Origin of the sequence: Endozoicomonas sp. ISHI1, assembly GCF_024606225.1 — a bacterium.
In the GTDB taxonomy this organism is placed as follows: Bacteria; Pseudomonadota; Gammaproteobacteria; order Pseudomonadales; family Endozoicomonadaceae; genus Endozoicomonas_A.
The window spans coordinates 57,672-109,262 of record NZ_JAGRPU010000022.1 but is presented as its reverse complement, the minus strand read 5'-3'; the positions used below and the strand labels follow the sequence as shown (position 1 = coordinate 109,262).

Genomic DNA, 51,591 nt, shown 5'->3' with positions numbered 1-51,591 from the left:
GCATTCTTTTTAATAAAGAGCCTTACATAAACCAAAGCTCTCTATGAAATCTGGTGGGTGATGACGGGATCGAACCGCCGACCCTCTGCTTGTAAGGCAGATGCTCTCCCAGCTGAGCTAATCACCCCGATCTAAAGCCCTGCGACTTCAAAATGGATTGCGCCTGTCGTGCAATCTTTGCTTTCTATCAAACAGGATGGCGGACCGGACGGGACTCGAACCCGCGACCTCCGGCGTGACAGGCCGGCATTCTAACCAACTGAACTACCGGTCCGCATTCTTTTTAATAAAGAGCCTTACATAAACCAAAGCTCTCTATGAAATCTGGTGGGTGATGACGGGATCGAACCGCCGACCCTCTGCTTGTAAGGCAGATGCTCTCCCAGCTGAGCTAATCACCCAAAGCATTTTTTAACGACTCTTGCCTATGAGTCGGAACTGGACTGTACATAAAGACGTCTGTCGTTCAAACACTGATCGAGAGAAGGGATAAAAAACAAATCATCCACTACTGCATCTTGAATCAAGATGGCGGACCGGACGGGACTCGAACCCGCGACCTCCGGCGTGACAGGCCGGCATTCTAACCAACTGAACTACCGGTCCGCTAAACAGCTCAAATAACCTGCCATTTTGTGTCTTAACTTTCAAAATGGTGGGTGATGACGGGATCGAACCGCCGACCCTCTGCTTGTAAGGCAGATGCTCTCCCAGCTGAGCTAATCACCCTTTCGGTCTTGGCCATGTGTCTCTCAACAACGCGGCGCATTATAAGCAGCGAACCGAACTTCACGCAACAGCCTTTAGACACTTTTTTTATAAGTATCCGCAACAGAGTACTGCAAAACTGTATTAAGGCTGCAAAAATCCTAAACCGATCAAAGCAGTTTTATGAATGCTTTCGGGCCAGAAACAGCATGTACTTTCTCTCACGTAGCGGAAGCTTGATGCGTATAATGCAGACACTCAATTTTGCATGGACTCAATCATGTGGTTTAAAAACCTGATTTTCTATCGTTTTACCAAACCCGTTAAATGGAATAGTGAGGAGCTGGAAGAGAAGCTCTCTGAAAAACGCTTTCGTGGCTGCAACAGCCAGGACATTAGCTCATATGGCTGGGTTCCACCTTTGGGTCGCCATGGCGATATGCTGACACACACCACTGGTGACTTTGTCATGATCTGCGCCAGGAAAGAGGAGAAGATTCTTCCCGCCAGTGTTATCAAGGATGCCCTGGAAGAAAAAATAGAAACAATAGAACAAGAAGAACAACGAGAAGTGTTCAGCAAAGAAAAAAAAGCGCTCAAGGATGACATTACAATGGAATTGTTGCCCAGAGCCTTCACCAAACACCAGAAAACGTTCGCTTATGTGGATACAAAAGAGGGCTGGCTGGTTGTGGACGCATCCTCCTTCAAGAAAGCAGAAGAACTCACCAGCTGTTTAAGGGAATGCCTGGGCAGCCTGCCGATTATTAACCCCTCCCTAAAGAACCCGCCCTCAGCCTCCATGACACAATGGCTGTCCGAAAACCCTGCAGTGCCAGCGCCTTTTATTCTGGGTGACGAATGCGACCTGCGAGAGCCTGGTGACGAGGGTGGACAGATTAATGTTCGCAGACAGACGTTGATCACAGAAGAAATCCAGGCACACCTGGAAGGTGGCATGCAGGTAAGCAAATTATCCCTGCAATGGGACGAAGCACAGACTTTTGTGCTCAGCGATGACCTGACTGTTCGAAAACTAAAATTTAGTGAAGTGATCCAGGATCAACTGGACGAAGTGGAAGCGGAAACCGCAGCCGAACAATTTGATGCCGATTTCGCAGTCATGAGCCTCTCCCTGAGAAAGCTGATCAATGATCTGGTCGAGACTCTGGGCGGACTCACGGAAGCAACTGCTGAACCTTAATCGCCATCGGGCTTCCATTCACAGGAAGCCCGACTCACTAATCCATCAATGCATCAATGCATCAAGCCAAACAGCTTGCCTCGATAACGCTTGGCCAGTGAGCTTCCAGCACCCAGCTGATCAAAAACCTTCAGCATTAAAAGTCTGGCGCCGTCATCGCGGAAGGCACGGTCTCTCCTCACGATCAACAGAAGGTTTTCCAGAGCCTGCTCATTTTCATCGGCAACCACCTGACTGATAGCAAGTTGATAACGTGCCTCATGATCGTTTTCATTATCGTGAAGACAAGCTTCCAACTCTACCCTTTGCGGTGCTTCTACCATCATTTCATAAAAAGCCAGCTTTGCCCTGGGCTGGGCAATACCGGCAGTATCGTCAGGCAATGCAGCCATCAGTGTTTTGGCATCGTCAATGCGACCTACTGCCAGCAGCAGGTTAACCTGAAGCACCTGAAGCCCGTGATTTTCAGGCTCTTCCTGAAGAATCTGTTGTAACAGCGTCAGCGCCTGCTCATGCTGCCCCTCCTCAATCAACTGCTCAACCTGTAACCTGATCCGCTCCACAGGGCTCATGGTTAACGGGTCCAGCACTTCTTTCAGGGCAGCTTCAGTCTGCAAGCCGGACAACACCTGCACAGGCTGTCCCTGATGAAAGAAGACCAGAGTCGGTACACTACGCACCCCCAGCTGAGCCATTAACTGCTGGCCCAGAGGTTGCTCAGCATCCAGCTTGGCCAACAGAAACTTACCCTGATAGTTCTCTACCAGGCTGTCCAGAATCGGTAGCTGACTCTTGCAGGGCTCACACCACTCAGCCCAGATATCCAGTAGCACCGGTCGCTGGGCCGACTGCTCAATTAATACTTCTCGGACATTTTCTTCAGTCAGATCTACAATATTTGGCAATTCATTCATGCTCAGATTCTCTAGCCGACTCGTCAGGAGCCCAGCATTCTTTAATAAAAAGTTGTAATAAAGGGCTTTGGTGGCAGATTACATGACTTCCAGATGAAGCATTACTGAAATCTTACCCACAAAATCTGTGGATAAGTTTGTGGAAGAACCCGTGAAATCATTCAGAAAGACCTATTCTTACTGCCCCTCATACAAATCGATCATTTTTTGATCAATTATTTTTCTTTATTTTTCAATAGGTTACAACTCATCCTTATAAAATCAATTACTTAGACCAGATGCATTTTTTTGACGTCAAGGGCTTGACATTTGTGCATAAAAAACAGATGACGTAAGCCTTACGCGGACTATAAATTGAAAAAAGTAAGCCGATTCCCGTCATACTGCAGATTTTTATTAATAACCAATCGCTATTAAAAGACCACCCCCTCGTCAAACCGACCCAGAGAACCGAAGAACTCCGGACCAAAGTCATTAATCAATCAAACCATATTCATCCTTGAGAATGGTGACGACTTCAGCTTTGGGGTTGTCCGAGAGCTGAAGAGGCTCGCCTGTTATGCGCTCAGCAATGTCCAGGTAGGTTTTGGAAACGGCCATCATGATGGATGGGGGCAGCTCATTCTCTTCGGCCAGAGCCCGTCTCTCGTCCATCCTGTCCTTGTTGAGCAGGATGTCCGGATCAGGAAAATAACTCAGCAACTGCTGACGGAAACCTTCCTTGGAGTTTTCCACCACCTTACCGGTCCTGTAGAAAGCTCCGTCCCAAATTCTGGAAGAATCCGGTGTCCCCACTTCATCCATGTAAATGAGCTTGTCCTGACCGTCAACACCGGTGACATAACCAAACTCAAACTTGGTATCCACAAACACCTGGCCCAACTGACCCAGAGCTTGTGAAATGACACCGAAGCCTTCTCTCAGGAGCCTTTCATAACGATCAATATCTTCAGGCTTCTGAAAGCCGAAAGCGTCGTAATTCGTCAAAAGGTCAGCCCGGGTGATGTTAACATCATCCACCTCTGGCACACCGGGGATTCCTTTCAAAATACCTTTAGTGGAAGGTGTCACCAGTAATTCCGGTAATTTCTGGTCCTTCTCAAGACCATCCGGAAGCTGGATACCACAGAAATCACGCTCACCCTTGCTGTAAGCTCGCCACATCGACCCTGTAATGTATTGACGACAGATCGCTTCAATCATCACTGGCCGGGCTTTTTGAACAATCCAGACAAAGGGATGGGGAATATCCAGTATATGGCTGTCAGCCAGACCGGACTCCCTGAAAAGTTTGAACCAATGATTGGAGATCGCATTCAGGGCAGCCCCTTTACCGGGAACCCCCCTCATGTTGCCTTCGCCCCTCCAGATACAGTCAAAGGCACTCATTCGGTCAGAAATCACCATGATGGCCAAAGGGGTATCGTCAGCTACATCATAGCCCTTTTCCCTGATCAGGCGACGGCTGTCCGCCTCTGTCAACCAGTAAACAGAGCGGACCTTGCCTGAGTGCACGGGAAGCTCTGTTCGAATAGGAAGGTCGTTATTTACGGCCAGTACTTTACCAGCAAGGCTCATTGCCAATATCCTGCCTTCTACTAATGAACAATCAACAGGAGCGAAACTTAAAGCCGCCCCATGGAACTGTTTGCGTTGCCTGGCAAACAAAAACAAAAAAAAACCAGTCATGGAGACTGGCCTTAACACTGGGATTCTACACTACTTGAGGTTTTCCTTCACAAGATTCAGCAACTTACGACTGATGTCGGCAGGCGCTGAAGTATTGGCATCCTTTTCTACCGATACCCGGACGACCCCATTCAACTCTGAGACCCTCATTAACAAAACCTCTTTTGGTGTCTCTTTCTTTTCACCACCGCCAAACCAGCCACTGAACCAGCCACCGGACTCTTTCTCTTTCCTGACCACTCCTTTAGGGTCTACCTGCAGATAGAAGATACCTGCCGAACGGTTCTTGTCAGTCACATCCACCCCTGTCTGTTGCAGGGCCGCATCAACTGCAGACCAGCTACGGGCATAAGAGAGTTGATCCATTCTCAGTAGCGGGTTACCGGCACCGTCCTGTTCAATAACAGCCAGGTCACCCAGGTTCAGATCCTGAGCCAAGTAGGAGACGGATTTATCACTGTCATCCCGCACCATAAACAACAGCAGTTCGTTCAGGATACTGTCACGCATCTTCTGACTGCGCTCCGAAAGGTTGTTCCACTTGGGTTCGGTGGTCGACTGACTTTCCTCCAAAATGGCACGAGACTTGATCCTCAGGCGCACCTCAGTAGAATTCGGTTTCACACCCTGACGCACTTCAAACTGAAATCGGTCTTCAACAGGGCCAGTCACCTCAGCCCCCATCAGTTTACTGAATGCACTGGCGACATAACCTTTTTCGGGATCTTTACCCAGGTCAGTCCACTCAGTTTCAAGAACCCCCTGTTTTACATTTCGGGATCTGACCGGAATATTATTCTCTTCCAGGAAGGCCAGCAGCTTTGGCCAGACTTCATCAGGGGAATGACCCACCAGCAACCATTCTTCATCACCTGCCCTTTCGATGGTATAGACTCTTCCCTCCTCCTGAGTCAGGCGCTGGTCAGGCCTTGGCACATCAAACTCGGACTCCAGATGAGAGTGGTCCGCAGAAATGGGCGGAATAGACAAGGATTCCACCATAGGCTCAGTGTTCATCTGCTCCGGAATTTCCAACGGCCTGGTCACCCTCGCCTGGGTATAATCACCGGATTTATCCCGGAAATAGCCCTCCTTGCCGAATGGATTGGCACAACCTGTCAGCGCCAGAGCACAGGCCATAACCGGCAAGGTTTTCATCGCTCGCGACATACGATCTCCATTCTGAAAAGCTCCATAACAATCCCCCGGATGACATCTTTCATTTTCCCGGGCTGAGTCATAACCGGAGACTGAGGTCAGGCTGAACCCACCTGAACCTCTAATAATCAAATCAGCTCAGCCTGCTTCAGGGCTTCTCGCAAATCCGAGTGATAACCTTCTGATAAGGGTGTCAGAGGCAGGCGAATACCCTCTCCAATCAGCCCCATCTTCGACAGCGCCCATTTCACAGGAATTGGGTTTGCCTCAACAAACAGCTTCTGATGCAGTTCATCCAGTTTAGCGTTAATTGCTTCTGCTGTTGCCCGATCTCCATCCAGAGCCGCCACACACATCTCGTGCATTTTACGGGGAGCCAGGTTGTTGGTGACAGAAATGACGCCGTTAGCACCCTGCAACATCATTTCCATACCGGTAGCGTCATCGCCGGAGTATATAGCAAAGTCATCACCACACAGTTGACGAATCTCGATACCACGCTCCAGAATGCCGGTCGCTTCTTTTATGCCGACAATATTTTCATGACCGGACAGACGAGCCACAGTCTCAGGTAACATATCCACGGCAGTTCGACCGGGTACATTATAAAGAATTTGGGGAATGGCCACAGCATCAGCAATAGTTTTGAAATGCAGGTACAAACCTTCCTGGGTTGGCTTGTTGTAATAAGGAGTCACCAGCAGGCAAGCATCAGCTCCCAGAATTTTCGCTTCTGCTGTCAGCAGAACGGCTTCCTGGGTAGAATTCCCACCGGTACCGGCAATCACCGGAATCCGGCCATTAACCTGCCTGACAATCCGTTTAATCACTTCACAGTGTTCCTGCACGGTCAAAGTAGCAGATTCTCCGGTAGTACCCACGGCAACGATGCCATCAGTACCTTCCTCGACATGGAATTCAACCAGTTTCTGAAGACGCTCCCAATCCGGCTCTCCATCGTCCTGCATCGGGGTCACGAGCGCTACAAGGCTACCGGTAATCATCTATCCACTCCAAGAGATCAGTCATAAGCTGTGCGTAATGTTACTGACGCACACAGCCATTAACAAGGGCGGCGTTGACATTCCGCTCAACTCAGTCCAGCTTTATAGACCATTTCAGTAATTAGCATTATGCTACAGGCTTGCCAGATCTTGAGACAATCTGTTGATCAAGCTCATTTTGTGACCGAATATGAAAGCCTGACATTTGTTAAAGCCAGCTGAAGCAGAGACAACTGTTTACTATTTAAGACTTACTATCCAAGACAAGAGAATCGAAGGAAGAACAATGAGCTTTACCTTAGGCCAACCCGTTACGGAATTCACTGCTGAGGCGACCAATAATACCACCGTCACCCTGTCCGAACTGAAAGGCAGGAAGGTCGTCATTTATTTCTACCCTAAAGACAATACCCCAGGCTGCATCAGTGAAGGCCAGACTTTCCGCGATCTGTACTCAGAATTCCAGGAAGCTGGCACACTGATTTTCGGCGTCTCCCGTGACAGCCTGAAATCCCACGAAAACTTCAAGGCTAAACATGAGTTTCCGTTCGAACTGATCTCCGATCCCGATGAAGAACTCTGCAAGCTGTTTGATGTCATCAAGTTAAAGAATATGTACGGCAAGGAATATATGGGGATCGAGCGCAGCACTTTTCTTATTGACCGTGAAGGCATTCTGCAACACGAATGGCGCAAGGTCCGGATCAAAAATCATGTAGAAGACGTTCTGCAGGCTGCCCAGGCACTGGGTTAATCTTGACATCCTCCCACTGCTATAGAGGACGTCGTAAAACCTCTGAAGCAGTGGAATTCCTTCAGCGAGACGGCTATGCACAGCAGCAAGAATGTTCTTTGCTGCGTTTAAAAATTGCAGGCGTTCAGCTCCGCAATCTGCACAAGTCCATTTTCCTATTCGCAAACCTGCTCTGGCTTTCGGACTGCTGGACGGTGTGCTCGAACAAGCTTGGGTGAGTGCCGGTGGCAGCCATGCGGTCAGCGCTACAAGGTGAAAATAACTGAACTACAGAGTACTCATTCATTACTTGCTGTCATTGTCCGACGCCATTCTGCGGGTACTGCATAAAAATGGTTAGTTGTACTTAACAAAATGTTATGAACTTATCACTCCCGAGCAGTCTCTAACCTGCACACATAATTTATTAACGACTTTGTTGATCGAAGATAAATTCCAAATTTTTAAGGAGTCAGACATGCACAGAATAGATAATATTCCCATCGTTGAAGGTCCGGCCTCAACACCAACGCAAGCTCAATTGCCAACACCAACGACTGACAGCGCGGGCAGGAGCATCACTGTTATTGGCGAGGAAAAAATGGAAAGACCATCACTACTGTCTTTATCCTCACCTTCCATAATTTTTCGCTGTTTGCTGCAAAGAGATATTCACAATACAAGACTGACATGTTCGCGCCTTCAAACGGCTGTCAGAGAGGAGGACGCTCTGGCAAATGCCTGGTATCGCCAATTCTCTTCAGCGCACCAACATCAACTATGCTCGTCCATCAATGCAAAAGACAGGAATCAAATTCGTGATTGGTTGAAGCCCTTTACGGAAAACAAGGCGTTAGCCGAGTCAATGGCAAACCTCCCAATGGAGAGCGATAATTCGCCTGCACTGTTATATTTCATCAGAACCCGCCTAATGTCTCAATGTGAAACATTTAATCTAAATACAGAAGCCACTATTCACGAAAATAATTTTATCAACTCAGCCGCCCTCAGCCTCAATGGACGCCATCTGGTGACCGCCAATGAAAACAATAGTGCGATTATTTACGGCCAGGAAGCGGTCGGAGGACCATGGGTAATAAAATCCAGCATCCACAATCATTCCAGGGTCAAACCATCCACATTCAGCCCTGATGGTCAGCATTTGCTAACGATCAGTTGTGATCTCACGGTGAAAATATATAGCCTGGGGTCTGATGAATCATGGGCATTAACCGCCACCCTGCCCCATGATGGTCTTGTCCAATCAGCCACCTTCAGCAGCGATGGCTGCCATGTGATAACCGTATGCCGGGATCACACAGCGAAAATCCATAGCCGTATGGACGATGGATCATGGGCGGTAACGGCCACCCTTTCCCATGATTACATCGACTCAAGCAAATTCATGACAGAAGACTACAGAGAGATATCTGCCACCTTCAGCACCGATGGCAATCATTTGGCAATCACCTGGGGGAATCACACAGCGACGATCTATAACCAGAAACCCGATGGTTCATGGGAATTAGAGGGTATCATTCCCCACAGAGCGACTATCAACTCAGTCAGCTTCAGTCCCGATGGCCGCTATGTGGTGACTGCCAGCAATGACCAAACTGCGAAAATTTCTGGCAGGGCTAGCAATGGATTGTGGGTAGAAATCGCCACCCTTGACCACGAGGATTCTGTCAACTCAGCCACCTTCAGCCCCGATAGCCGCCATCTGGTGACTGCCAGTCAAAATGGCATGGTGAAAGTCTATTACCTGAACGCTCATGAAGCATGGAAAGAAAATGCCATCTTTAAACATTATTACAGCGTGTTCTCAGCCACCTTCGGCCCTGATGGCCACCATATAGTGACGGCTAGCGAGGACTGTACAGCAAAGGTCATTGGTCAGGCAAGCGATGGGACATGGTCAGAAAAAGCATGCATTACCCATTGTGACTGGGTTAATACAGCCACCTTTAGCGCTGATAATCGCTATGTGGTAACCGCCAGTTGGGATGGATCAGTGCAAATCACTGAACTACAGGGCAATGGCACCTGCTATGGCGAAAAACACACAGGAAACCCTTCGTTTTCACCCCGCTAATGGTAAAACTGTCTGACAAACAAAAGCGGATTTTCAGACCAATTTTCCGCTGCCGCACGACTGCATCGATACAGGAGCAGTTGCGGCGTAGGTCAGTCTGTTCTCAGTCAGCCTTCTGGCCCACCTGTTCCACATCATGCACACTGGGCCAGGCATTCATGACAGCTTTGAGCAAAGTCGCCAATGGAATCGCAAAGAATATTCCCCAAAAGCCCCAGACTCCCCCAAACACCAGAACCGCAACGATAATAGCAACCGGATGCAGATTAACCGCTTCGGAAAACAACAGGGGAACCAGAACATTGCCATCCAGAGCCTGAATGATGCCGTAAACAACCATCAGCATCATGAACTCCTGCCCTACACCCCACTGGAACAGACCGATCAGGGCGATAGGAATAGTGACCACAGTGGCACCAATGTAGGGGATCACGACTGAGAAGCCCACCAGCACAGATAGCAGAACAGCGTAATTTAGCCCTAGCCAGGCAAAAGCTACAAAGCTGACTCCGCCAACAATCAAAATCTCAATAACCTTGCCACGTATATAGTTGGCTATCTGGTCATTCATTTCGTCCGCCACCTGAATAATTAGCCGGCGTCGCACGGGTAAGCGACCACCAATCCAGCCTAGCAGTTCGGTTTTATCCTTAAGAAAAAAGAACACCAGAATGGGTACCAGAATCAGATAAACCAGGATACCTAACGCACCAGGCAACCTGGAGATAGAGAATGACAAAGCCCAGGGGCCGAACTTGGCCAGATGCATATTGATGGCATTGCTAATAGCCGCTGTCTGAGATTCCGAAATAAAGGCCGGATAGAGTTCTGGCAGCTCTTTCAGAATCAACTGCCACTGCTTCACCATATTCGGCAATTCATTCAGCAGGCCGGTAACCTGCTGCCAGATCAGTGGAATTAACAGAAATATTGAAATAAGCAGAACCGCCATGAAGAGAGCAAAAATCAGACTGACGGCCAAAAGATGGGGGATTCCCCATTTTTCGAATAAGTTCACCACGCCCTGCATCAAAAACGCCAATACCAGTGCCGCCAGGACCGGAGCCAACATATTCCCCATAAAGATGATGACCATAAACCCGGTCACCAGCATCAACAGCAGCACCAGGGCTTCATGATCCGACAGGTAACGGTTCAGCCAATCCCTGATGATATCCAGCATATTTTCTTCCTTTTGACTTACTCAGGAGCCTGACAAGGTTGTCTATTGCCAGTCAGACTTCGGATATTGAAGATCCAATCTTATTTATGCTCAAGGGTAAAGATAAATACCCCGGAAGCCTCATCACTGGACAGCAGTCTATGCCCACTGATGCGGGCAAAACTGGCAAAATCCCGAACCGAACCCGGGTCTGTGGCCTGAACCCGCAACACCTCGCCCTGATCCATTTTACTGAGTGCCTGCTTGGCTCTGAGCAGGGGAAGCGGACAACTCATCCCCTTCAGATCCAGTTCAACATTCACTTCTATCATGATGAAACTTATTCTCCTTAAGGAAAGCTGGAAGTCAGCTGTACAAGAAACCAGTCACCCCACCCGTCTCACAATAAAAGGTTATGGTGCAAATATCAGTGACGTGTAAAATGATGTGGAGACTGTTTTTTTCGATCACCCAGAGATACCAGTCGTGACACACGCACTATCGGCCAGACCCGAAAGGTAAGGAGGCCGTAAAATGCAATGTTTTTTTCATAGCTGTTTGAGCCAGCACCTCTATGACGATACAGTGTACCGCAGATTACATGAGTATGGATATTCTATGAAGCAACCGGGTTTCCTCGTGGCAGCCCTGCTAAGCACCTGGCTCGGAACTTCTTCCGCAGTTGTATGCGCGGCCCCAATTGAACTGCCCAGCCTGGGGGACAGCACCTCCGGAGTAGTCTCACCACAACAGGAATATGAGTTGGGGCAGACTTACCTGAAATATTTACGAAGCCGGACTCCTACCGTGAGTGACCCCGAGGTCAAGGAGTACCTCGAAAGACTCATCTACCGCCTGGCTGAATTCAGTGAGATTAAGGATCACCGATTAAATACCATAGTCATAGACAGTGCTGTACTAAACGCCTTTGCAGCACCAGGCGGAATCATTGGAGTCAACTCCGGTCTGTTCTTCAACGCTGACACAGAAGCTCAGTTTGCCGCCGTACTCGCTCACGAACTGGCCCACCTGAGCCAACGTCATTATGCCCGTAACGTAGAAGATGCCAAGAACAAGAGCCTGCCGACCGCTGCCGCCATTCTTGCATCGGTTGTCTTGATGGCAACAGTAGGCAGCGAGGTGGGTGCCGCAGCACTATCAACAACAGTGGCCGGTGTCCAGAGCAGTCGCCTGCGCTTCAGCAGGCAGTTTGAACGCGAGGCGGATAATATTGGTATTCAGACGCTTGCCAAGGCGGGCTTTGACCCTCAGGCCATGCCTGAAATATTCGAGAACATGAACAAGTCCAGACGTTACCAGAGCCGACCCCCTGAGTTTTTGCTGACACACCCCGTCACCGACAACCGAATTTCAGACTCAAGAGCCAGGGCTGCACAATTGCCTTCCGAGGGCTCTAAAGGCAGCCTTGATTATCAGCTAACCCGTATGAGACTGCTGGTTCTCAGCACCGAAGACCCGGCCCGCTATACACGACAATTATATAAGGAACTGGAGACCGGCCATACCAGCTCGGAAGACATAACCCGCTACGGTCTGGCTCTGGCCAGCGTGGAAGAACGGGATTACAAGACAGCAGAGAAAGAGCTGACCATTCTGTTGAAGAAACACCCCCGCAACCTGCATTTGATTATGGCTCAGGCCCGGCTGGAATCAGCTACCGGAAAATCCGATGAGGCGATTAAACGACTGGATGCAGCGCTTTCCATTCATCTGGATAACTATCCGCTAATGGCGACCAAGGCAGAGATTCTGATTCAAGCCAAAAAATTCAACGAAGCCAGAGATCTTCTTCTGAGGCTGAGTCGCAGCCGACCCAACGACCCGGATATCTGGTATGAACTGGCGGAAGCACAGGGGCTGTCGGATGACATTCTGGGCTTACATCAGGCCCGGGCAGAGTTCTTCTTCTTGACAGGCAACCTGGACGACGCTATCAAGCACCTTCAGTTTGCCCGCAAAATGGTGGGTGATAATTACGCCCTGAGGGCCAAGATCGATAAAAAGTTAAACGACATTTTCGAATATCGTAAGAAGCTTGAAAAAAGCTGACCAGACGAGGCCGCCGCTATGGGCGGCCTCGACTCATTCTTCCAGCTTGATATTGAGAGGATCAGGCTGACAGCGATGCCGTGAAGTCGAGCATACGATTCAGTGGAATCAGCGACTTCTCTCTGAGCTCACCATCCACTTTTACCAGATTCAACTGGCCTGGTTTTTCAAGACACTGAACCAGTGCTTCCAGAGAGTTCATGGCCATCCAGGGGCAATGAGCACAACTCTTGCAGGTAGCGCCGCTACCAGCAGTCGGAGCTTCTACAAAGGATTTGTCCGGGGACGCCTGCTGCATTTTGTAGAAAATACCTCGATCTGTCGCAACAATAAATGTGGCATTTTGCATTTCCTGAGATGCTTTCAGCAGTTGACTGGTAGAACCTACGACATCGGCCATCTGAACAACCGAGTCGGGTGATTCCGGATGCACAAGTACCGCTGCGTCCGGGTAAACCTGTTTGAGGTCTTCAATACCCTTGGCCTTGAACTCTTCATGAACGATACAGCTACTATTCCAGAGCAGCATGTCTGCCCCGGTGTTTTTTCGGATGTAACTGCCCAGATATTTATCCGGACCCCAGATGATTTTTTTGTCCTGATCCATCAGATGCTCAACGATGTCTACAGCACAACTGGAAGTCACCACCCAGTCTGCCCGGGCTTTTACCGCCGCGGATGTATTAGCATAGACAACCACTTCACGATCGGGATGCTGATCACAAAAAGCCGAAAACTCATCGACCGGACAACCAATATCCAGTGAACACTCCGCTTCCAGTGTTGGCATCAAAACACGCTTGTGAGGACTGAGAATTTTTGAGGTCTCACCCATAAACCGAACGCCGGCAACGACGAGGGTATCCGCAGAATGATCACGGCCAAAGCGAGCCATTTCAAGGGAGTCCGCTACAAAACCACCGGTTTCTTCAGCCAGAGCCTGAACGACAGGATCAGTGTAATAATGGGCAACAAGAACAGCATTTTCCTGTTCCAGAAGCTCTCGCACCTGCTGCTTCAGTGCTCGCTCTTTTGCTTCATCCAGGCCCTGAAAGGGTGCGCCACTGATATGCTCCTGAACAAATGCTCTATCACTAAGTACACTCATAAAAATCGGTCTGAAAGTCTCTACAAGACATAATTAGGCAAATCGCAAGGATTTTAACATAAATGAAAGATTCAGGCAGCCGGGAAAAAAGGGAAGGGTAACACCCTTAAAACTGACCAGCTACCCATCCGGTAAATTGCCGAATTTAGACTAGGATTACATCAATCTTTCTGAACCCGCTCTGACAAAGAACAAAGGTAGTCTCATGTCATTCAAAGGACTATGCCCTCTTTTCTTCTTTTGCGCTTATGCTTTATTTCCCTCAGAAGGTGTCAGTGCGAGTCAGAACGGCATTAGACTACTTGGCAGTAAAAAGCTGGATTACAGTGAAGATCAGCCCATTCTCGGAATTTCTTCCATCCGTTACGACAAAGCTCATCATCAATTCATTTTGCTTTCAGATGATACCGGGGCCGTTCCCAACTATTACAATAAAAACGGCCAACCCCGATACTACCTTGTACCGGAAGAAACTCTTATTAACAAGAACGGTCTGGTAAAAAACAAAGGCACTTTCCCGGAAGAGTCTGTCACCCGGATCAGGGAAGTTATCATTGAGCCTAATGACTCTGTTTTTTGGACAACCCATGGCCATATTGATACAGAAGGTTTTGACTTTCTTGGCGACAATGCCTTTCTGGTCGCTTCGGAACAAAGCGCAACCTTTCTGTTCAATTCGGTTTTCCCCTGGATTCGATTTCCCGGATGGAATATTCACAGCTCTCTTCTGAAAGTAGGTAGAGACGGGACTCTTCTGGGCGCGTACTATTACCCCGGCGAGTTCTCAAGTGTGAACTGGCGCTTTCACTGGAAGACTCCACACTGGGTGCCTGGCATCTATGACAGTGAGTTCAGCTTGCAAATCCAGTCCCCCTCCGACAAAGGGGTCAAGAGAAACCGGGGCTTCGAAACAGTGATCCACCTTCCGGGAACTTCTGATTACCTGGCTATCACTGAACAAGGCGTTATGCAGGATGAAAAAGACTGGGATTATCATAAAGGCCCTGTACCCAGCCGTGTATTACGTTTCTCGATGGTCGAAACGGCCAACCATCTTCTGGCAACTGTTGAACCGGACATTCAGTACCATTATCAGCCCACTTCTGTTCCTGTAGACCTTTATGACCCTCAGACAGACGTTATTGTCCAGAGCATCAGCGATGCTCAGGCCATCAATGATCATCAGCTCCTCGTCATCGAAAAAAATCACGTTAAAAAAGCCAATAGAAAAACCGTAAACTACTCCTACTCGGAAGTTTATCTGGTTGACCTGAATAACCCTGTACCTCCTTCCCGGGCTGTCGACGGCAGTGGTTCAGAAGAGGACAGCGATAAACTAACAGAGGCCACTAAAACGTCTCTACCGATGCTAGATAAACAGCGTCTACTAAGCACCAGGGATTTTGAAAAAACCTTCCCGGACTTTAAAAGAATCAATATTGAAGGGATAACACTAGGCCCTGACGGGTCTGACGGCACTAAACTACTGGTTCTGGTCAGCGATAATGGTGCCAACTCTCCCAAACCAAGAAACACTGACATTATCTTCTTTAAAGTGCCTGAAAAACTATTCAAGATGCAGTAGTTCGCCACACTGTCGCACTTCGTTGAGTCTGACAGTGTGAAATTGTAAAGGCTTTCAAACATTCAATAATCGGGTTAAACCGTTTAAGACCCTGCATATGGGGTTGGGTCGGCAACACCGGCTTCGGCAAACCCCTTTTTACGATAGCGGCAACTGTCACAGACTCCACAGGCACGGCCTTGCTCATCAGCTTGATAACAAGAAACGGTAATCCCGTAATCGACCCCGAGGCGGCTGCCTTCTTTTATAATCTCCGCCTTGGTCAGTTCCAGCAAAGGAGCACGAATATGAAAATGATCCCCTTCAACCCCCGCTTTGGTGGCCAGGTTAGCCATTTTCTCGAACGCTTCAAGGTACTCAGGACGACAATCCGGATATCCTGAATAATCCACATCATTGGCGCCAATGAAAACATCCCGGGCACCCAGGATTTCAGCCCAGCCCAGAGCGAGAGAGAGAAATACGGTATTGCGTGCTGGAACATAAGTCACAGGAATACCTTCACCCAGATCCTCAGGGACATCAATATCATCATCCGTCAGAGCAGACCCACCCAGATCTCGCAAGTCCAGCTTCAGGGTTTTATGATCTCTGGCACCCAGTGCTTCAGAAACACGAACCGAGGCGTCCAACTCTGCTCTGTGTCGCTGACCGTAATCAAAGCTGACGGTATAGCACTCATATCCCTGATCTCTGGCAATGGCCAGCACTGTGGAAGAATCCAGACCACCGGATAGCAAAATGACTGCTTTTTTTGTCATGCTCTTTATTCCTAATGTACTTCGCCAATGGCTGTTGCTATGAAAATGCGGACTGTTTTACTCAAACCCCGGTTTTGTCACCCCAGATTACACGGTGTAATTGCAACTGAAATCGAACCGGAAGCTTGTCTGAAATGATCCAGTCAGCCAGTTGATCCGGCCCCAACTGATCATTGACTGGAGAAAACAGCACATCCGACACCCGACTGAGCAGGTTGTACTGCAAAATTTTACTGACCGACCAGTCATAATCTTCCCGATTGGCGATAACAAACTTAACCTGGTCATTAGCGGTAAGATGCTCAATATTCTGGTACAGATTTCTGTGACTCTCGCCTGATGCGGGTGGTTTGAGGTCCAGCACCTTGACCACTCGCTCATCCACCAGAGAAACATCCAGAGCACCGCTAGTTTCCAGTGATACTTCAAAGCCTGTGTCTACAAGTCGTTCAAGCAACGGCAGGCAATTTGGCTGCCCAAGAGGCTCACCACCTGTGACACAGACATATTTAGCGCCATAGCCCTCCACCTTCCCGACAATCTCATCCAAAGACATACGAGTGCCACCGTGAAATGAATACTCCGTATCACACCAGCTACAACGAAGTGGGCAGCCCGTCAGACGGACGAACACAGTAGGTAAACCCGAGGTACGGGACTCTCCCTGCAGGGAGTGGAAAATTTCAGTAATTCTGAGGGTATCAGCAGTCATTGAACTCTCACCAGACATTCAGGCGGGCAATACTAGGAGTCCATCCGACTTAAGTCAATTTTGGTTTAACCGCCCGAACAGAGTGCAAGATTCCCTGTACAGACAAAAGTGGAAAGGATGTTAGCGCCGAAACAGGTTCAACGCCCATCCAGAGGTGGGCACAATCACTCAGGTATCGGACATATTTCTGAGATAGGTATCTGACAAACGAGCAGCCGCACTTCCGGGGTATTGACTGATCACTGATTCAAGGTACTTTCTGGCAGCATCTTTTTCGCCTTGTAAATCAAGAATACGACCCAGTTTGTAGGTAGCGTCAGATACTTTTGGGCTATCCGGATAATTGTCAATGAGGGACTGGAAGTCGTCCCGGGCTTCCTTATATCTGCCCTGAGCCATCTGAACTTCTCCTAACCAGTATTGAGCATTATCCGAAAACTGGCCTTTGGGAGAGTCTTTCAACAGCTTTTTCAAGGCGACTACAGCTTCATCAAAACGCTTGTCCTTGATCAGGGAGAATGCAGCCTGATAAGCAGCCTCTTCGCGGGTATCAGACTCAGTCACTGAAGACCCGCTACCCACCAAAGCCGGCAACGTCACCGGAGAGCCTGAAGAATTTCCTGTGGCAGCAGGCACCTTAATGGACGAGTCACCCTGACGGGAAATGCGCTGATCGAGATCCAGGTAACGATCCCTGCTCTCTTTCTGCAACTGCTTGATCCGGTAAGCCTGCTCTTCTAACTGTCCTCTGAGGGTCATAACCTCCTGACGAAGCTCATCCAACAGATTCAACAAGTGAGCTGAGCCACCCGCCGCTGGTTCCATGGAAGTCGATTCATGAATGTGAGAGCTCTCTACAGAGCTACTACTTCCAGAAGGCCGGGAATCAACCACTGGTACCTGTGCCTGAACTTGAGAGGCCACCAGGCTGGTTAGAACAAAAGCAGAGCAAACAGATCGTTTCAGACGCATTCAGTCTCATTCCCTGTCGGGCAGCCATGAGTTTGAAATGCCGCCCACCCAAGGGCTTCGCACCAATGAATGGGCCATGGCTGCATTATGAAATCAATATTTTTCTTTAGCTATGTATGGGCATCAGTTGATCACAATGTGAGCACGACGGTTCTTAGCCCAGGCTGCAGAATTGTGAGCTGGATCCAGAGGCTTCTCAAAGCCGAAGCTGATCACTTCAATACGGCTTGGGGAAACACTTTTGGAAACCAGGTAGTGCTTCACGGCATTGGCACGACGTTCGCCCAGAGCCAGGTTATAAGTGCGGGTTCCGCGCTCATCCGTATGACCCTGAATGATGACTTTCTTGCCACGGCCTTCAGAGGAGTTCAGGTAAATAGCCTGCACGTCCAGAGCCTTATAATCGCTTTCTTTCAGCTTGGAGCTGTCAAAACCGAAGTGGTAGGTTTTATGCGCCAGCAACCGTTCGATCTCTTCAGGGGAGGCCTGAATTTCACCGCTATCGATAACAGCTTGAACAGCAGGGTCGAGAGCAGGGAAGGTTTCAATCACAACTTCTTCAGTCGCGTACTCAGGAGTAGCTTCAACATCAGAAGTACTCTGACCACCTGTAGATGCACAACCAGCCAGCCAGAGTGCAATGGCAGATAGTGCGGTGGCTTTGACAAAATTGGCAAAACGCATGACAAGCTCCAATTGTTCGTTCAATGTTGGTAAATCAAAATCAATGTATTGATTGATGCAGTACAGTATCAGAACTGCAGACTTCGGACTAGCCCGAATACCAAGGGATTCAGCCGAACTTAAGACTTATTCAGCCTGAAATCCAGAAAGAGCGTCCTGCTCTCCAGATGAATTTGATCGAATAAACTGACTATTCGCACAAGACCACGTGAAGAGCTGGCTCACTCTACTGAATTATATGCTCGAATGCCAAGCCCGACTGACTCCGGCGAACCAATCCAACCCGATTTTAGCGCTGTGTAGCTATTGACGGCCCCCACACCGGCTCCCTGACATCACCCTTGGCCGATGGCAGGCGATATTTTACCCGACCATCGGCTGTGACAATGCCAAGCTCTCCGTTTTTGCCTCCCGATACCGCATAGATCAGACGACGGCCCCCTGGGGAAACACTGGGCGAATCTTCCAACCGGGCAGACGTCAGCTGACGCAATCGCCCAGTATCAAGATCCAGAATGGCGATGTTAAATTCGGTAGCTCCCTGACCTTTATGGACCAGTGCCAGCGATTTACCATCAGGGAATACTTTAGCACGAGCATTGAATTTACCTGTAAATGTCAGTCGTTTAGGTTTACCCTCAGCGACCACTGTACCGTTCGACAATCTGTTAACACCCACCTGATAAATCTGCGCACTACCTCCCCGGTTAGATGTAAAGATCAGACTCTTTCCGTCAGGCATCCAGTCCGGCTCAGTATCAATCGAGAAATGCGACGTAATCTGACTGAGTTCATTTGTGGCCAGATCCATCACATACACGTCCGGGTTTTCACCCTTGGACAGAACCAATGCTAACTGCCTGCCATCGGGAGAAAATACCGGAGAGCTGTTCAACCCCTTAAAATCCGTTATCTTCTGACGTTCACCGGTAGCCAGCTCCTGAACAAAGATCGCCGGACGGCCGGACTCAAAAGAAACATAGGCAACACGACTGCCGTCGGGTGACCAGCTCGGTGACAGTATAGGCTCTCTTGAACGAAGTATCTCGCGCTGACGCTGACCATCAGCATCGGCATAGTTTAGACGGTAATCCGTGTGCTCAGCACTTTTACGATCAGCCGTCACATACATGATACGGGTAGAGAAATCGCCGGGAATACCGGTAATCTTTTCATATACCGCATCACTGATATGGTGAGCTAACCCGCGCAGCTGACTCTCATCGCCTCGCACCTTGCCTTTCAGGATGCTTTTCTGGCGAACAATATCAAACAGCTGATAGTTTACTTCAAACCTGTTGCCTTCCTGCTTCACCTGTCCGGTGACCAGATAAGAAGCACCCAGTATATCCCAGTCACGGTAAACGACATCTTTCGCACTGGATGGGAAGCTGAGCATGTCTTTTCTGGGCAGGGGTGCAAAAAGACCACTGAGACGAAGATTTTCCTCTACGACAGAAGCCATGTCTTCCGGTAGAATTTTTTTACCATTCCAGCTGAAGGGCGACACGGCCACCCTGACAGCCTTGTCATTCCCCTGGGTCACTTCGATCGTAAGAATAGCCTGCACACTCTGCATTGACATCAGCAGGACAACGAACAGCCATGAACTCAAAAAAGCTCTACTTCGGAACCATGAAAATATCGCAGTAGAGGTTAATAAATAAACAAGACGATCAATGCCTTCCCTGAAGACAGCCTGTTCACTTTCCAATCTGCCCGACAATCTGGCAGAAAAACATTGCAGTAGTTGCTTCATCTCACCAGATCCTCTGGCCTGAACCTAAAGTTAAAGCGTTTGAAATTATTATCGAACACACGCCGCTCCATCTTTTTCAATTCAGGAAAAGGCGCAGCCCTCTGTATTGCCTGTACGACAGAACGATCATAGGCATCATTACCACTGCCTTCAAGCAGCCTTACTTCCAGCAAATCACCATAAGGAGACAGACTGAGCTGAACCAGCGCTACCATATTATTACGGGCACTGGGTGGACGGTTCCAGTTCCGGGCAATCAGGCTTTGCAGCAGTTCAGAATAGTAAGCCACTTCTCCAGCCTCTTGTTCTGCCTGTTCGGCGGCTGCGGCCTGTGCCTGCTCACGGGCAATTCGTTCCTGCTCGAGCTGCCTGAGCAACTCCTCCTGTTGCTTTTTCTTCTTTTTTTCCTCAGCCAGACGCTGCTGCCGCTCTCGTTCTTTACGAGCTGCTTTTTCCTTTCTTGCTTTCTCTTTGGCTGCCTGCTCTTTTTTCAGCGCCAGCTCTTTCTGTCTTTTGACTTCGGCCTGCCTGCGGGCTTCTTCCCTGCGCTTTTGTTCAGCAAGCCGGGCTTTTTCAGCCGAGTTGTCAACGACGGGGGTTGGTGCTGGCGGTCTGGGCTTTGGCTGAGCAATTTCAACGACGCTGGCTTTGATACTTTTTGGCGGTACGATCCTCAACTCATCATCAGAGGACCAACCCCAGAACAGAAGACTCAGTATCAGAACGTGCAGCAGTACGGAAACCAATCCTGCAAATCCATAACCCTGAAACAGCTTATGACTGAATAAAGCACCGATCAATGGAATCTTCTTCATTACAGTCCTGCGTTCCACAATACCATGATCATGGTTTGTTCTGTCTGACAGTCAAGCCAGGGGGTAACACTTACTGTCATCAGCGCTTCGCCCCTTCATTAAGCGACGCCGGATCTGTAATCAATCCCACATCGTTAACACCCACTGCCTGTAACCTGGCCATCAGCTCAACGACCGAGCCGTAGTCAACCCTGCGATCCCCTTTAATCAACACCCGGGTCTCGGGACTGGCAGAGAGAACCTTACCTACCTTTTCACTGATTTCATCCATGCCTTTGGCACTTTCATGGTTACCGCCCAGATCGATAAAATACTCAGCATTGGATTGGACAGAAATAATCAGGGTTTTGGCATCATCAGACAGTGGCATTGGTTTGCTGGTTGCTTTGGGCAGTTCTACCTTTACCCCCTGAGTCAACATCGGAGCGCTGACCATAAAGGCCACCAGCATGACCATCATGATGTCGATAAAAGGCACCATGTTAATTTCTGACATTGGCTTGCGCCGGGTTCTGGATCGAGCCATGATTTTTTACTCGCTCCCTCAATCTGCACGGTGACGACTGTATACCTTGCGATGAAGAATACTGGAAAACTCATCCGCAAAGGTTTCGTAATTCGCCAGCAGGGCTTCCACTCTGGACGCATAACGGTTATAGGCAACTACCGCAGGAATCGCAGCGACCAGACCCACCGCCGTGGTCATCAGGGCTTCAGCAATACCAGGCGCAACCGATGCCAGAGTGGCTTGCTGCACATTGGCCAGTCCACGGAAAGAGTTCATAATACCGACTACAGTACCGAACAGGCCAACATAAGGACAGGTCGAACCAACACTGGCCAGAAAGGGCAGATGCGTTTCCAGCTTCTCCTGCTCCCGGGAGATCGCCACTCTCATGGCTCTCTGGGTCGCTTCCATGACAGCATCGGCTTCTCCTGTACCCTGGGAGCGCATGCGGGTGAACTCACTGAAGCCTGAACGGAAGACCTGTTCGAGCCCACCCAGGTCTTCTTCTTTGTCCAGCTCTTTATATAACTGGGTCAGGTCCATTCCGGACCAGAAGCGATCCTCAAAGGCCAGCATGTTCTGATGAGCGGAGCGGATGAGTATGCCGCGCTGGACAATCATGACCCAGGAAACAACAGATACCATCACCAGCATTATCAGCACCAGCAAAACGATCCAGCTGGCATTGCCTACCAGTGACCATATGGACATACTATCTGCCACTGAAAACCTCGCTTTTCATTCGATTAATACTTGTTAGAGAAATGATGTTCAACATTCATTCCGGAATCTGACCAGACGGTGTGACTGCATTTTCACGATAAACAGGCAGTTAAGGATAATACCATCAATCTCACGGCGATTTGCCGTCAGGACTTAATTTATTCCGTAAGGATTCTGTAATCGCCGTAGGTTTTCTGCTCCGGCTGTCCAGGCAAGCCACGACGAACCGGCCTTCACACAGTAAGACATCTTCAAGAAAACACTGTTGCTGGAAAACCATTCTGGCCCTGCCCATACTTTCAACCCGGACTGTCACAATGACAGAGTCGTCCAGCTGGGCAATGTGCCTGAACTGAACGGAAGCATCGACCACCACCAACTGCTTTTTTTCCTTTAACAACTTCTGATGATCATAGCCGGTACTGCGCAGATATTCGGTTCTGGCTCGCTCCATGAACTTCAGATAATTAACGTGGTAGACGATACCACCGGCATCAGTGTCTTCATAATAGACTCGAACGGGAATGGAAAAGGTATCGGTCACAGGGATGGCCACATAACATAAAATCAGATCAGAGACTGCCAGAGACCCTGATGCTGTGGCAAGTCAATAACACCATAAACGACCACAACCATGGTGATAATGAGGCGGAGGATAAGCGCCTCTGGTCTTATAGGCATCGTTTTTTTCCTTATCCAGTCTCTGCTGGTTCAGGCGCTTTTCCTGCTCTATCCTGCGTTGCAACAGGTCAGCATCCGGGACCGGCTTGTTAAGACGTTTCAGGGCTTGAGTAGCTTCCGGAATCCCCCATCGCGCCGCCATAGAGTAACGATCAACCGCCTGGGCCAGGGACGGCGTGGTACCGACGCCCTGCTCATAACAGACTCCGGCATGATACAGATCAATCGGTAGCTGGCTGGTACCATGAAGCACTTGCGAGCAACTGGCCTCTGTGACAGAGAAAGGTACAGAATAAATCCCCTGTCCTACTGGGGTTGCATCCGTAGTGATATTCTGACACCCACTCAGGGTGGTGAGCGCCAGAACACAGAAACTGAATATTCGCAGAATTCTTATAAGCATTAGCATTTCCCTTCACTTTATCGTCTCAAAAAAACTCATATTGTCCTCACTATTATCACGCATCCAATGAGTGATAGATCGAATTCAAATTCAAACTGTCCAAAAACTCTCTGGCAATGGTTGTCAGCTCATCGGATTTGAGAAACAGAGCATTACCCGCTTTGTATGCCTGCCGTAAATACGCTTCCTTCAAAGCCCCCGGAAACTGTGAAGGGCTACGAATTTCAGACATCATGGCATACAGCTCTGCTGGTGAGGATGGATCATGAGCGCCATAGTTTTTATCACTTCCGTTCCCCCTGATGGAAGCATCGGCCCAACAATACGTCAAACGACCATTCTTTGAGTGAGTCACTTCATACAGGTAATGACTGAAGGCCTGTCGAATCGCTTGCTTGCATTTGGTTCTTAAATGATCCTTAGAGAATGCATCTTTCTGCGGTGTCTCAAGGGATTCCAGAGTGGGTTTGTACCTGTTGCGGATTTCAAGCTCTTTTTTCTCATATTCTTCTCTTGCATCCTGATATCGCCCGGCTGAAGAAAAGTCTTGATTGTGTCGTTGGTGCTGACTGCGATAATGGTATCCATTTTGACCAAGGGTGGAGCTATGCGCTGCTTTCAGTTCGCTGTTTATTTGAGCTAATATCTCACTGTATCTTCTTGCTTTTTCCATTGACCGCTTTAAGTTCGGGATAGTCTCAACTTTTCGTTGAAAGAGGACATTGGCCATTTCATCAAACACTGTGTCTTTCCAGGCAGGTTGCCCCATTATAATCACCGGGCGGTGGTTCGCCTTTCCCGAAATTAACTGCGCAAACGCAGGTTGGTGTACCAGCATTCGTTCTATATCGGGGACGCCTTCAGGATGATCTGTCCAGACGGGCTGTAAAGATGTGCTGGCTATTATATTTTCAAGGAATGACGAAAAACCACCATGACAATCAGTCACGAACAAGGTATCACCTTCTCTCTTTTGGAATTTTTTATAAGTTTCTCGCCATACCTGACTACTCCTTTCACTGAAAAATAATTCCTGATACCACTTCTTCAGGCAACCGGCGACTGTGACCTTCAACTCATCGACATTTTCCAGACACTGCAATCGATCAAGATATTCAATGACTTTAATAGTTCGGCTATCATAGGTCGGAACCGGATTCAACCATCCCGATTTCAAGGCTTCACGAGCAAAGTGAATTTCCGAAGATTTGGCAAAAATAGCAAATCTAGCAAACCTCAGGACATCCATTATTGAATCCAGCCACTGAAGAGGGCTTACTCCGCCCTTAACAACCATTTTTGAATGGAGTAATTTAAGCTGTTCAGTGATTTGATCTTCATTACTCTTGAACAATATATTGCCTACTGCATCCGCCATCGGTGTACAGGCACGCCAACCTGCACGCCAATCTTCACCCTCAGCGCAGACCAATCTCTTCTCGCAATCACCCAATACTTCTGTCTGCAGCGACTCCAGTAGTGAGACCCCCATCGAAAAACCGGCTAAATCTCTTTCTTTCCAAAGGTTCTCTACTGTTTCGGAAATATTAAGATTGGTTTCTGGCAATGCACTGTTTGTCTCAAGGGCTGTGCTCAGTTCCTCAAGGGCTATGCCGCATGCTTTAGCCAGAGTTTGCTGTTGTGCTGAATCCGCACCTTTCAGGACACTCTTCAGGACATCCTTGACCTTCTTTGAATCACTGCTGGAAAGACTGACCTTACCGGTGAGCTGGAAGTCAGATTTGATTTCTATTACATCGGCAGGCGCCCCGCCCAGATCCGCTGCGTCCCAGGTTTGGCCTCCATCCACGGAATACTCTGCAAAGCTGTGGTTAATGTTAGAAATTTTCCGACTTGGAATACCAAAATAACGACAAAGAGCAACAAAAACAGATACACGATGACGACAGCTACCTTGCCGTTGTGTGACGAGGAATCGAAAGAAATTCTTATGGCGCTCTGGTATAGCATTACCGGAAAACTGTTTGCAATAATCCTTGATCGCCACAATGCGTTGCTTCATGTTTTTAGCCTTTTGTATTGTTCGCAAAGGCTCCCGTACTTTCAGTGGCTGTCGGTTAATGTTCTCAAACACTTCCTTCAGTACTGTTTTCATACCCTGGGAACAGCGGGCGTCAAAACGTGTTGATTGCGCAGACCGGACTCCTCTGGTACGTGTTTTTCTGCACGCTCCTCTGTGTTCTACGACATAAGCAAACTGAATTTTCTGTTTGGTTTCGGCCACTGCAACAGACAGCGTGTGAAGCCCGGTATATTGATTCCTGACCAGCGTGTATGGCACATCCGGCTCTATGCGCAGGGCCACTATATAGTCGTCAGGCGTCAGGCTGGGCAATGCATATCGACCACTGCCGGATGTCCAGTCAAAGGTTGCCAGCGTTTGATCGCTGGCTAATGACACTGGCTGGTCACGCCCTGGTAACCGGGCCGGTGTGAGGGTTTCGACCCCGTAAATGTCTTTATCATTAAGAGCGATCTCTTTGACAGCACCCTTTTCAGACACAAAAATATCCTTTGCCCACCACCGATACATCACGCAAGAATAGTCCTGCGTATCAAAAATTCTGAAATCGTACAGTTCTGGCCTGTCAAAGCACTCATAGTTCGTTCTCTGGTCTATTGCCGGAGCCTCTTTCTCTTCGACTTCCGGATTGTATGGCTCAGGAGCGTTATCACCGCCAACAACTGACGCTTCGTTAATACTGCCCTCAATACTACCCTCAACTCGATGGTTCACCAGACCACTCATCTGATACCAAAACGCAGGCCATAGTTGAACATCGCGGCCATTCCATAACTCTATCTGCCGATCAGCCTCCTGAAGATAAGGCTGGGAAGCCGATAATTTCAGCGCTTGTGCCTCTTCTTTCGCCAGGGGAAACACGCTGTTAACCTCTACGCCCATCGGACCAAACTCACGAGCAAACCAGCGTTGCTGCCAGTATCGGTACAGTGCCTGAGTGAGAATATCGTCCGACGCGTCCGGCTGGAGGGAGAGACCGGATGCCTGCCATCTGGTCCGAGCCAGTCTCTTGATGATTTCCGCTCTGGCTTCGTCTTCATTCAGATGAGTGCTAACAAGAATTTCATGGTTTTTTTCATCAATACTGTTGAAATCACTGCTTCGTATCACCCACGGACGATCAGTGCCTGATACCGTTTGGTTGAACCATTTGCAAAGTTCAGAATCAAGCTCACCCCTACTCATATCGAGAGCCCTGACTTGAGCCGATGGCTCGGGCAGTTCATCCAGCGATATTTTTGCAGCCATCAGATAAAGCCGGTAGTGCTGATTGATGCATTGATGAAGTCCTTCTTCGGTAAAATCACCTCCTCGTATGACGGCCCTGGCCAGATTCTGTAAATCAAGGCTGGTCGGTTGCAACGGTAGTTTTTTCCTTTGCAGGTAAGCCCTCAGACGACAATGTTGCTTAGTCAGTTGTTTAGCGATGATTTTCCCTTGTGGAGTCTCTGGCAACACTTTCTCTGCAATGGTCTGCAATTCTGCCGGGCTATACTGCCGGATGGGCAAATGCCGGAAACGCCCTTTCAGTGCCGGTGATAAGGGTTTGCGCCCGCTGTACTCAGGTGGGTTGATGGTAGCAAACAGGTGGAATCCGGGATGCGCGTCACCGGCCAGAATATCGTTCAACTCACCTTCCAGGTGCTGGCTGTCGATGAGATTCATTTCTGAAATAATCACGATGCCGCCCTGCAATTTTGCCGTCTGGATCTTTTCACACAATCTATCCCAGGAACAATCACAGGCATTCAGGAGAAAGACCTCTGGCATGGATTCTCCCCGTTGCTCAGTCTGCTGTTTGACGCTTTGAATCATCAGGTTCAGGGTGGCATCCTTGCCCCGTCCGGCCGGACCTTCAATCAGCGTCGCCTGACGACCGTCGTGCTTCCTGTTGTGATGATAAGCCTGCTGACACCGGCTTAAATCCTGTCCCAGCCGTTGTACCAGCTCACTGACTGCCGATCCGGAGGTATCAAAGTCAGGCCGGGTTTGTTCGGTGAATGTTTTGAAAGCCTGCTGTATAAGGTGCAGGGTGGTCTGGTTATGAACTTTGTTGCTCAGGGTGTTGTCCGGTTCGTAACGGACAGAAAACCAGATGTCCAGTGCTGTCAGGGCATCCTGATGAGCTTCGCTGATTTCGGGACCCAGTACATCCCGGAAACTTTGTTGGATCAAACCGTTTATTTGCTTACCGGTAACACTGTCGTTTACGGGTAGCGCACGATCAAGATACCAACCCACCCAACTACAGATATCCGTTAAATCTCTGGGGGTAAAGGCGTGCTCTGGCAACAGTTCCTGATAATATTGCCAGAGTATCATCACACTCTCGCTAGCAATCTGTGCAATGTCGTTTATTTGGGAGTCCGGCAGATGCCGTTGTAATTGCTTAACCAGAGCCGGTTCCACCACCCTGTCCCGAAGGAAAGCCTGGTCCAAAGGTGGGTAGTAAGCCCCGGGCAGTTTCTCTTTCAGGGCCGGGTCCAGCTGGCGTCCGGTGTAATGATTCGGGTTACCAGTGAGAATCACCCGATGTTTTGAGCTGACCTTGACAGGATGACCATTCACATAGACGCAGGGTTCCGGCTCCCATAAGCCGTTCAATGAAGCCTGTAATCCGGTTTTAGTCAGGTTGGCTTCATCCAGAACCAGTGTTACGTATTCTCCATCTTTATCATGTGGGGTTTTGGCCCATTCCATCAGCATCCGGTTTTGCTGTTCCATAGAGCGATCGCCATCGGCCTGCTCTTGCCACTGCCAGCGTTTCATCAGGGTCTGTTCGCTGTCAGAAGGTCCAAGGGAAATCACCGAAGCCTGTCCTGAAGCTTTTGCCATACTGGCGGCAAAGTAACTTTTTCCGGTGCCGGTTTCTCCCTGCAGGAATATAACGGGTGAGTCTACAAGCCGGTCATGGAGTCGGGATAATCGACGGCTTTCACGATCCTTCTGACTCACCTTGCCGTGATAAAGATCACAGGCCAGTGCTGTCAGTGGCTGATCAGCGGAGCCCTCCCATGCCAGTGACTGAGAAAGCCGGTTCTCTATGCGTTCAATGGCCGCTGCATCAGAATGTGCTGTTCTGGCAATATGAAAACAATCGCTGGCTAAAGCGTGAATGGTATCGGATCGGGTCTGCCCTGATGACAGAGGTAACTGCCAGCCAGAAGCCAGTGCATCTTGTAAACGTTTAATCTGTCCTGAAGGCCTGATACCTAACCGGTAATATTGCTCTGCTGCTGCCGGATCAACTTCCAACTGATATGCCATTGCCTCTCGTTGTTTTTCGGGCGCATGGGCCACGATTATGGCACAGAGCCTGTTCAGAGAACCTTCTTCAGCCCCCCATGAAAATGGACTTTCATAGGACAGTTTTAACGCTTCAAATACATTGCCCTTAAAGACTGACGGGTCAGAGGCTCGGACGAGTGACCACAGGTTCTGCCTCACAAACGCTCTATCCAACCGCTGGGCACTGTTGATGATGGCATTTAACCGATCCGGGTCTACCGAGGCAGTTTGACCCTCATCGGACCTCCTATGAGCACCCGGCTTTTTACAGGCATCCGGCAGTAACCACCAACAGGCCACTTTCATAAAATCCCGCACTGACGGATTCTGTCGGGTGCCATGGGTGATGACGCTATTAATGGCCTTGCGCCAGTGTCGGGGCAGGAGCTTTGGGGACTGGTCAACCCGTTGTGCCCGCCGGGCAGCCAGTATCAGGTTATTCAACACCCCTTCGGTCAGTTCAGGCAGAGGGTTACAAAGGTCGGGAGGCACGGTTTTAAACGCTTCGTAAATTTGTTGAAGCGCTTTTCGTGGCATCTCAGCCCGGGGGATATCATGCTTAACCTCATTGATCCCCCAGATATCGACCCCGGGACACGGTTCACCCGTGGCTATTATCGAACGCCATAGTGGAGATGAACTTTTCAAAAACTCAGGCCAGAGAACGGTGACACGAGCTTCCGGGTAAGCCTGTAATTGGCCATTAACCAACAAAGGTTGCCCAACGGCCAGGGGCTCCAGAAGTTGCTGGAGGTTTGGATTAGTCTCGAGCCCCCGCAATATGACCGGCCCACCAGAGTTTAAAGCCTCCTGCAACTCACTCTGACGTCGTCCAAAATGTGCCTTTTGTTCCGAGGCGATATGGATATTATCAAACAGCTGACTGAAGCTGGTCTGTTCATTAAGCTGAATGACCAAAGGTGATTCAGAGTGATTATTGATCCAATGACTTGCCTGGGCATACTGTTGATACGTGACGGTACTAAAGGCGGCGTGACCGCTATTTTTTTCCTTTGAGTGAAGGTCAGCGAACAAAGGGTATTTATCGGTTTCTTCCAATTCCAGAGCTTTTGGTTGCCGTTTGGTATGAGCCACCTGCAGTCTGAGCTCCAGACCTGTCGTTTCCCGAATCCTGTGCAGTGAACCCAGTAAACAAAACCAAAGTGCCTCAGTGAGGGGAGATGTGACGGTGACTACACCACCCGCTCGAACTTGTTCCAACAGACCCGTATTAGGAACTGCATAGCCCTCCGGGACAATGGCAATGGGGCTCAGCCACTCCCTGATATTACTCTGGTTAATGATGATCGGGTCTTTTGGTTTATTTGGGGAGAGCCCTTTATCAAGTTTTTCCTCACTCAAGCCGGGCAGAGAGTGGAACAGGCTTTGGAACAGTGAATTAAGCTCATCTTTACCTACCGGCATCTGATAAAAATGAACATCGTCCGGTAACTGACAGATCTTGCCATTGCTCTCATAACTTTTTTGCGCCAGCATCTGTCGAATCGTCTGTTCAAAGGCCAGATCCTGCCAATTGGCCCCTTTCAGAATTACCCGTTGTCCGTCCTTCAATAGTTCAAACCTGCCGGGGATGTGCCGGATCCGCCCCTGCTCACTCACTCCGGGACCACCCAGAAGCAACTGTCGCCAGTGACTGTGCAAGTGACAGTTGATAAGAATGGTATTGCCGTCGTCCATAACCCTTTCGCCACAAGGAAGTTCAGCCAATAACGGAGGAACCTCGCTGATGTGCATCGATGAGTCCTTGCCATTCTCCGGGTCGAACTGCCAGGTATTTCCCGGCCGATTAATTCGCCGCCAGAAATCAGCCCCCGGAGCGTCATCACACCGGCCAACCGATGCCAACTGTGCAGGATCTGCCACCACCAGCAGAGCAACATGCTCACCCAGGGGGCGTTTACTCTGACTGACTTTGTCGTACAGACAGGGGTTGTCCGGGTCCAGCAGATCGTTAAATTTTGGTAGCTCCTCACTGGTGAGCTTACGGATATCTATCACCAGAGTGAGCGGCTTTGAACCTTCAAACAGCTTGCCTGAGCGGAGAGTGTGGCGACCATCAGCGGAGATGCTCAACCGGCTCACCAGATTAGCCTGAGAGAGACCATCGGGATGGGAGATAAGGGTGACATCCCGATGCTTATCGCCGGTCTCGGCCACTAAAAGCTGTCTAACCTCATCATCACTGGCGACAAAACGAAAATCGAAGGAATGGGAAGCCTTGCGGAACGGGGAATCTGCTGAAGATACAGTCCTCACTTTATCGGACAATGTCGTCGGGAGTGACGATATAGCCAGCTGGGATGTTACCCTGCGGCAGAGATCTCCATGCTCTTTCGACAATAACTCCAGCTTTGCTTTCTTGGGCGTTTCACCTTCATAAAGAGCAAGAGCGCGTTTGTTTATTTGCCCATCAATCCGACCATCCATAGTCAACCTCTCTCCTGTAATCTGAAGAACAGCATTGAAACCGTTTAATTGTATGACCTTCAGACAGGATAAAAGTTCTATTTGAATGGTTGCCCGAAACCATTGAAGGTATTAATCGGACTCGAAAAGCTCATCATGGCCAAACGGCTATCACGTATCCAGTGAATCACACATCGAATTCAAATTAACGCTTTTCAAAAACTCTTCGGCAATGTTCGTCAGCTGGTCGGAATTGAGCACCAGAGCGTCACTGACGTTGAGTGTTTGCCGCAGGTAGGCAAGATTAAGAGAGTTCTCAAACCCCAAAGAGCTATCAATTTCAGACATCATTGCATGTAGCTCTTCTGGCGAGGATGGGTCACGAGCACCGTACAAGTCTGGTGAGCTTTCGAAGATCGAAGCTTTGGCCCAACAATAGGTTAAACAACTGCCTTTCGAGTGGGTGACTCCATAAAGGTAATGACTGAAGGCCTGCTGAATCGCTTGTTTGCATTTGTTTCTTAAAGCATCCAAAGGCCCACAGTCCTTCTCAGGGGACTCTGGAATGGGTTTGCGCTGACATTGACCTGCCGTCGTATCAGATTGTTTCATTTTTTCCAATAACGGCTTCAAGTCCGGACTGTTCCCGACTTTTTGTTGATACAGGGCTTCGATCTTTTCATCCAGCACTTTGCCGCCCCAGACAGGTTGCCCCAGGATAATCACTGGACGGTGGTTCGCCCTGCCCGAGGTTAACTTTACAAACGCGGGTTGATGCACCAGCATTCGTTCTATATTCGGAATGCCCTCAGGTATGTCCGTCCAAGAGTTCTGTATAGATGAGCTGGCTATTTTACCTTCAAGAAATGGCGAAAACCCATCATGACAATCAGTGATGAAGAAGGCATTATTTTTTTCCCCCTGGAAGCGATTGTAAGCCAACCGCCACATAAAGATATTTTCATCCCTGGAAAACAATGCCTTATACCACTCTTTCAGGCACTGTGTAGCCTTAACTTTCAGTTCATCGATAGCTTCCAGACGCACCAACAGATTAAGAAGTTCATTGGGAGGGGTCCCAATTCTGCCCCAGTAGGTCCTTGGGTCCAGCCAACCCGATGCCAGAGCTTCATGGGCAAAAAAAATGACCGAAGGTATGGTCAAGTCACTTTGTATCAGCATGCCCACCATTGTAGATAACCAGTTGCAAGGATTTGCTCCGACCTGAACAATCATTTTTGTATGGAGTGACTTGAGTTTTTCAGTGATCTGATTTGCATCATGGTCAGACAATATTTGTTTTACTGCCTGCAACATCGGTCTATTGGTATATTTACTGGCGTCATACACCTGCACATCACCGGCCAGGCGCGTATCGATAGCGCTCCATGCTTTTGTCTCTAACGCCTCTAACATTGAGACACCCATGGAAAAACCGGTTAAATCTTTTCTCCCCCAGAGGTGCTTTACTATTTCGGAAATACTTAGATGGTTTTCTGGCAATGCACTGTTTCTTTCAAGCGCTTTGTTCAGTTCCCCAAGGCTCAAGCCAGAGGCTTCAGCCAGAATTTGCTGTTGCTCCGGGTCAGCCCCTTTCAGGAGATCCTGAAGGAGCTCCTTATTCTTCCTGAGCTGAGTGCTGGAATGGCTGGTATTTATGGTGTGCTGGAAGTCAGACTTGATTTCTGTTGCCTCTACAGGCGCCCCGCCCAAATCCACTGACACCCAGGTTTGGCCTCCATTTACGGAATATTCAGCAAAGCTGTGGTCTTTGTTATTAATTTCACGACATCGAATCCCAAAGTAACGACAAAGAGCAACAAAAACAGGCACACGATGGCGACAGCTGCCTTGCCGCTTTGTTACGAGGAAGTCAAAGAAATTTTCATGGCGCCCGGGTTGAGTCTCACCGGAAAATTGTTTGCAATATTCTGTGATCGCCTCAATTCGTTGCTCCGTGTCTTCAGCGTTTTCTATGGCCTGCAAAATCACCCGTACTTCGGGTGGGTGTTGGTCAACGTGGTTAACCGTCTCAAAAAGTCTCTTTATCACTGCCTTCATACCTTTTGAACAGCGGGCGTCAAAATGTGCTGGCCCTTCTGGTCTGGCTTCTTTAGCAGGTGCTTTTTTGCCCGGCTCTCTGGGTTCTATGACATAAGCACACCGAATAGTTTGCTCAGTGTAGTCCTCTGGAATAGTCAGTGTATGAAGCCCGGTATATACGTCCCTGGTCAGGATAAATGGAAAATCGGGTTCAGTACGCAAGGCCACTATATAGTCGTCAGGCGTCAGGCTGGGCAATGAATATTGACCATTTTTCGATGACAAGTACAAGGTAGCGAACGTTTGATCGCTGGTTAATGTCACTGACTGATCAGGCCCCGGTAAACGGTCCGGTCTGAGGGTTTCGACCCCATAAATGTGTATATTATCAAGATTGATCTTTTTGACTTTACCCTCAGCAGTCACATAAATATCCGCTGCCGACACCCGATAAGTCGCAGGAGAATGGTGCATATTAAAAACTATATAATCGGTAACAGATCGCGTCTCCTGCCAATCATAGTTCGTTTCCCGGTCCAATACCCCAGCCTGTTTTTCGTGGACTTGCGGATCGTATGGTTCAGGCGCGTTATTACTGCCAATAGCCAACGCTTTGTTAGTAACATCGTCAACCAAATGGTTCAGCCGATCACTCATCTGCTGCCAAAGCGCAGGACACGGTTTAGCTGTCTGGGCGATCCACGCCTCTACCCACTTCTCAGCCTCCTGAAGATAAAGCTGAGAAGCAGATAATTTCAGCGTTTGTTCCTCTTCTTCCGTCAGGACAAATACCCTGTTAACGTCTACGCTCGTCTCGCCAAACTCATGATTAAACCAGCGTTGCTGACAATGTCGGTAAAGTGCCCGGGTGAGAATATCATCTGACCGATCCGGCTTCAGGGAAAGACCGAACGCCTGCCATCTGGCCTGAGCCACCATTTTGATGATTTCTGTTCTGGCTTCCTCTCCATCCAGATCCGCCTTAATACGTATTTCGTGGCGTTTTTCATCGATACTGTTGAGGTAACTCTTTCGTATCAACCAGGGACGGTTAATACCCGATACCGTTTGGTTGAACCAACGGCAAAGTCCGGAATCAAGCTCACAGGTAGTCATGGCAAGCGCCGATGGCTCTGGCAGTTCCTCCAGCGATATCCCGGCGGCCATCAGGTAAAGCCGGTAATGCTGATTAAGGCACTGAAGAAGTCCGTCTTCGGTAAAATCCCCCCCCCGAATGACGGCTCTGGCCACATTCTGTAAATCAAGGCTGGTCGGCTGCAACGGCAAGTTGTGTCGTTGCAGGTAAGCCCTTAAATGACAATGTTTTTCTGTCAGCTTTTTAGCGACGAATTTCCCTTCTGAGGACTCTGGCAACACTTTCTCGGCAATGGTCTGTAATTCTGCCGGGCTGTACTGCCGAACAGGCAGATGCCGGAAACGCCCTTTCAGCGCCGGTGATAAGGGATTTCGCCCGCTGTACTCCGGTGGGTTGATGGTGGCGAACAAGTGGAAGCCCGGATGGGCGTCACCCGCAAGAATATCGTTCAATTCACCTTCCAGGTGCTGGCTGTCGATCAGATTCATCTCTGAAATAACCACGATGCCGCCATGCACTTTGGCCTTCTGGATCGCTTCACACACTTTGTCCCAGGAACAATCACAGGCATTCAGGAGAGAGACCTCTGGCATGGATTCTCCCCGTCGCTCAGCCTGCTGTTTGACACTTTCAATCATCAGGTTCAGCGTGGCATCCTTACCCCGACCGGCCGGGCCTTCAACCAGTGTCGCCTGACGGCCGTCGTGTTTCCTGTTGAAATGATAAGCCTGCTGACACCGGCTTAGATCTTGTCCCAAGCGTTGCACCAGCTCATGGACTGCCGATCCGGAGGTATCAAAGTCAGGTCGCGTTTGTTTGGTGATTTCTTTGAAGGCCTGCTGTATAGAGTGCAGGGTGGTCTGGTTATGAACTTTGTTGCTCAGGGTGTTGTCCGGGTCGTAACGGGCAGCAAACCAGATTTCCAGTGCTGACAGGGCATCCTGATGAGTTTCGCTGATTTCGGGACCCAGTACATCCCGAAAACTTTGCCGGATCAAACCGTTCATTTTTTCACTGGTAATACTGTCGTTTACAGGTAGCGCACAATCCAGATACCAACCCACCCAACTGCAGATATCCGTTAAATCCCTGGGGGTAAACTCATGCTCCGGTAACAGTTCCTGATAATATTGCCAGAGTGTCATCACACTTTCGGACGCACTGTGTGCAATGTCGTTTATTTGAGGCTCCGGCAGGTGCCGTTGTAGCTGTCTGACCAGAGCCGGTTCAACCACCAGGTCTCGAAGAAATGCCTGATCCAGACGAGGGTAATAAGCTCTGGGCAGTTTCTCTTCCAGCGCCGGGTCCAGCTGGCGTCCGGCATAATGATCCGGGTTACCGGTCAGAATCACCCGGTGCTTTGAGCTGACCTTGACAGGATGGCCATTCACATAGATGCAGGGTTCCGGTTCCCATAAGCCGTTTAATGACGCCAGCAATCCCGCTTTGGCGAGGTTGGCTTCATCCAGAATCAGGGTGACATAGCGCTCGTCTTTGTCGGGTGTTTTGGCCCATTCCATCAGCATCCGGTTTTGCTGCACCATAGAGCGGTCGCCATCGGCGTGTTTTTGCCACTGCCAGCGTTTCATCAGGGTCTGTTCGCTGTCAGAAGGCCCAAGGGAAATCACCGAAACCTCCCCTGAGGCTTTTGCCATCCTGGCGGAAAAGTAACTTTTCCCGGTGCCGGTTTCTCCCTGCAGGAATATAACGGGTGAGTCTGCCAACCGGTCATGGAGGCGGGACAATCGGCGACTTTCACGATCTTTTTGATTCATCAGGCCGTGATAAAGATCGTCAGCCAGTGCTGACAAGGGTTGATCAGCGGAACCCTGCCATACCAGTGATTCAGACAGGCGGTTGGCTATGCATTCAATGCATTGCACATCAGAATTTGCTGCCCTGGCCATGTGAAAACAATCAGTGGCCAGAGCGTGAATAGCTTCGGATCGGGTCTGCCCCGATGACAAAGCTAACTGCCAACCAGAAGCCAGTGCATCTTGCAAACGTTTAATCTGTCTTGATGGCCTGATGGCTAACCGTTGATAGGGCTCTGCTGCTGCCGGATCAACTGCCAACTGATACGCAATTGCCTGCCTTTGTTCTTCGGGAGCATGGGCCACGATTATTGCACAGAGCCTTCCCAGAATTTGATTTGCATACCGATGCGGAAATAAACTTTCATAGGACAGTTGAAATCCTTCAAATTGAGTGTCCTTAAAGACTGCCGGGTCAGAAGCTCTGGCCAGTGACCACAGGTTCTGTTTCACAAACTCTCTATCCAGCTGCGGGGCACTGCTGATGATGTCATTTAACCGATCCGGATCCACCGAGGCAGTTTGATCCTCATCGGGCTTTTTATGGGCATCCGGCAATAACTGCCAACAGGCTACTTTCATAAAATCACGCACTGCCGGATTCTGCCGGGTACCATGGGTGATGACGCTATCAACGGCCTTGCGCCAGTGACGGGGCAGGAGTTGCGGCGACTGGTCAACCTGCTGTGCTCGCCGGGCAGCCAGTATCAGGTTATGCAGTGATTGTTCGGTCAGTTCAGGCAGAGGGTTACAGAGCCTGGGAGGTACTGTTTTAAACGCTTCGTAAAGTTGCTGAAGTGCCTGTTTGGGCAACTCAGCCCGGGGGATACCATGCTTGAATGCATTGAAATCCCAGATATCGATCTCAGGACACGTTTTACCCGTGGCAACCAATGAACTGAATACCGAAGAAGGGCTTTTCGCAGACTCAGGCCATAGAAAAGTGACATGAGCATTCGGGTAGGCCTGTAGCTGGCCATTAACCAAAAGAGGTTGCCCCACAGCCAGGGGTTCCAGAAGTTGCTGAAGTCTTGGATTATTCTCGAGTCCCCGCAACACGACCGGTTTGCCAGCGGTTAATGCCTCCTGCAACTCACTTTGACGTCGGCCAAAATGTGCCTCTTGTTCTGAGGTGATATGAATATTATCAAACAGCTGACCGAGGCTGGTCTGTTCATTGATCTGAATCACCAAAGGTAATGTCTGGCGATTGATCCAGTGACTGGCCTGGGAAGGCTGCTGATACCTGACGGCATTAAAGGCGGCGTGGCCTTTGACTTTTTTCTGCAGCTGAAGGCTCTTCAGCAGCTGACGGCTCCTGAACGGCTGATGGCTTCTGGACAAAGAATGCTCATCGTTTTCTTCCAAACTCAGGGCTTTCGGCTGCCCTTTTGTATGAGCAACGTGCAGTCGGGGCTCCAGGCCCGTTGTCTCGCGAATAGTCTGCAGTGAACCCAGCAAACAAAACCAGAGTGCTTCATTGAGGGGGGACGTTATGGTGACTGAACCACCTGCCCGAACTTGTTCCAACAGACAGGTGTTAGGAACTGCATAGCCTTCCGGGGCAATGGCAATTGGGCTCAGCCATTCTGAAACATTACTCTGGTTAATGATGATCGGTTTTTTTACTGCGTGCTCTTTATCAAGTCCTTTATCAAGTTCTTTGTCGCTGGAGTGAGACAGGCTCTGGAACAGCGAATGAAGTTCGTCATTCCCTATCGGCATTTGATAAAACTGAACATCATCTGGTAACTGACAGATCTTGCCATTGCTCTCGAAACACTTTTGCGACTGCATCTGTCGGATAACCTGCTCGAACGCCAGATCCTGCCAGTTGGCTCCTTTCAGAATCACCCGCTGTCCGGCCCTCAACAGCTCAAGCCTGCCGGGGATGTGCCGGATTCGCCCCTGTTTATCGACTCCGGGACCGCCCAGCAGCAACTGTCGCCAGTGACTGTGCCAGTGACAGTCAATAACAACGGTATGATCGTCATCCATGGCACTTTCGGCACTCGGGAGTTCGGCCAATACCGGAGGAACTTTGTTGATCTCCGTCGCCTGGTCATTGCCGGTCTGTGCATCGAACTGCCAGGTATTTCCCGGTCGATTAATTCGCCGCCAGAAATCAGCGCCCGGAGCGGCGGCTCCCGAAGCGGCGGCTCCCGGAGCGGCGGCTCCCGAAGCAACGTCACTCTGAGCAACCGATGTCAACTGCGCAGGGCTTGCCAGAACCAGCAGATAAACATGCTTTCCCAAGGGGCATTTCTTCTGGCTGACCTTGTCATACAGACTGGGGTTAGCCGGGTCGAGCAAATCGTTAAATTTTGGCAGATGCTCGCTGGTGAGCTTTCGGATATCCATCACCAGGGTTAGTGGCTGTGGACCTTCAAAAAGCTTGCCCGCACGTAGAATGTGACGACCATCGCCGGAAATGCTCAACCGACTCACCAGATTAGCCTGTGAGAGGTCATCGGGATGGGAGATAAGGGTGACATCACGATTTTCGTCACCGGTCAGGGCCACTAAAAGCTGTCGAACCTCATCATCACTGGTGACAAAACGAAAATCGAAGGAATGAGAAGCACCGGGGAGCGAGGAATCCGTTGAGGATACGGTTCTCGCCTTGTCAGGCACCCTAATCGGAGATGACGATAGATTGAGATTGACCGATACATCAGAGCAGATCTTTGCAATCGGTTCACCAAGCTTTGCTTTCTTGGCTGGAATGCTGTTATCAGGCACGCCGTTGTTACGAATTGATTTGTTTAATTCTCCACGAATTGGGCCATCCATAGTTAATCTCCCTACTGCCATCTGAAGGATTTAATTGAGACTGTTTAATAATATGACCTTAAATTAGTATGAAAGTTCCATTTTGATAGCGGTTCGTTGCTTCGGAAGGAAGTTAATTATCTCGAAAAAACTCATCATGACGAAACTGTTATTACATATCCAATGAGTCACACAACGAGTTCAAATTCACGCTGCTCAAAAACTCTTCGGCAATTTTTGTCAGCTCATCGGATTTGAGTACCAAAGCGTTACTGGCATTGAGTGCCTGCCTTACGCAGGCATCCTTAACAGATTCCTGAAAATGGGAAGAGCTATTAATTGCAGACATCATGGCATACAGTTCTTCCGGTGAGGAGGGGTCATGAGCGCCGTAATGGTCTAAACCCCCGACCCCCTTGATAGCAGCATCGGCCCAACAATACGTCAAGCAACCGCCTTTCGAGTGTGTCGCTTCATAGAGGTAATGACTGAAGGCCTGCTGAATCGCTTGCCTGCATTTGTTTTCTATATCATCCATAGCCGTTTTCTCCCCATCAAACGCCTCAATGGACTTTAAGTACCTGCTGTTGAGATCATGCTTTTTTTCCTCATATTCTTCTTTTTGAATCCGGTAGTGATCATGAGGAGACATGGACTCGTTATAGCTTGTAGAAGCATCGGGCTTTTTCAATTCTTCCATAGCATCGACATATTGTTTTCTTATTGCTTTACGTTGATTAATTCTTGCCAGGAGCTGTTTCAAGTCAGGGCTGTTCTCGACTTTTTTGTGAAGCAAGGCTTCTGCTTTTTCATCAATCACTTCGTCGCTCAAGGGTTGCCCCATGATAATCACCAAACGGTGGTTCGTCTTGCCTGAGCTTAATTTCGAAAACGCGGGATGTTGCACCAGCAGTCGTTCTATATTCGGAGTGCCCTCAGGATTATCGGTCCAGATGGGCTTTAACGATGAATTAGAAATTTTATCTTCAAGGAATGACGAAAACCCATCATAACCATGAGTAATAAATAAGGCATTATCTTTACTCTTTTGGAAACCTTCATAAGCCAACTGCCATTTCTGGCTGTTTTTTTCCCTGAACAAGCATTGCTGATAAAACTTTTTCAGGCCATCAGCGGCTTTAGCCTTCAGTTCATCGACACCTTCCAGACGCAACAATAACTCATGATGTTCAGCAGCCTCTATAATATGACTCTCATACACCGACGGCGGATCCAGCCAACCCAAATCCAAAGCCGCATAGGCAAAGCGAATAACCGGAGGATTGCTCAGGTCACTGTGCATCAGTATATCCACTATTGAACTCAACCACTGTTGAGAACTTGCTCCCGCCTGATCAATCATTTTCGAATGAAGTGACTTGAGTTGTTCAATGACCTGATAGCCATCACTGTTGGACAGTATTCTTTTTACTGCCTCAGACATCGGTTTATAGTTGTTGAAGCTGCTGTCACGCACAGCGCCGACCAGTTTTTTCTCGTAATAGCCCAACGCTTTTGTCTCCAGCGACTCTAACATTGAGATACCCGCAGAAAAATGGGTTAAATCTTTTTCTTCCCAAAGTTTTTTGACTATTTCGAAAGTACTTAGATTAATGTTTGGAAATGCCATGTTTGTCTCAAGCGCTTTGTGCAGTTCCTCAGGACACATATCAAAGGTTTTGGCCAGAGCTTGCTGTTGTGCTAAATCAGCATTTTTCATCACCCCCTTCAGGTGACCCATATTCCTCTTTGACACAGAGCTGGAACGACTTACCTTTTTGGTGAGCTGGAAGTCAGGTCTGATTTCTGTTCGCAGTCTGGGCTCCCCACCCAAATCCACTGCTTCCCAGGTTCGACCACCATTCACGGAATACTCTGGAAAGCTGTGGTTAGGGTTAGTAATTTGCCGACAGCGAATCCCGAAATAACGACAAAGAGCAACAAAAACAGCCACACGATGACGACAGCTGCCTTGCCGCTGTGTTACCAGAAATCGAAAGAAATTCTCTCCGCTCTCCGGTTCAGTCTTACCGGTAAACTGTTTGCAATAGTCCGTGATCGCCTTAATGCGTTGCGCCCTGTCTTCAGTTTTTTGTAATGTCAGCAAAAACTCCTGTACTTCGGATGGTTGGTCTTTAATTTTCTCAAACAGATTGTTCAGTACTGTTTTTATACCTTCTGAACAGCGGGCATCAGGAGGTATTGATGGTTCTGAACGGGCATCTTTAGCAGCAGATGCTTTTCTGCGCGGTTTTCCGGGTTCTACGACATAAGTAAATTGAATAGCCTGATTGGCTCTGGTCCGGGCAACAGACAGTGTATGTAGCCCGGTATAATGGTCCCTGACCAGGGTAAATGGCAAATCGGGTACTATGCGCAGGGCCACGATATAGTCGATGGGCGTCAGGCTGGGCAACGCATATCGGCCATTGCCTGATTTCCAGTGAAAGGTCGCCAGCGTCTGATTGCTGGCTAATGTCACTGGCTGATCACGTGCTGGTAACCGGGCCGGCATGAGGGTTTCGAATCCCTCAATGTGTTGATCATTAATATTGGTCCGTCTGATATTACCCTCAGCAGTCACATAAATATCTTTTGCCCACCAACGATACATATGGGTGGAGTGCTTGTTCGTGTCAAAAATCTTGTAATGGAAAACGTGTTGCAACTCCAGAGCCTCATAGTTCGTTCTCCGATCCAATCTCTTACCCTGATTCTCGTCGACTTCTTGAATGTATTGTTCAGGAGCGTTATCACCGCCAATCGCTGAGGCCTCGTTAGAGTAATCACCCACCCAATGGTTCGGCAGATCACTTATCTCACGCCAGAACGCAGGCCACCATCGAACTTCATTAGCGTTCCATGCCCCTATCCGCCGGTCAGCCTCCCGCAGAAAAGGCTGGTTAGCTGATCTTTTCAGCGTTTTTTCCTCCTCTTCTGTCAGAGCAAACACGCTATTAGCATCCACGCCCGTACCGGCAAATTCATGATCAAACCAGCGTTGCTGCCAGTGTCGGTAGAGTGCCTGAGTGAGAATATCGTCTGACTGATCCGGCTTCAGGGCAAGACCGGATGCTCGCCATCTGGCCTGAGCCACTATCTTGATAACTTCCGTTTTAGCTTCCCCTTCGTTCAGACGAGTGCTGATAAGAATTTCATGGCGTTTTTCATCAATACTGTTGAGATAACTCCGTCGTATCAACCACGGACGATCAATCCCCGACGCTGTCTGGTTGAACCACTTGCAAAGTCCGGAATCAAACTTACCGTTGCTCATGGTTAGAGCCGATGAACCGGGCAGTTTCTCCAGCGATATTTTGGCGGCCATCAGATAAAGCCGGTAGTACTGATTGAAGCACTGTTGAAGTCCGTCTTGGGTAAAATCGCCCCCTCCGATGATGGCCCTGGCCACATTTTGCAAATCAAGACCGGTCGGCTGCAACGGTAAGTTTTGCCGTTGCAGGCAGGCCCTCAAACGACAATGTTGCTCAGTCAGCCATTCCGCCATGATTTTCCCCTGCCGGGTCTCTGGCAACACTTTCCCGGCAATGGCTTGCAGCTCTGCCGGGTTGTACTGCCGGATGGGTAAATGTCGGAAACGCCCTTTCAGCGCCGGTGATAACGGTTTTCGCCCGCTGTACTCAGGCGGGTTGATGGTGGCAAACAGATGGAAGCCCGGGTGGGCGTCACCGGCCAGAATATCGTTCAACTCGCCTTCCAGATGCTGGCTGTCAATCAGATTCATTTCCGAGATGACCACGATGCCGCCATGCACTTTTGCCGCCCGGATCTTTTCAGACACTTTGTCCCAGGAACAATCACAGGCATTCAGGGGAAAGACCTCCGGCATGGGTTCTCCCCGTTGTTCAGCCTGTCGTTTGACACTTTCAATCACCAGATTCAGAGTGACATCTTTACCCCGTCCGGCGGGGCCTTCAATCAGTGTCGCCTGACGACCGTCGTGTTTCCTGTTGAGATGATAAGCCTGCTGACAGCGGCTTAAATCCTGTCCCAGCCGTTGCACCAGCTCACTGACTGCCGATCCGGAAGTATCAAAGTCAGGTCGGTTTTTTTCGGTGAAGGTTTTGAAGGTCCGTTCTATATCCGGCAGAGTCTGGTTATGAACTTTGTTGCTCAGGGTATTGTCCGGGTCATAACGGGCAGCAAACCAGATTTCCAGTGCTGACAGGGCATCCTGATGAGTCTCGCTGATTTCGGAACCCAGTACATCACGAAAACTTTGTTGGATTAAACCGTTTATTTGCTGATAGGTAACACTGTTGTTAACGGGTAGTGCACGATCCAGATACCAACCCATCCAACTACAGATATCAGTCAAGTCCCTGGGGGTAAACTCATGCTCTGGCAACAGCTCCTGGTAATATTGCCAGAGCGCCATCACACTCTCGGTGGCATTTTTTTCAATATCAGTTATTTGATGGTCTGGCAGATGCCGCTGTAGCTGTTTGAGCAGAGTCGGCCCCACTACCCTGTCCCGCAGGAAAGCCCGGTCCAGGCGGGGGTAGTAAGCTCTGGGCAGTTTCTCTTTCAGAGCCGGGTCCAGCTGGCGCCCGCCATAATGATCGGGGTTACCGGTGAGAATCACCCGGTGTTTTGAGCTGACATTCACAGGATGACCATTGACATAAATGCAGGGTTTCGATTCCCATAAGCCATTCAATGACGCGAGCAATCCTGCGTTGGCGAGGTTAGCTTCATCCAGAACCAGGGTGACGTATTTTTCTCCGGCACAGTGCCTGTCTTCGTCCCGTGTCCTGGCCCATTCCATCAGCGCTCGATTTTGCTGCTCCATGGAGCGGTCGCCATCGTCGTGCTCTTGCCACTGCCAGCGTTTCATCAGAGTCTGTTCGCTGTCAGAAGGCCCAAGGGACAACACCAAAGCCTGTCCTGAAGCCTCAGCCATTCTTGCGGAAAAGTAACTTTTCCCAGTGCCGGTTTCACCCTGCAGGAAGATAACAGGAGAGTCCTTCAGCCGGTCATGAAGTCGTGATAATCGGCGGCTTTCACGATCCTTCTGATTCAGCTTGCCGTGATAAAGATCTTGAGCCAGTGCTAACAGGGGTTTATCAGTAGAACCTTGCCATTCCAGTGATTCAGACAGGCGATTTACTATGCGTTCAATGCCCGCTGAGTCAGCATTTGCTGCTCTGGTAATATGAAAGCAATCAGTGGCCAGAGAGTGAATGGCATCGGATCGGGTCTGTCCTGGTGGCAAAGGTAACTGCCAGCCAGAAGCCAGTGCGTCTTCCAAACGTTTAATCTGTCTTGATGGCCTTATGGCCAGCGTTTGACAGGGCTTGGCTTCCGACGGATCGACTGCCAACTGATTCGCCATTGCCTGTCTTTGTTCTTCAGGAGCATGGGCCACAATCATGACACAGAGCCTTTCCAGAATTTGTTTTTCACCCCGACCTGGAAATGGTTTTTCATAGGACAGTTCAAATTCAGTGCCCTTAAAGATTGCCGGGTCAAAAGCTCTGGCCAGTGGCCATAGGTTCTGCTTCACAAACGCTCTATCGAGCCGCGCAGCACAGTTGATAATGTCGTTTAACCAATCCGGGTCTACCCAGGCGGTTTGATGCTCATCGGGCTTCTTATGAGCATCCGGCTTTTCACAGGCGTCCGGCAATAACTGCCAACAGGCTACTTTCATAAAATCCCGTACTGCCGGATTCTGTCGGGTGCCATGGGTAATGACGCTATTGATGGCTTTGCGCCAATGGCGGGGTAAGAGCTCCGGGGACTGATCAATCGCCTGTGCTCTGCGGGCAGCCAGAATCAGGTTATTCAGCAACCCTTCGGTCACTCCGGGCAGAGGCTTACAAAAGTGATGAGGTACGCTTTTAAACGCTTCGTAAAGAGACTTAAGTGCCCGTTCGGGCAGCTCAGACCGTGGGATGTCATATCTGGTCCCATTGATTTGCCAGATGTCAACTGCAGGACAGGGTTTACCTATGGCGATCATCGAACCGAGTACTGAAGACTGTGCTTTCACAGACTCAGGCCACAGTAAGGTGACATGAGTTTGTGGGTAGGCTTGTAATTGGCCATTAACCAACAGAGGTTGCCCAACAGCCAGGGGTTCCAGAAGTTGCTGAAGTGTTGGATTACTCTCGAGTCCTCGCAATACAACCGGCTTGCCAGAGGTCAATGCCTCCTGCAACCCACTCTGCCGTCGTCCAAAATGCGCCTTTTGTTCCGAGGTGATATGGATATTATCAAACAGTTGGCTGAGACTGGTCTGTTCATTAACCTGAATCACCAAAGGTGATTCCTGATGATTGATCCAATGACTGGCCTGAGCCTGTTGCTGATACGTGACGGTATTAAAGACGGCCTGATCTCCCATTGAGCGCTCATCGTTTTCTGCCAATCCCAGGGCTTTCGGCTGCCGTTTTGTATGAGCAACCCGAAGTTGAGGCTTCAGGCCTGTCGTCTCGCGAATCACTTGCAGTGAACCCAGTAAACGAAACCAGAGTGCCTCACTGAGGGGAGATGTGACGGTGACGAAACCACCCGCTCGAACTTGTTTCAACAGACAGGTGTTAGGAACTGCATAGCCTTCCGGGGCAATGGCAATCGGGCCCAGCCATTCCCCGATATTACTCTGGTTAATAATGATCGGACTTCCTGATGCGTGCTCCTTATCAAGTTCTTTGTCACCTTCTTTTTTGTCACAAGAATGGGACAGGCTTTGGAACAGTGAATGAAGCTCGCCCTTCCCTACCGGCATCTGGTAAAACTGAACATCCTCTGGTAACTGACAAAGCTTGCCGTTGCTCTCAAAGCTCCTTTGCGCGATTATCTGTCGAATTGTCTGTTCAAATGCCAGATCCTTCCAACTGGCTCCTTTCAGAATCACCCTTTGTCCGGTCTTCAATAGCTCAAGCCTGCCGGGGATGTGCCGGATTCGCCCTTGTTTATCGACTCCGGGACCACCCAGAAGCAACTGTCGCCAGTTACTGTGCAAGTGACAGTCAATAAGAACGGTATGGTTGTCATCTCTATCACTTTCGGGAGATGAGAGTTGAGTCAATACAGGAGGAACCTCCTTGATGTCCATGGATGAGGCATTGTCTGTCTGTGGGTCGAACTGCCAGGTATTTCCCGGCCGATTAATTCGCCGCCAGAAATCAGCGCCCGGCGCGTCGTCACGCTGACCAGCCAACGCCAACTGTGCAGGGTCTGCCAACACCAGCAGGGCAACATGTTCTCCCAGAGGGCGTTTGTTCTGACTGACTTTGTCGAACAGGCAGGGATTATCCGGGTCCAGGAGATCGTTAAATTTTGGCAGATCGTTGCTGGTGAGCTTTCGGATATCCATCACCAGAGTGAGTGGCTGTGTCCCTTCAAACAGCCTGCCTGAACGCAGAATGTGGCGACCCTCTTCAGATATGCTCAACCGGCTGACCAGATTGGCCTGTGAGAGGTCATCAGGATGGGCAATAAGGGCGACATCCCGATGTTCATCGACGGTCAGGGTCACTAAAAGCTGTCGGACCTCATCATCACTGGCGACAAAACGAAAATCGAAGGGACAAGGGGCCTTAAGAAGCAAAGAATTCCTTGAGGATAAGCTTCTCGACTTGTCGGGCAACGTCATCGGAGGTGACGATCTATTTATTTTGGGCGTTATATCAGAGTAAGTTTTTACATCTTTTTCTGATGATGAATCCGGCTTTGCTTTCTTCTCCCGAACGCCACTTTCAAGAACGCGTTTGTTTATCTGTCCAGCGATAGAACTGTCCATAGTTAGTCTTCCTCCTCCAATCTGAAGGACTGTATTGAAATCTTTAATGATGTGACCTTCAGATAGCATGGAAGTTCCATTCGGATAGATCCCCCTGACCATCGCAAACGCGGCGGCCTCGTGGAGTCTTCATGGACAGTGGTAATCTGGGAAAAGATCTCTGCAGGGGATAATTTCGTAACAAATCTTGATATGCTTCCCTTCCGGCAACATCCGGTCAACAACCATTCTGGCAATTTTATCAAGCTCTATGCAGCTTCTGGCGAAGAAGAGCTTAAGCGTTATGAAAGTGCGGGTTTTACTTGTTCACTTTACCTTTCAGAGGTCGAAGTCTTCTGTTCTGCTCCATATCATCAGGCTTGCGTTTTCGATGTGCTCTTTGGTGATCAGTCAGAGCTTTAACACTCTTGCAGACCTTTCCACATGGCCACGGTTGGCCATCCTCCCCGACCACTAGCGTGACACAGGTTTGTTGCCGGGTGTGGACTTTTCTTTTGTGTTGCGACAGGGCTCTGACACTCATACAGACAATCCCGCATGGTTGCCACAGACCATCCTCCCCGATCACAGTTGCAGCACAGATTTGTTGTCTGCTGTGCTCTTTACTTTTGTGATTTGACAGAGTGGAAGCATTCTTGCAGATAATTCCGCATGGCCGCGACTGGCCGTCCTCTCCAACCACGGTCATGTCACAGGTTTTTTGCCCAGTGTGGAATTTGCTCTTGTGATTCGATAGATGCAGAGCATTCCTGAAGAGCTTCCCGCATGTTCTTTGCAGGCCATCCTCCCCGACCACCATCGCGTTACAGATTTGTTGCCCGCTATGGGCGCTTTTTCTGTGACTCGCCAGGGTTTGGGCATTCTTGAAGACCATCAGGCATGGCCGTAGCTGGCCATCATTGCCAACCACTGTAACATCACAGGTTCTGTACCCGTTATGGCATCTGTTTTTGTGAAGCGAGAGGGCTTGAGCATTCTTACAGACCATCCCACACGGCTGCACCTGACCATTTTCCGTGACCACTTTTACTTTACAGTCTTGCGGCCCGGTGTGGGCTCTTCTTTTGTGAACCCACATGACCTTCATATTCTTGCAGACCTTCCCGCATGCCTGCTGCTGACCATCCTTGCCGACCACTGTCAACTCGCAGATTGGTTGCTGCCGCCCGCTGTGAAATTTGCATTTATGATCCATCAGAGCTTGTGTATTCTTACAGACAATACCGCATGTCTGCTGCTGGCCGGCCTCATTGACCACTGCTACGTCACAGGTTTGCGGCCCGGTGTGGAATCTTCTTTTGTGAGCCCAAAGGGCTTGAGCATTGCCGCAGACCTTCCCGCATGACTGCTGCCGACCATCCTTGGCAATCACTGTCACCTCACAGGTTCGTTGCCTGGTGTGGAATTTGAACCTTTGATCTGACTGGGCCTTTACAGTGTTTGTCCCGGAAACGTGAGGTTGACTCTGACTCAATTGGAATGATCCTGTCGTTGTTTGTTGTTTCTCTGAAGTCTCCAATGGGGGAATGAACTGGGTAAGCGCAAGGGAAATTCCGGCTTCTTCGGGAAGGCTACGTGGAACGATTAACCCATTTATGGCCGAAACACCGCCAGCAGTGGCAGGAAAATTCACACCATCATTGGCCAGGCCGGGAGCGCCAGTTGTATTGAACGCCCCTGCGCCCATGAAATGTGGAGCGCTTACAGAATCAGAATAATTCATGCATCTAAAACAGTACCCATTGGCCAAGTGGGGACATGAGCTTTGTTCAGAGTCCGGTGGCCATTCAGCGGGCAATCTGCCATGAGATGACGGCCGGAATTGACAAACACCATGACACGGATTTACGAAACAATTAAACGCCAGAGAATGCAGGCGTTTATAAGGATCTCCGTTACCGCCGCCAGTGCCAGAATAAAAGGAGCTAATGCAAAAGCCTGCGGGGCGGGTGGTGGCTTCGGGAGTTTGTTGGCCCGATGATTCTGATGGTTGGTATGATGATCGGTCAGATCCGGAGCCATACATCATAGTGATGGTCGCAAACGGATAATCCTGACTGGCCTCTTCTTGTCCAACCGGATTAAGCGACGATGAACCGGGGTTCCAACGGCTTTTTAAAAGCCAGATGATCGCGACAGCCGCTTCTGCAGTCAACCATGAGTATGGGGTGTTACTTAAAGGAGTCACTTTGATGGTCAGTGTCCGTTCGTAAGCAGCCAGCAGTTGAGTGGCATAAAGCGATTGCCACGCAATCGATTCGATCATGGTCGTTTTCACCCTGTAACCCCAAGATCTGCGCGGTGTGTCATCGGGCGATGAATCTGGTTCTGTGAAGCCGTTTGGGTCGAAAATGTCTGACGGGGTTCCCGCAGGTTTTATAGAAAAACTCTGGTTTGGAAAAATTCTATCCTGTTCAAGCTCGATAATATAACGTTCTGTCAACCTTTCGGCCTGACAGACGACAGACAATGTCGGCAACAGCAGCGCCGCAAAGAGTGAGTGTTTAATAATTCCAGCCCTGCGTTCCGATTGATAAGGACGAAGGATAGATCAAGAAAATAAGCGTGCTTTTCTGTCAAAGATTTTCTGTCAAAAACCAAAGGGGTCCCCGGGCAAATCATGGGCTCATTTCATATTGGAGAAGACTAAACCTGCCTCCTTGATTTACAGCGTCTACAATTATCGGTTTAAAGTAAATACAGGATTTGGAAAACACTCGCTATGACAAAACTACTGCTCGTACCCACAACAATAATACTGTGCAGCCTGCTAACAAGCTGTGTCACTGAGCCGATGGCTGAGGAAGATAGCTTCTATGACCATGAGCGCCCTGCCCCGGTATTGACAGAGGAAGAATCAGCCATCAGCCGCCAGAACCGCATCAATGCCAACCAATATCGGATGAAACACGGCCGGGGGGGCGACTACCAGCCCTCTCCCGGGCAGCCGGGCAAGCCCTCCTGGAAAATGACTTTTCCCTACAATGAACCGATCATTATAGAAACCGAATCACAATCACAATAACAGGAACGAAATGATGAAAATGGAGCGAAAGAGAGAGAAAATGCTGCCCGGTCTGTCAACTGGACAGCAAATTTGAATTCGGCGTTCAAGCGAGTTCAACTGGCAGGTGCAATTCGTAGCTGGATAACACCATTATCCTTGATTTTCACGTCACGAACTTCAGCCTGATAGTCCGATTGGGCCACATCGCCCGAAAGGGTAATACGAGCGACGACATCCAGACTTTCTGCATCTGACAGACTGCTGGCCCCCATCATCATGGCGGCATTATCATCCAGTATTACCTCTTTGGGAAGGTCACTCACCTTCAGAGGAATAGCAGCAATAGGGGGCTTTTTAACACCACTCTCACGGGCAAACACGATAACTCTAGCCTGAGCTGGAAGGTCACTGAGTTCGGGAGCCAATTCGACATTGATCCTCAATTCTGCAACCGCCTCACCCATCAGCTTACGTGCTTTGGTGATACCCACAGACAATGACTGTCGTGCAGTCATATCATTTTCAATAGAGAGTGCTTTGGTCCAGGCCTGCACAGCCTGTTTGTAATCTTCCCGTTCGAAAGCATCAATGCCCTTGAGCCCTAATGCCGTAGTATTGCTTTCGTCCTTGCTCAGAGCATCCTGATAGAGGCCACGAACTTCGCCATTAACCTGGTTACGGTTGGCCAGGAACAGTACCTGAGCCAGTTGAGCCGCTGCCTGAGGACTGCCTTCCGAGACCGTGTAGAGTGTCTTATAGGCGTCAATCGCCTTATCCACTTCCCCCTTTGCGATATAGCGGCCCGCCAGCAGATACCAGGCCTGAGCATTATCCGGTCGCTTGTCGCGCCAGGCTTCCAGCGCAGAGATCATCTCTTCATGAGAAGCATCCGGATTCATCATCATCCCAGTCACAGACAGCTCGGTCTGAGCTCCCAGATGCAGGTAGACCGGTACGGCCATAGTTGGAATCAGGAGGGCCAGGAATAAAGCAAGACCTTTGCTGCTACTGCTTGTGTAACTGAGTGTTTCTTCCTTATCAGTCACATCTTCCAGTAGTTTTTTTTTCAGCTCAGTGCGAATCAGTTCGGCATCCTCTGGCGTTACCAAACCCTGGTCCCGCTGCTTTGTCAGATCCGCTTCCTGCTCTCTGAAATAAGCGATGTTGGAAGCCTTGTCTGAAACATCCTGATCAGAACTGCGTCGACTGCGAAACCACAAAGGCAGCATGACCAGAGCCATACCAGTGAGAGTTAATATTGTGGCGATTATCCAGAACTGCGTCATTTATCTTTACCACCCAGTATCTTGTCAAGCTCGGCTTTGTTCTGCTCGTCCAGCCCTTCAACTTCGGTCTCCGGACGATGCTCTTTAAGGATTCTGAACAGTATAAAAATGCCCAGAAGCAGCAGAATCAGAGGGCCAAACCAGAGCATAATGGTGCGGGCATCCATTCTGGGTTTATAGAGTACAAAATCACCGTACCTATCCAGCATGAACTGGATAACAGTGTCATCATCCGCCTTTTCCTCAACGATCATACGGTGCACTTGACGACGCAGATCTTGCGCAACAGGCGCATTGGAATCAGCAATGGACTGATTCTGGCACTGAGGGCAGCGCAGCTGTTCGTTCAAACGGAAAAACTGTTCCTGCTGCCGGGGAGAGTCAAACTGATAGTTTTCAATGACCCCGGCATGGGCGCTCAAACTGACTAACAGCACAGCGAGCCCCATCAGCATGGAGACGCTTACAGATTCCAGCAGTGATGAGCGCCTGAAAAAAAAGTCGAGAGTCATTGCACTAACTCCTTTTGCAGGGCATCGTAAAGGGGCTTGAGATCTTTCTTCCAGACCCGGTCATCAAGGATCCCGATGTGCTT

At 49.5% G+C, this 51,591-nt stretch carries 31 protein-coding genes and 5 tRNA genes (1 of these 36 cut by a window edge); 7 read left to right on the top strand and 29 right to left on the bottom strand.

Going from position 1 to position 51,591, the window contains the following annotated elements:
• Positions 1-51: 51 nt before the first annotated feature.
• The 5 genes from KBW69_RS14690 to KBW69_RS14670 all read right to left on the bottom strand — a co-directional run bounded on the left by KBW69_RS14690 (position 52) and on the right by KBW69_RS14670 (position 729).
• Positions 52-127 (bottom strand) — tRNA-Val (locus tag KBW69_RS14690).
• 70 nt (positions 128-197) lie between these two features.
• Positions 198-274, bottom strand: a tRNA-Asp gene (locus tag KBW69_RS14685).
• Positions 275-325: 51 nt separating this feature from the next.
• Positions 326-401: transfer RNA gene (locus KBW69_RS14680), tRNA-Val, on the bottom strand.
• 128 nt (positions 402-529) lie between these two features.
• Positions 530-606 (bottom strand) — tRNA-Asp (locus KBW69_RS14675).
• Between the two features lie 47 nt (positions 607-653).
• Positions 654-729 (bottom strand) — tRNA-Val (locus KBW69_RS14670).
• A gap of 247 nt (positions 730-976) precedes the next feature.
• On the opposite strand from KBW69_RS14670, the gene rdgC reads away from it, so the two are divergent.
• Positions 977-1,912 (top strand): recombination-associated protein RdgC, encoded by a 936-nt coding sequence (rdgC, locus tag KBW69_RS14665; RefSeq protein WP_257274511.1) that lies wholly within the window; start codon positions 977-979, stop codon positions 1,910-1,912.
• A 53-nt stretch (positions 1,913-1,965) separates the two neighbouring features.
• Here rdgC and KBW69_RS14660 read toward each other — a convergent pair whose 3' ends face one another.
• The 4 genes from KBW69_RS14660 to dapA form a co-directional block, all read right to left on the bottom strand.
• Positions 1,966-2,826, bottom strand: coding sequence for a tetratricopeptide repeat protein (locus tag KBW69_RS14660; RefSeq protein WP_257274509.1), 861 nt, complete (start codon positions 2,824-2,826; stop codon positions 1,966-1,968).
• Between the two features lie 474 nt (positions 2,827-3,300).
• Complete coding sequence (locus tag KBW69_RS14655) at positions 3,301-4,515, bottom strand: phosphoribosylaminoimidazolesuccinocarboxamide synthase (RefSeq protein WP_306670697.1); 1,215 nt, start codon at positions 4,513-4,515, stop codon at positions 3,301-3,303.
• 30 nt (positions 4,516-4,545) lie between these two features.
• Positions 4,546-5,805: an outer membrane protein assembly factor BamC gene (bamC, locus tag KBW69_RS14650; protein WP_257281334.1), complete on the bottom strand. Its 1,260-nt coding sequence runs from the start codon at positions 5,803-5,805 to the stop codon at positions 4,546-4,548.
• Complete coding sequence (gene dapA / locus KBW69_RS14645; protein ID WP_257281333.1) at positions 5,802-6,677, bottom strand: 4-hydroxy-tetrahydrodipicolinate synthase; 876 nt, start codon at positions 6,675-6,677, stop codon at positions 5,802-5,804. Before dapA ends, bamC begins: the two co-directional genes overlap by 4 nt.
• Positions 6,678-6,963: 286 nt before the next feature.
• On the opposite strand from dapA, the gene KBW69_RS14640 reads away from it, so the two are divergent.
• The 3 genes from KBW69_RS14640 (at position 6,964) to KBW69_RS14630 (ending at position 9,505) form a co-directional block, all read left to right on the top strand.
• Positions 6,964-7,431: a peroxiredoxin gene (locus KBW69_RS14640; RefSeq protein ID WP_257281332.1), complete on the top strand. Its 468-nt coding sequence runs from the start codon at positions 6,964-6,966 to the stop codon at positions 7,429-7,431.
• Positions 7,432-7,522: 91 nt separating this feature from the next.
• On the top strand, positions 7,523-7,687 hold the full coding sequence (locus KBW69_RS14635; protein WP_257281331.1) for a hypothetical protein: 165 nt from the start codon (positions 7,523-7,525) through the stop codon (positions 7,685-7,687).
• 201 nt (positions 7,688-7,888) lie between these two features.
• The gene (locus KBW69_RS14630) at positions 7,889-9,505 is read left to right on the top strand and encodes a WD40 repeat domain-containing protein (RefSeq protein WP_257281330.1); all 1,617 of its coding nucleotides are present in this window, start codon (positions 7,889-7,891) and stop codon (positions 9,503-9,505) included.
• A gap of 103 nt (positions 9,506-9,608) precedes the next feature.
• On the opposite strand, the gene KBW69_RS14625 is transcribed toward KBW69_RS14630, so the two are convergent.
• Together KBW69_RS14625 and KBW69_RS14620 are read right to left on the bottom strand one after the other, a co-directional pair.
• Positions 9,609-10,688, bottom strand: coding sequence for an AI-2E family transporter (locus KBW69_RS14625; protein ID WP_257281329.1), 1,080 nt, complete (start codon positions 10,686-10,688; stop codon positions 9,609-9,611).
• Between the two features lie 80 nt (positions 10,689-10,768).
• Positions 10,769-10,999 carry a sulfurtransferase TusA family protein gene (locus KBW69_RS14620; RefSeq protein ID WP_257276472.1) on the bottom strand — a complete coding sequence of 77 codons (231 nt, stop codon included), beginning with the start codon at positions 10,997-10,999 and terminating at the stop codon, positions 10,769-10,771.
• A gap of 475 nt (positions 11,000-11,474) precedes the next feature.
• On the opposite strand from KBW69_RS14620, the gene KBW69_RS14615 reads away from it, so the two are divergent.
• On the top strand, positions 11,475-12,737 hold the full coding sequence (locus KBW69_RS14615) for a M48 family metalloprotease (protein WP_257276471.1): 1,263 nt from the start codon (positions 11,475-11,477) through the stop codon (positions 12,735-12,737).
• A gap of 61 nt (positions 12,738-12,798) precedes the next feature.
• On the opposite strand, the gene nadA is transcribed toward KBW69_RS14615, so the two are convergent.
• Entirely contained in the window at positions 12,799-13,845 is a 1,047-nt protein-coding gene (nadA, locus tag KBW69_RS14610; RefSeq protein ID WP_257276470.1) for a quinolinate synthase NadA, read from the bottom strand.
• 205 nt (positions 13,846-14,050) lie between these two features.
• Here nadA and KBW69_RS14605 point away from each other — a divergent pair, with 205 nt between their 5' ends.
• Complete coding sequence (locus KBW69_RS14605) at positions 14,051-15,430, top strand: esterase-like activity of phytase family protein (protein WP_257281328.1); 1,380 nt, start codon at positions 14,051-14,053, stop codon at positions 15,428-15,430.
• An 83-nt stretch (positions 15,431-15,513) separates the two neighbouring features.
• Here KBW69_RS14605 and queC read toward each other — a convergent pair whose 3' ends face one another.
• The 14 genes from queC to KBW69_RS14535 all read right to left on the bottom strand — a co-directional run bounded on the left by queC (position 15,514) and on the right by KBW69_RS14535 (position 49,146).
• Positions 15,514-16,191, bottom strand: coding sequence for a 7-cyano-7-deazaguanine synthase QueC (gene queC, locus KBW69_RS14600; protein WP_257276468.1), 678 nt, complete (start codon positions 16,189-16,191; stop codon positions 15,514-15,516).
• Positions 16,192-16,252: 61 nt separating this feature from the next.
• Entirely contained in the window at positions 16,253-16,903 is a 651-nt protein-coding gene (gene queE / locus KBW69_RS14595; protein ID WP_257276467.1) for a 7-carboxy-7-deazaguanine synthase QueE, read from the bottom strand.
• A 168-nt stretch (positions 16,904-17,071) separates the two neighbouring features.
• A complete protein-coding gene (gene ybgF, locus KBW69_RS14590; RefSeq protein WP_257281327.1) occupies positions 17,072-17,875 on the bottom strand; it encodes a tol-pal system protein YbgF in 804 nt (267 codons plus the stop codon).
• A 123-nt stretch (positions 17,876-17,998) separates the two neighbouring features.
• Entirely contained in the window at positions 17,999-18,559 is a 561-nt protein-coding gene (locus tag KBW69_RS14585; RefSeq protein WP_257276465.1) for an OmpA family protein, read from the bottom strand.
• A 289-nt stretch (positions 18,560-18,848) separates the two neighbouring features.
• Complete coding sequence (tolB, locus tag KBW69_RS14580) at positions 18,849-20,318, bottom strand: Tol-Pal system beta propeller repeat protein TolB (protein ID WP_257276464.1); 1,470 nt, start codon at positions 20,316-20,318, stop codon at positions 18,849-18,851.
• Positions 20,315-21,133: a cell envelope integrity protein TolA gene (locus KBW69_RS14575; protein WP_257254667.1), complete on the bottom strand. Its 819-nt coding sequence runs from the start codon at positions 21,131-21,133 to the stop codon at positions 20,315-20,317. Before KBW69_RS14575 ends, tolB begins: the two co-directional genes overlap by 4 nt.
• A 79-nt stretch (positions 21,134-21,212) precedes the next feature.
• Positions 21,213-21,659, bottom strand: coding sequence for a protein TolR (tolR, locus tag KBW69_RS14570; protein WP_257276463.1), 447 nt, complete (start codon positions 21,657-21,659; stop codon positions 21,213-21,215).
• 18 nt (positions 21,660-21,677) lie between these two features.
• Positions 21,678-22,352 carry a protein TolQ gene (gene tolQ / locus KBW69_RS14565; RefSeq protein ID WP_257276462.1) on the bottom strand — a complete coding sequence of 225 codons (675 nt, stop codon included), beginning with the start codon at positions 22,350-22,352 and terminating at the stop codon, positions 21,678-21,680.
• A 142-nt stretch (positions 22,353-22,494) separates the two neighbouring features.
• Positions 22,495-22,908, bottom strand: coding sequence for a tol-pal system-associated acyl-CoA thioesterase (ybgC, locus tag KBW69_RS14560; protein ID WP_257276461.1), 414 nt, complete (start codon positions 22,906-22,908; stop codon positions 22,495-22,497).
• Between the two features lie 63 nt (positions 22,909-22,971).
• Positions 22,972-23,448 (bottom strand): hypothetical protein, encoded by a 477-nt coding sequence (locus KBW69_RS14555; RefSeq protein ID WP_257254615.1) that lies wholly within the window; start codon positions 23,446-23,448, stop codon positions 22,972-22,974.
• Between the two features lie 55 nt (positions 23,449-23,503).
• Entirely contained in the window at positions 23,504-31,228 is a 7,725-nt protein-coding gene (locus tag KBW69_RS14550; RefSeq protein ID WP_257281326.1) for an AAA family ATPase, read from the bottom strand.
• Positions 31,229-31,378: 150 nt separating this feature from the next.
• Entirely contained in the window at positions 31,379-38,953 is a 7,575-nt protein-coding gene (locus KBW69_RS14545; protein WP_257281325.1) for an AAA family ATPase, read from the bottom strand.
• A gap of 151 nt (positions 38,954-39,104) precedes the next feature.
• Positions 39,105-46,703 carry an AAA family ATPase gene (locus tag KBW69_RS14540; protein WP_257281324.1) on the bottom strand — a complete coding sequence of 2,533 codons (7,599 nt, stop codon included), beginning with the start codon at positions 46,701-46,703 and terminating at the stop codon, positions 39,105-39,107.
• 298 nt (positions 46,704-47,001) lie between these two features.
• Positions 47,002-49,146, bottom strand: coding sequence for a hypothetical protein (locus KBW69_RS14535; RefSeq protein WP_257276010.1), 2,145 nt, complete (start codon positions 49,144-49,146; stop codon positions 47,002-47,004).
• A 279-nt stretch (positions 49,147-49,425) separates the two neighbouring features.
• On the opposite strand from KBW69_RS14535, the gene KBW69_RS14530 reads away from it, so the two are divergent.
• Positions 49,426-49,728, top strand: a complete 303-nt coding sequence (locus KBW69_RS14530) for a hypothetical protein (protein WP_257254202.1) — start codon at positions 49,426-49,428, stop codon at positions 49,726-49,728.
• A gap of 95 nt (positions 49,729-49,823) precedes the next feature.
• Here KBW69_RS14530 and ccmI read toward each other — a convergent pair whose 3' ends face one another.
• The 3 genes in view from ccmI to KBW69_RS14515 are tightly spaced (each overlapping or abutting the next) and all read right to left on the bottom strand, a layout consistent with a single transcriptional unit that may run on beyond the window.
• A complete protein-coding gene (ccmI, locus tag KBW69_RS14525; RefSeq protein WP_257276008.1) occupies positions 49,824-50,996 on the bottom strand; it encodes a c-type cytochrome biogenesis protein CcmI in 1,173 nt (390 codons plus the stop codon).
• A complete protein-coding gene (locus tag KBW69_RS14520; RefSeq protein WP_257252304.1) occupies positions 50,993-51,508 on the bottom strand; it encodes a cytochrome c-type biogenesis protein in 516 nt (171 codons plus the stop codon). The genes ccmI and KBW69_RS14520 overlap by 4 nt, the downstream gene beginning before the upstream one ends.
• A protein-coding gene (locus KBW69_RS14515) for a DsbE family thiol:disulfide interchange protein (RefSeq protein WP_257252306.1) crosses the window boundary here: on the bottom strand, positions 51,505-51,591 show its final stretch. 456 nt of this gene lie beyond the right edge of the window; the window shows 87 of its 543 coding nt (coding positions 457-543); its start codon lies off the right edge, out of view; it ends in the stop codon at positions 51,505-51,507. The genes KBW69_RS14520 and KBW69_RS14515 overlap by 4 nt, the downstream gene beginning before the upstream one ends.

What these genes read in the sequence shown, in the direction of transcription:
- rdgC (WP_257274511.1), top strand. Translation starts at nt 977, where the DNA reads ATGGACTCAATCATGTGGTTTAAAAACCTGATTTTCTATCGTTTTACC.
- KBW69_RS14660 (WP_257274509.1), bottom strand. Translation starts at nt 2,826, where the DNA reads ATGAATGAATTGCCAAATATTGTAGATCTGACTGAAGAAAATGTCCGA.
- KBW69_RS14655 (WP_306670697.1), bottom strand. Translation starts at nt 4,515, where the DNA reads ATGACTGGTTTTTTTTTGTTTTTGTTTGCCAGGCAACGCAAACAGTTC.
- dapA (WP_257281333.1), bottom strand. Translation starts at nt 6,677, where the DNA reads ATGATTACCGGTAGCCTTGTAGCGCTCGTGACCCCGATGCAGGACGAT.
- KBW69_RS14640 (WP_257281332.1), top strand. Translation starts at nt 6,964, where the DNA reads ATGAGCTTTACCTTAGGCCAACCCGTTACGGAATTCACTGCTGAGGCG.
- KBW69_RS14635 (WP_257281331.1), top strand. Translation starts at nt 7,523, where the DNA reads ATGTTCTTTGCTGCGTTTAAAAATTGCAGGCGTTCAGCTCCGCAATCT.
- KBW69_RS14630 (WP_257281330.1), top strand. Translation starts at nt 7,889, where the DNA reads ATGCACAGAATAGATAATATTCCCATCGTTGAAGGTCCGGCCTCAACA.
- KBW69_RS14625 (WP_257281329.1), bottom strand. Translation starts at nt 10,688, where the DNA reads ATGCTGGATATCATCAGGGATTGGCTGAACCGTTACCTGTCGGATCAT.
- KBW69_RS14620 (WP_257276472.1), bottom strand. Translation starts at nt 10,999, where the DNA reads ATGATAGAAGTGAATGTTGAACTGGATCTGAAGGGGATGAGTTGTCCG.
- nadA (WP_257276470.1), bottom strand. Translation starts at nt 13,845, where the DNA reads ATGAGTGTACTTAGTGATAGAGCATTTGTTCAGGAGCATATCAGTGGC.
- KBW69_RS14605 (WP_257281328.1), top strand. Translation starts at nt 14,051, where the DNA reads ATGTCATTCAAAGGACTATGCCCTCTTTTCTTCTTTTGCGCTTATGCT.
- queC (WP_257276468.1), bottom strand. Translation starts at nt 16,191, where the DNA reads ATGACAAAAAAAGCAGTCATTTTGCTATCCGGTGGTCTGGATTCTTCC.
- queE (WP_257276467.1), bottom strand. Translation starts at nt 16,903, where the DNA reads ATGACTGCTGATACCCTCAGAATTACTGAAATTTTCCACTCCCTGCAG.
- ybgF (WP_257281327.1), bottom strand. Translation starts at nt 17,875, where the DNA reads ATGCGTCTGAAACGATCTGTTTGCTCTGCTTTTGTTCTAACCAGCCTG.
- KBW69_RS14585 (WP_257276465.1), bottom strand. Translation starts at nt 18,559, where the DNA reads ATGCGTTTTGCCAATTTTGTCAAAGCCACCGCACTATCTGCCATTGCA.
- tolB (WP_257276464.1), bottom strand. Translation starts at nt 20,318, where the DNA reads ATGAAGCAACTACTGCAATGTTTTTCTGCCAGATTGTCGGGCAGATTG.
- KBW69_RS14575 (WP_257254667.1), bottom strand. Translation starts at nt 21,133, where the DNA reads ATGAAGAAGATTCCATTGATCGGTGCTTTATTCAGTCATAAGCTGTTT.
- tolR (WP_257276463.1), bottom strand. Translation starts at nt 21,659, where the DNA reads ATGGCTCGATCCAGAACCCGGCGCAAGCCAATGTCAGAAATTAACATG.
- tolQ (WP_257276462.1), bottom strand. Translation starts at nt 22,352, where the DNA reads ATGTCCATATGGTCACTGGTAGGCAATGCCAGCTGGATCGTTTTGCTG.
- KBW69_RS14555 (WP_257254615.1), bottom strand. Translation starts at nt 23,448, where the DNA reads ATGCTTATAAGAATTCTGCGAATATTCAGTTTCTGTGTTCTGGCGCTC.
- KBW69_RS14550 (WP_257281326.1), bottom strand. Translation starts at nt 31,228, where the DNA reads ATGGATGGTCGGATTGATGGGCAAATAAACAAACGCGCTCTTGCTCTT.
- KBW69_RS14545 (WP_257281325.1), bottom strand. Translation starts at nt 38,953, where the DNA reads ATGGATGGCCCAATTCGTGGAGAATTAAACAAATCAATTCGTAACAAC.
- KBW69_RS14540 (WP_257281324.1), bottom strand. Translation starts at nt 46,703, where the DNA reads ATGGACAGTTCTATCGCTGGACAGATAAACAAACGCGTTCTTGAAAGT.
- KBW69_RS14530 (WP_257254202.1), top strand. Translation starts at nt 49,426, where the DNA reads ATGACAAAACTACTGCTCGTACCCACAACAATAATACTGTGCAGCCTG.
- ccmI (WP_257276008.1), bottom strand. Translation starts at nt 50,996, where the DNA reads ATGACGCAGTTCTGGATAATCGCCACAATATTAACTCTCACTGGTATG.
- KBW69_RS14520 (WP_257252304.1), bottom strand. Translation starts at nt 51,508, where the DNA reads ATGACTCTCGACTTTTTTTTCAGGCGCTCATCACTGCTGGAATCTGTA.